Here is a 57,671-nt window from a genome sequence, read left to right as displayed (position 1 = left end):
AGCCCTTCGGCCTCGCGCTCGCGTGGCGAGGAGGAAGCAGACCTCTCCCCTTGCGCGCAGAAGACGCACGCATTGTTGCAGGTCAAACCGAGGGAGAGGACCGCCGCCATGCCGTCAGCCCGGCCCCTCCGCCGGAACGAGGAGCGCGTCGCCGTGCTTCTGGATGCGCTCGGCGTGCGTCAGCAGCCCCGACAGGCGCACCTCGCGCTCGTTCTTCGCGACGATCTGCGCGAGCGTCATGGCCGCGAGCCCCTGCTCCTCCTGCGTGGGCGCCCAGCCGTTGCCGCCGTTCACCACGAAGATCGCGTGCCGCTCCGTCTCCACGGGCGGCCGCTGCGCGAGCGCGGAGTGGTCACGCGCGAGCAATTCGAGGTCAAACGAATGCCCGTCGTCCGTCCGAACCTTGATGCTCACACACCCGTTCACGACGGGATCGATCTGGACGATCGTCCATCGCGCGAGGCGTGATCCCGCGGCGAGCGGATGCAGCAGCTTGGCGACGTTCTCGCGCGTGGGCGCGTCGAGCGGTTTCTCGCTGTGCGCCGCGTCCTTTGCAGCGGGCTTGGTCTCCGGGCGCGCGGAGGCGATCACCGGTGCGGCGAGCACACCGCCCCCCACCACTCCCACGAACAACCGCCGCGATACGTTCCTGCCAGGCATGCCGGAGCCTCCTCCGCTCGCAGGATCTCCGGTCGTCACGGCGGCGTCAATGTTTGCGCGGAGTCCGGATCCACCCGTTTTTGGGACGAGCAAGGAGGGGAACCGGCGACGCGACGCGTCAGCCGACGCGCCGCGCTCAGGCCTTCGTGAACGTGAACGAACCGTCGGCGGCGCGGACGTGCACGATCTGTCCGGGCCCGTAGCCGCCCGCGAGGATCGCCTCGGCGAGCGGGTTTTGCAGCTCTTTCAGGATGGCGCGCTTGAGCGGGCGCGCGCCGAGCGAAGGCTCGTAACCGATGTCGACAAGCAGGTCCTTCGCCGCGTCGTCGAGCTGCACCTTGATCTCGCGATCCGCGAGCAGCCGCTCGAGGCGCCGGAGCTGGATGTCGACGACGCCGCGCAGGTCCTGCTTGGTGAGGGCCTTGAACACGACGATGTCGTCGATCCTGTTCAAGAATTCCGGCCGGAAGAAGGCCTTGAGCTCCTCGAAGAGCACGTCGCGGATCGCGTCGCGCCCGTCTTCCGTGCCGAAGAGTTTTGCGTCCGTCTCCAGGATCCGCTTCGAACCGATGTTCGAGGTCATGATCACGACGGTGTTGGAAAAATCCGCGGTCCTGCCACGACCGTCGGTCAGGCGGCCGTCGTCGAGGATCTGGAGGAGCAGGTTGAAGACGTCCGCGTGCGCCTTCTCGACCTCGTCGAAGAGAAGGACGCTGTAGGGCCTGCGCCGCGCGGCCTCGGTCAAGAAGCCGCCTTGCTCGCTGTCGGCGTAGCCGGGCGGCGCGCCGATGAGGCGCTGCGCCATGTGCCGCTCCATGAACTCGCTCATGTCGAGCCGCGTGAGCGCCTGCTCGTCGTCGAACAAGAACTCGGCGAGGGCCTTGGCGAGCTCGGTCTTGCCGACGCCGCTCGGGCCGAGGAAGAGGAACGAGCCGATGGGCTTGCCCGGATCACGCAGGCCCACGCGGCCGCGGCGCACGGCGCGGGCGATCGCGCGCACGGCCTCGTCCTGGCCGACCACGCGGCGCGCGAGGCGCTCTTCCATCTTGAGCAGCTTCTCCGACTCGCCTTCGAGCATCTTCGCGACCGGGATGCCCGTCCACTCGGCGAGCGTGCCGGCGACGTCGTTCTCCGTGACCATGTTCGAGCCCGCCTCGGCGCCCTCGCGCTTCGCGGCCTGCTCGGCCGTCTCCAGGCGGCGACGGATCTCGGGCAAGGTCACGTGTTCGAGCTCGCCGATGCGCGCGTAGTTCTTCTCGCGCTGCGCAGTCGCGAGCGCCTCGTTCGCGGCCACGAGCTCCTTGCGGATCGACTGCACCGCCGCGACGACGCCGCGCCGCGCCGCGATGGCCGTGCGCAGCTCCTTCGCGCGCGGCTCGACCTCGCCGAGCTCCTTCTCCAGCCGCTGCCGCGCCTGCACGCTCAGCCGATCTTCGTCATCCGCGAGCGCCGCGATCTGCGCCTTGAGCGCGTCCACGCGGCGGCTCAGCGCGTCGACCTCCGCGGGCACGCCGTCGACCTCGACACGCTTGCGAGCGCTCGTCTCGTCGAGGAGATCCACCGCGGTGTCCGGCAGCGCGCGATCGGAGAGGTACCGCTTGGCGAGGCTCACGGCCGAGAGGATCGCGCTCTCGCCGATGCGCACGCGGTGGTGCGCCTCGTACTTCGTGGCGACGCCGCGCAGGATCTCGGTGGCCTGCTCGATCGACGGCGGATCCATGTTCACCACGGCGAAGCGCCGCAGGATCGAAGCATCTCGCTCGTTCAGCTTGCGAATGCCCTCGGGCGTGGTCGTCGCGAGGATGCGGATCTCGCTCCGCGCGAGCAGCGGCTTCAGGAGATCACCCACGCCCGAGCCCTGCACGCCCTGGCCGAAGAGCGCGTCGATGTCCTCGACGACGAGGATGGTCTCGGCGTCCTGCACGCTGCGAAGCTTGTCGACGAGGGCCTTGAGGCGCTGCTCGATCTCGCCGCGGAGCTTCGCGCCCGCGACGAGCGCGCCCGTGTCGAGCTCGTAGAGGCGCGCGCCGGCGAGGTTGCTCGGCACGTCGCCGCGCGCGATGCGATCGCCGAGCCCGCGGATCAGCGCCGACTTGCCGACGCCGGGCTCGCCCACGACGAGCGGATGATTCTTGAAGCGGCGCTCGAGGATCTGTAGCAGCCGCCGCGCCTCGCCGTCGCGACCGATCACCGGATCGAACAGGCCCTTGCGCGCGTCGGCCACGAGGTCGCGCGTGTAGCCGTTCGCGCCTTCGCTCCCCGCCGCGCTCGTGACGCTCGCCGAGGCCTGATCCCGCTGCGCGGGCGCCTTCGCTTCCCCTTCCGCGAGCGCGCCGAGGTGCGGACGGAACGCGCCGGGGCCGATGCTGAACGACGAAAGAATCTCCCCGGCCGGCCCGCGGATCTCCTGCGCGAGCGCGTGCAGGAGGTGCTCGATGCCGACGTTCGGAGACTTGTCCCGCGTGGCCTCGCGCTCGGCCCGACCGAGCAGATCGAGCAATCGGGCGTCCACGTACGAGACGCCGCCCGTCGATTTCGGCTGACGCCTGAGGGCCGCCTCCGCGAGGTTCATCGTCTCGTTCGGATCGGCGCCGGCGCGCCGGAAGACCTCGAGGACGCCGCGATCCCGTTCGAGCAAACGCACGAGCAGGTGCAAAGGCGAGACCTCGGCGTGCTTCCGGTCGTCGGCGAGCGCTTGCGCGCCCGCGACGATTTGCCGGGCATCGTTCGTGAAGCGTTCGAGGTGGATTGTGCCCTCGGTGTCGGCCATGGCACGGGAGGGTAGCGCAGGCGCGTCCTTCCATGGAGAGGCCTTGCGTCCGAACTCGCGCTGCACGACATCGAAACACACCATGCCGGCCGACGTCGCCATCTACACGACCCCCTGGTGCCCCTATTGCCAGCGCGCGAAAGCCTTGCTTTCACGGAAGAACGTGCGTTTCGAGGAGATCGACGTCGACACGCGGCCCGACCTCCGGCGCTGGCTCTCCGAGGCCACGGGCCAGCGCACCGTGCCGCAGGTGTTCATCAACAACCGCCCCGTGGGCGGATTCACGGACGTTTCGACGCTCGATCAAAAGGGCGAGCTCGACACGCTGCTCGGCGAGGCCCCCCCGCCGGACCTGCCGCCGCTGCCGCGATGACGTCGTCGACGATGGGGGCTCCGCTCGGACGAGCCGAGCGCTGCCCCCGTACCCTCGCAGTTTTCTCCGAGATCGTGCACGCCGCGGGGGAGCGGTGATAAGCTCGGTTCGATCGGCCGAAGGTTTCTCTCGTTCGCTCGTCCATGGGGGGACGAGGTCGACCCGGCCTCGATGACCCGCATGTCCGCTGCCGACGCTCCGCTGCCCGACGCCCCGACGAGCGACGGCTCGCTCGTCGGTCGTGACGTGGGCAAGTACAAAGTCCAACGCCTCATCGCCCGAGGCGGCATGGGCGCGGTGTACGAGGCGCTCAACACGAGCATCGGCAAGCGCGTCGCGATGAAGTTCGTCGACCCCGAGCTCGCGCGCAGCGCCGACGCCGTGGCGCGTTTCCAGCGCGAGGCCGCCGCCGCGAGCGCGGTCGAAAGCGCGCACATCGTCACGATCTTCGACTCGGGCGTCACCGACGACGGACAGCCCTTCATCGTGATGGAGCTGCTCCGCGGGGAAGACCTCGGCCACCGGATCAAGCGCCTCGGGCGGCTCGACCTCGAAGCTGCGCTCGACGTGATCGCGCAGCTCCTCCGCGGCCTCTGCCGCGCCCACGAGGCCGGCATCGTTCATCGCGATCTCAAGCCCGACAACGTCTTCCTCGCCGAACGCGACGACCAGACCGACTTCGTCAAGATCCTCGACTTCGGCATCTCCAAGGTGCGACGCACCGGCGGCGTCCCCGAGAAGACGATCACGCGCCAAGGCACGGTGCTCGGCACGCCGTTCTACATGTCGCCCGAGCAATCGCAGGCGCTGCCCGACGTCGACGAGCGCACCGATCTCTGGTCCGTCGGCGCGATCCTCTACGAGTGCCTCACGGGCAGGCCGCCGCACGAGGGGCAGTCGTACGAGCAGGTCATCGTGAACATCTGCACGAAGGCCGCGCCCGACGTGCGCACGTGGAACCCCGAAGTGCCCGAGGCCGTGGCGCGTTTCCTCGTGAAGGCGCTCAAGCGAAACCGGGACAAACGTTTTCCGAATGCCCGCGAGATGCTCGACGCGCTCGGCGCGGCCTCGGGTGGCCTCTTGCCGTCGCGCGCGCTCCGCGTGGGAGATACGGGTTCGCGTTCGTCGCCGGATCTCGCGAAAAACACGCCACGCCCTGCGCAGACGAACGAGGCCGCGACGCGGCCCGCCGAGGAGGTCGGCACGGGCGGACCGTCACGCGTGGGCTGGTCGACGAACAGCGGCGCGAGCGGCGGCAAGGAACGTTCACGCGCGCTCTGGCTGGCCTTGGGCGCAGGCGCCGCGGCGCTCGTGATCGGCGCGGTCGTCTACAGCCGCAGCACGCCGACCCAAGCCGCGCCCGCGTCGCCCGTTCCCACGACGAACACAGCGAGCGAAGCGCGCGTCGAGCCGGCGCCCGGGCCCGCGACGACGAGCGAGGTCACGCCCGCAGCAGCGCCCACGCCGGAGGCGACCGAGACGAAGCCGCCCGAGGGCGAGCCGAAAGAGACGCCTCGAACGACGTCGACCTCGACGAGGAAGACCACGAAGACGGCGAACGCCAAGCCGGAGACCACGCCGCCGCAAACGAGCGTCAAGCCGATGGCAACGGCCAAAGTCCAGGGCGTCGCCCCGCAGCTCAAGCTGAAGGTGGAATGAGCTCGCTCCTCGGTCGATTCAGGCCCCGCGCGGCCCTCGCCCTCACGCTCGCGCTCGCCACGATCGCGAACGGCGCGCTCGCGGCCGGCGACCCGAAGGCCGAGAGCACGCCTCTGCCCGAAGCGTACAAGCAGCACATGGCGAACGGCGTGAAGCTCTACGGCGACGGCAACTTCGCCGCGGCCATCGTCGAGTTCGAGGCCGCCTACGCCGAGCGCCCGCGCGCGAGCCCCCTCGTCAACATCGCGCTCGCCCACAAGAGCCTCTTCCAGTACCCGCAGGCCATCGCCGCCCTCGAGCTCGCGCTCCGCAAGCACGCGGACACGATGGAGCCCGAGGACAAGACCGCCGCCGAGAACGCGATCGCCGAGATGCGCGCGCTCATCGGCTACGTGAAGGTCGAGCTCTCGCCCTCGCACGCGGTGCTGCTCGTCGACGACGAGCCGCAGCCCCCCGGCACCGCGGACAAACCCCTGCCGCTCGGGCCGGGTCGCCACCGCATCGGCGCGCGCGCCGAAGGCTACGAGGACGCCGAGGAGATCGTCACGGTCACGAGCAAGGACCAGGACAAGGTCGTCAAGCTCGCGCTCGTGCCGAACAAGGGATGGGTCGTCGTGAAGACGGACGACCCCGAGATGGCCATCGCGATCGATCAGGTGCCGCTCGCGCTCGGGCAGTGGGCCGGGCTCGTCGAGCCGGGGACGCACCTCGTGCAGATGTACAAGCTCGGCGGCCCCGAGTACGCGTTCCAGGTGCTCGTCGTGGCGGGCAAAGCGCAGGAGGTTCGTCCCGACGTCGGCGGCGTGCCCATCGCCGTGCCGCGCTCGCTGCCGACCCCGCCTCCGCCGCCGCCGAAGATCGCGAAGCCGCCGGAGCCGCCTCTCCGCGGCGCGTACGCGAACGCGACGGGCGGCGTCTTCCTGATGCTCGGCGAAGAAGGCGCGGGCGGCATGGTCGGCGCGCGCCTCGGCTATCGGATCTCCACGCCGATCGGGCTCGAGTTTTTGTTCGACTACGCGAACAACCCCATCGCCACGAAGAGCGGCGACAGCACGGTCCGCCTGAGCTCGGCGCGCTTCGGCGGCGGCGTGCGGCTCATGAGCCCCGGGAGGAAGGCGCGGTTCGTCGCCACGATCGGCGGCGGACTCGCGTACAACTGGCTCGGCAGCGGCGAGAGCCCCGGCGGCGTCGCGTTCATCAACCTCGACACGGGCTTCGAGCTCGACTGGAGCGGCGTCCTGGTCGGTCTCGCGGCGCAGCAGACGCTCCTGCTCGGCGGGACCGACACGGCCGACGTCGAGCTCGCCGATCCTCGCGTGACGCTGGGCATCGGGGCGCGGGTCGGCTTCGGCGCCTGGTGACGCTGTGCGTCGCGGCTGCGGCGCGAGCGATCGGACCCGGGCAAAGGCAGGACGCGATCCTTGTTTTGGCTCGTGCGTGCGCGGCGGTATCCTCCGCGTCCGCCTCGGGAGGGCCCATGTCGAACGAAGCCATCACCAGCCTGCTCAAGGAGACGCGTAGGTTCGATCCGCCGGCCGAGTTTGCCGCGCGCGCGCGCATCGGCTCGCGTGAAGCCTACGACGCGCTCTACCGCGAGAGCCTCGACGATCCGGACACGTTCTGGCGCCGCGAGTCGAAGGACCTCGTCTTCCGCACGCCGTGGACGCAGACGGTCGAGTGGAACCTCCCGCACGCGAAGTGGTTCGAGGGCGCGACGCTCAACGTCTCGGAGAGCTGCCTCGATCGGCACATGTCGACGCCGACGCGAAACAAGGCGGCGATCATCTGGGAAGGCGAGCACGGCGAGACGCGCACGCTGACGTACGCGCAGCTCTACCGCGAGACGGTGCTCTTCGCCGACGCGCTCGCGAAGCTCGGCGTGGAGAAGGGCGACCGCGTGGCGATCTACATGGGCATGGTGCCCGAGGTCGTCGTGGCGATGCTCGCGTGCGCGCGGCTCGGCGCGGTGCATACCGTGATCTTCGGCGGCTTCGCGGCGGACGCGATCCGCGACCGCGTGCACGACAGCCAGGCGAAGGTCGTCATCACGCAGGACGGCGGCTACCGACGCGGCCACGTGCTCGAGCTGAAGTCGACCGTCGACAAGGCGCTCGCGCAGCCGCAGTCGGCGAGCGTGCAGAAGACGGTCGTGCTGCGCCACCTCGGCGGCGAGAAGTGTCCCGTGAGCATGCACGAGGGCCGCGACGTGTGGTGGCACGACATCGTCGATCCGAACGGCCACGCGAAGCGCGAGGCCACGATCGTCGAGGCCGAGCACCCGCTGTTCATCCTCTACACCTCGGGCTCCACGGGCAAACCGAAGGGCGTGCTGCACACGACCGCGGGGTATCTCGTCGGCGCGCACGTCACGACGAAGTACGTCTTCGATCTGCGTGACGACGACGTCTACTGGTGCACGGCCGACGTCGGTTGGGTGACCGGGCACAGCTACATCGTCTACGGCCCGCTCTCGAACGGCGCGACGTGCCTGCTCTACGAAGGCGCGCCGAACTTCCCCGACTGGGGCCGCTTCTGGCGCCTCATCGAGCGGCACGGCGTGACCATCCTCTACACCGCGCCGACCGCGATCCGCGCCTTCATGCGCCAGGGCGACGACTGGCCGAAGAAGAGTGATCTCTCGAGCCTGCGCCTGCTCGGCTCCGTCGGCGAGCCGATCAACCCCGAGGCGTGGATCTGGTACCACAAGAACATCGGCGGCGAGCGTTGCCCCATCGTCGACACGTGGTGGCAAACGGAGACGGGCTCGATCCTCATGACGACCTTGCCCGGCGCGGCGTCGGCGAAGCCCGGATCGACGGGCCTGCCGATGTTCGGCGTGGTGCCGGACGTCGTGACCAAGGACGGCAAGAGCGTCGGCGCGAACGAGGGCGGCATGCTCGTCCTCCGACAGCCGTGGCCCTCGATCCTGCGCACCGTGTGGGGCGACGACGAGCGCTTCCGCAAGCAGTACTTCAGCGACGTCGAGGGCTGTTACTTCACGGGCGACGGCGCGCGCCGCGACGAGGACGGTTATTACTGGGTCGTCGGCCGCATCGACGATGTCCTGAACGTCGCGGGACATCGCATCGGCACCGCGGAGATCGAGAGCACGCTCGTCTCGCACCCGGCCGTGGCCGAGGCGGCCGCGGTCGGTCGGCCGGACGACCTCAAGGGCCAGGCGCTCGTGGTCTTCGTCTCGCTCCGGCCTGGATTCGCTGCGGGTCCCGAGCTCGCGGCCACGCTCGCGAACCACGTCGGCCAGGAGATTGGCAAGTTCGCCCGGCCCGATCAGGTCCGCTTCGCCGACGCGCTGCCGAAGACGAGGAGCGGCAAGATCATGCGGCGCCTCTTGAAGGACGTGGCCACGGGGCGCGAGACCACCGGCGACACCTCGACCCTCGAAGACCTCAGCGTGCTCGCCAAGCTCCGCTCGAACGAGGAGTAAGACTCCCCCCCGGAAGCCGCGTCCGCGGTTCTCTTTCCGATCCAGCGCGACCCGCGGTACCCTTTGGGGCATGCGGTCCGCGCTGACGCGTTCGTTCTCCGCGATCACGGCTCTCGCCATGCTAGCCGCTGCATGCCCCGCGCTCGCGCAGGGCAAAGGCGCCGGCAAGAAGCCCCCGGCCGAGCCCGCGGCGCCCGAGGATCCGAAGCTCGTCGAAGCGAAGAAGCACATGGAGGCGGGCGCGGCCTTCTACAACGATCCCTCCGGCCACAAGTGCGAGGAGGCGTATCGCGAGTTCAAGAAGGCCTTCGAGCTCTCGGGCTCGATGAACGCGGTCAAGGGCATGGGCCTCTGCGCGATGGAGCTCGAGCGCGACGGCGAGGCGATCTCCCTGCTCGAAAAATTCCTCGAAGCGAAGGGCGATCAGCTCGACCCCGCGGACAAGCAGCAGATGGAGACGGACCTCAAGGCGCTAAGGTCCGCGGTCGCGTGGGTGACGCTGAAGTCGGATCGTCCGGGCGTGACCATCACGGACGTGCGCACGCCGGCGCGCGGCTTTCCGATCACGAACCGCTACACGATCGGCCTCACCGGCACGCGCATCGGCATCCACCCCGGCTCGCACGAGTTCAAGGCCAGCGTCGACGGCGCGCCCGATCAGGTCTGGAAGGTCGACATCACGAACGGCGGCAAGTACGACCGCGAGTTCGAGTTCGACAAGGGCAAACCCGTGACGGCCGAGGGTTTTACCGAGAAGGACCTGCAGGGCGGCGGCGAGGACAAACCCGCGGAAGAGCCCTCGCGGCCCGTGCCGATCACGGTGTTCGTCGTGGGCGGGGCGGCGATCGCCGCGGGCCTCGCGGGCGCGGTGGTCGGCGGCGTGCTCGCGACGGGCGCGAAGGCCGACTACGACGCGTCGAACGGCAAAGCGAACACCGCATCGGAGCGCGCGGTCCTCGAGGACATGCGCTCGAAGGTCGTCACGCTGAACGCGGTCGCGGACGTGTGCTTCGGTCTGGCCGCGGCGGGCGCGGTGGCGGCGACGGTCCTCTTCGTCATGCGGCCCGAGAAGAAGCCGACCGAGCCGCCGAAGGAGTCGTTCGCCTTCGCTCCATGGGCCACACCGCAGGGCGGCGGCATGATGGCCGTCGGGACGTTCTAGTCCGAAGGGACGAGGCGCGCGTTTGGAGATCGAAGCCGGCACCCTCATCGCGAATCGCTACCGCGTGATCCGCCCGCTCGGGCGCGGCGGGATGGGCGAGGTGTTCGCCGCGGAGAACACGCGCACCGGACGCCCGGTGGCGATCAAGGTGCTGCACGCCGACGCGAAGGCGAAGCACTCGGCCGTCGAACGCTTCCGGCGCGAGGCGCGCGCGGCGGGCTCGATCAACAGCGACTACGTGACGCAGGTCCTCGACGTCGAGGAGGACGCGAACTTCGGCATCGTGCTCGTCTTCGAGCTGCTCGAAGGCGAGAGCCTCATCGATCGGCTGAAGCGCACCGGGCCGATCCACTTCGACGAGCTCTACGTCATCATCGAGCAGGTCTGGATGGGCCTCGCGGACGCGCACCGCGTGAAGATCATCCACCGCGACCTCAAGCCCTCGAACGTCTTTTTGGAGCGCCGCCCCGACGGCTCCACGCGGGTAAAGATCCTCGACTTCGGCATCTCGAAGCTGCCGAAGGAGATGGAGGGCGAGACGCTCACCGAGATGGGCCAGAGCCTCGGGACGTTCTCGTTCATGCCGCCCGAGCAGATCGGCAAGGCGAAGATGGTCGACGAGCGCGCGGACATCTACGCGTGCACGACGATGATCTACCAGTCGCTCACGGGGCAGCTCCCCTACCTCGCGAAGAACGTGCTCGTGATGGTGGAGATGAAGGCGAAGGCGCCGCCGCGAAGGATCGGCGACGCGATGGATGGCCCCATCGATCCAAGGCTCGAATCGTTCGTCGCGCGAGGGCTCGCGCGTGATCCGGACCAGCGGTTCCAGACGGCAACGGAGGCGCTCGCCGCGTGGCGCGAGCTCTCCCCGCGTTCCTCGGGCGCGCCGTACGTGCAGCCGAACGCGCTCGGAACGGCGCACACGCAGCCCGCGCCGCAGACGGCCGTGTCGATGTCGCGCACGCCCTCGCACACGCCGCCGTCGATGGGCGGCGGTCCACGCGGGACGTTCCCGTACGACGTGACGCGCCAGGAGCCGCACATCCGTCGCCCCGAGCCTCCGCCGATCGAGGCGGAGAACACGACCGACGACGCGGCCGCGACGCTCGCGATGCCGATCGCGCGGCTCATGCCGAACCAGAACGGCGGAGGCCCGCAGTGGCCGCCGCTGCCGCAGCCGTCGGGGTCGAGCGCGGCGCGGCCGAGCCCCTCGGGATATGGTTCGACCTCCAACAGTTACCCGGGCCTGTCGAGCTCGGGCACGTACGGCGTGGTGCAGCCCCCCGTGCCCGCGTCGCAGAACATGCCGCCGGGCTACGGCTCGCCGATGCAGACGCCGATGCCGAACGCGACGTACCCGGAGGCCTCGCGGTCCTACGGGCAGCAATCGATGAGCGTGCCGGCGCAGCAGCCCGCGTGGCAGCAGCAGACGGGCATGCAGCCCATCGCGACCAGCACCCCGCAGCCCGAGCCGCGCCGCATGTGGCCCTTCCTGCTCGGCGGTGTTCTGTTCGCGCTGATCGGCTTCGGCATCGTCGCGGCGATCATGCTCTCGACGGGCAAGTGATCCCCGCGCGCATCGCGCGCACAAAAAGCTTCACGCGCCGTGGGCGCGGCGCGTGAAACGTCGATCGGACTTCGCCTTCGCTCAGAGCGTCCAGCGGACGAGGACGCACGTGACGTTGTCCGGTCCGCCGTTCTCGTTGGCGCGCTCGATGAGCTTCGCCGTCGCGGTCTTGATGTCGCTGTGGCGCGAGAGGATGTCGGCGATCTCGGGGTCGCTCACCGGACCGGAGAGGCCGTCGGAGCAGAGCAGGTAGGTGTCGTTGACGGCGGGCACCTCGAAGCGCGTGTCGACCTTCACGGTCTCCTTCATCCCGAGCGCGCGCACGATGACGTTCTTGTGCGGGAAGTTCGCGATCTCCTCGGGCGTGAGGCGCTTCATCTTGATGTAGTCGTTGAGCAGCGAGTGGTCCTCGGTGAGGCACTCGAGCTTGCCGTCGCGATGCCGGTAGACACGGCTGTCACCGACGTGCGCGATGTACACGCCGTCGTTCGCCGTGAAGATGCCGACGAACGTCGTCCCCATGCCGCGCTTCTTCGACTCGCGCTGCGCGGTCTCGTAGATGCGCAGGTTCGCGAGCTTGATGCCCGTGATGAGGCGGTTCTCCTCGTAGCCCTTCGTGCGGTCCATCTTGTAGGGCCACGTGCGCTCGGGATCCTCCTGCGTCTGCGCGAAGAATTCTTGCATCGCATCGACGGCCATCTTCGAGGCGACCTCGCCCGATGCATGACCACCCATGCCGTCGGCCACGATGAAGAGGCCGTACTCCGCCATGATCGCGAAGTTGTCTTCGTTGTGATTACGCTTGCGGCCGACGTTCGTCTCGCCGGCGACCTCGATGCGGAGCTGTTGAGCCACGGTTCACCGAATGTGGGGGACGGAGCGGCTCGCCTTTTCTCGTTCCCGATGGGGAGCCGAGAGCCGCGTCGTCATGGTCGGGATCGTTCGGCGGGGTGTCAACGAAGATCCCGCGAGCAGGTCGTCGCAGGCTCGTTTCCACGGGGATCAGATGGGATCGATCTTACCTCCTGCGCTCGAGCACGTCCGCTCTCGGGCGGGCTTGCGTGGGGGGCGCTGCATCGCCGAGCGTCGGCAGCTCGGCCGGGTGCGCCGGCGGCGCCTTGGGTGCGGCGCGCGGATCGGGCGCCTGACGGAGCACGACCGTCACCTGACGATACTTGCCCTGGCCGAACACCGTGAGCGGGACTTTCTCGCCGACCGCGTGCGTCCGGATGACCTCCGCGAGCTGCTCGGGGCTCGTGACGGGCACGCCGTCGACGGCGACGATCATGTCGCTGACGGAGGCATCGCCGCCCTTGAGCTTGGCCTCGGCCGCGGGGCTGTCCGGGGCGATGCTCTGCACACGGACGCCCTTGGCGAACATGCCGACCTCGGACGAACCCTGGATGCCGAGCCACGCCGCGGGCGCGACCGCGGTCGGCGGGACCGTGCGCAAGAAGGAGCGGATCGCGCTCATCGGGATGCCGAACGCGACAGGGGTGCAGGGGCGACCTTCGTTCGGGGAGCAGCCGCGGCCGAGGAGGGCGACAACGCGCCCGTCCTCGTCGATGATCGGCGCGCCGAGGTCGAGCGGCGAGACACGCGAGCCGAGCTCGAAGGCGTTCGCGAGCGTGGCGTCGTCGGCGCCGAGGAGGTTTTTCCGGCCGCGGATCACCGTCTGCGCGACCGTGGGTTTGCCCTTCTGGCCCATCGTGAAGCCGCGGATGGTCGCGTCGGTGCGGAGCGGGTCGCGCGTGGAGGCGACGAGCCCTTCGGTCCAGCGGCCCGACTGCGGGACGAGGAGCGCGAGGTCCCAGGTGCGATCGTGGTGGCCGAGCTTGACGCGAGCGACGGAGCCATCGGCGAAGCGCGCTTCGAGATCGTTGCCCGAGCCGAGCGGCGAGAGCGCGGCGAGGATGCGGCCGTCACCGGCGAGCGCGACGCCGAGCGAGATGGGCTGGCCGGCGCGCTCGATCGCCACGACGCCGCGGAGCGCCTTCTCCTCGACGGAGGGCTCCTTCTTGGCGTTGGGATCGGCGGGCGCGTTCGGATCCGCGGCGGGCGTGGCCGCGGGCGGGATGGCCGCGGGCGGAGCGGCTTGCGGCGCGGGCAATTGCGGCGGCGGAGCGATGCGGCGCGGCGGCGCGTTCGGCTGAGGCCGCGCGACCGGCGGAGGCGCGTCGACATCGGCCGGGGCGACCACCGGCGCGGCTTGCGCGAAGACCGCGGTGGGGGCCATGAGCGCGAGGACGGCGAGGCAACCCGCCATCGACCAGCGTTGACGATTCTTCACGCCGGAGGTGTGACCGAACGCGGGGGACTTTTCGGGCGAGGCGGGGAAATTCGTCATGGGAGGCGCTCCTCGAAGCTCGTCGGCGAGATCGGCGCTCGCGCGATGATGTAGCGTGGACGGGGGCGCTGCAAAGGTCGCGCCGTGGGCGGCTGGGCTGCCGGCAGGAGCCGGCGATCTCGATCGATCCTACCACGGCGAGGGGCTGGGCGCCTCGGGTCCACGCGAGGTCGTTGGACGGGGATTTGGGGAGATCGCTTCGGTCGCGGTCACAAAAGAGGAGCTCCGAGCAACATGGCAGGCGAAGAGGCAACCATGGCCCCGGGTCTGGCACGTGCAGAGATGAAGGAAGGCCGATCGCACGCCGAGGAGGCGCGCGACATCGAGGAGCTCATCGCGGAGGGCAACCATCGCGAGGCGCTCGCGCGGTGCGCCCGGGTTTATGCAGTGCCGATCGGTCGGCTTTGCATGGCCTTCACGGGCTCGCAGGCGGACAGCGAGGAGCTCGTGCAAGAGACCTTGCTGGCCGCGTACGACGCGTTCCCGACATACCGGGCGGAAGGAAGCGTGCGGGCGTTCCTGTTCGGGATCGCGCGTCGCATCTGCGGTCGGTTTTCCGAGACGCAGGCGCGGCAGAAGGCGCGGCTCCGGCTGGTGCACGACACGTCGTCGGGGCGCGCGGACGCCGGCGAGCTCGCGCTGGAGAAGGAGAGAGCGTGTCGCGCGCGTGAGGCGCTCTCGAAGCTCAAGCCGAGTGAGCGGGAGGCCTTGGTGCTTCGGTACGACGCGGGGCTCAGCTTCCGAGAGGTGGCCCAGGCGTGCGGGATCGACGAGGCGGCGGCGCGGAAACGCGTGAGCCGCGCGCTCGGGAAGATGCGGGCGGAGATCGGCGAGGAGTGAAGCGATGAGCACGAGCGAGACGAACGTGGGTGGGCTCTGCCGCGAGGTCGAGGAGCGAATCGCCGAGGTGCTGGATGGTTCGGCGCCGAAGGAGCTCTTCGAGCACATCGCCGACTGCGACGCGTGCCGCGACCTCAAGTACGACGCGGAGCGCGCAGCGGAGTTCGTGGGGCACGCGGGCGGCGACTTTCGCGCGGACGCGGGCTTCATGGACAAGGTGCTCGCGCGGCTCGACGTGGAGAACCTGAAGCCACCGGCCGGCGTGGCGCCGAAGAGCGTCGAGGCCGCGGTGTCGGCGCCGCGCACGACGAAGAGCGTGATCGCCGAGGATCGAGTTTCCGAGCCGGTGGCGACGGACATCGCGACGGCGAAGACCGAGGTCGCGACCGAGCCGCCGCGGACGCGGACGAACACGTTGGTGTCCAAAGTTTCGGAGGGCGGGCTCGGGTCGACGCAGCCTTCGGAGACGGTGAACGACGAGGTCAAGGCGGCGCAGCCCGCGCAGGCGATCACGGGGCGTGAAGCGCCGCGCTCGCGCGAGCCCGAGGCGAAGAGCGGGGCGACGGGAGCCGCGCGCACGGCGCCGCCGCGGACGACGAAAGGGAGCGAGGGGGGCAAGGTCGTCTCGCTCTTTCGCCGCCCGAAGTTCGTCGCGGGGCTCCTCGGCGCGATGGCCGCGGCGGCGGCCGCAGGGTTCTACCTGAAGAGCCCGAAGCAAGGACCGGAGGAGCTCCGGTTCGAAGCCGCGTGGTCGGGGAAGATCGACTCGATCTCGCGCGCGTCCGCCGACAAGGAAGGCGGGCTCGAAGCGTGTGATGCGAACGGTGCGTGCAAGCCGGTGAAGCCGGGATGGGCGTGGACGAACGGCACGACGCTGCGCACGGACGCGCGCACGCGGGCGTACGTGTCGCTCGCGGATGGCTCGCAGCTCGCGCTCGATCGAGGCTCGTCGGTCTCGCTCGAGGGCGGCAAGGTGCGTCAGGCGAAGCTCGTGGAGGGAACGATCGTCGCGGACGTGGCGAGCCTGAAGCACGGGCCGTCGGCGAAGATCAGCGTCGATGGCGGCGAGGTCGAGGTGGTCGGCACGAAGCTCGTCATGACGGCCAGCAAGGGCCGCGCGAGCGTCGAGGTTGCGCGGGGCGCAGTGCTCGTGCATTCGGCGGCGTCGGGCAAGCCGGTCGCCGTGCGCGCGGGCGAGGAGGCGACGATCGAGAAGGGTCGCGAGCCGCTCGTGGCGAGCACGTCGAGCGTCGCGGACTCGCTCGAATGGAGCGATCGATCGCCGGAGGAGCTCGACGCGCCGGTGCTGCGCGGGCTCGGCGAGCTGCGGGCGCGCAAGCCCGGACAGACCACGGAGAAGGACCACGCGGTGCGGCTCGCGAAGCACGCGGTGAAGGTGCGCATTGTGGACGTCGTGGCGCGGACCGAGGTCGACGAGACGTTCACGAACGACACGGACGAGGAGCTCGAAGGCATCTTCCGGTTCCCGCTGCCGCCGGGCGCGCAGATCGAAAAACTCGCGCTCGAGGTGGACGGCAAGATGATGGAGGGCGCGTTCGTCGACCGCGACAAAGGCGCGGCGATCTGGCGCGGCGTCATCCAGAACGCGGCGCCGAAGACGCCGAAGCCGCGCGAGGAGATCATCTGGGTGCCGGGGCCGTGGCGCGATCCGGCGCTGCTCGAGTGGCAGCGTGGTGGTCGGTTTGAGCTCAAAATTTTCCCGATCCCGAAGCGCGGTTCGCGGCGCGTGGTGCTGACGTACACGCAGACGGTGGACCAGTCGGCGGGCGTCCGGCGCTTCACCTACCCGCTCGCGCACGATCCGAGCGGGACGACGAAGATCGACGCGTTCGACCTCGACCTGCAGGTGCTCGGTCACGACAAGGAGTTCGGCGTGCAGACGCGCGGCTACGAGCTCGCGCCCTCGGGCGGCGACGCATCGGCCGAGCGGCGCACGATGAGCGCGACGGGCTTCGTCCCGGCCGGTGATCTGACGGTCGAGTACGCGCTCCCGGATCGGGATCGCGAGGCGACGGCGTGGGCGTACCGCATGGATTCGACGAGCGCGCCGCTGCCGGAGGAGCCGAAGGACGGGCCGGCCGCGACGAAGGCAAAGACGACGGAGGAGAAGGACGCGGCCGCGGCCGCGCGCGCCATCGCGTTCGATTCGTCGCCGTACGTGGCGATCGCGCTCCGGCCGAAGCTGCCGCGATGGCAGGAGGCGAAGGAGCGCGTGCACGCGATCGTCGTGGACACGAGCCGGTCGATGGTGGGCGAGCGTTTCGCGCGGGCGACGCGGCTCGCTTCGACGATCGTGCGCGAGATGGATCGGCGCGACTCGTTCGTGCTGCTCGCATGCGACACGGTGTGCCGACCGATGACGCAGGACGGACGCAGCGGTTTGCCCACGCCGATCGCGCCGGGCTCCGCGTCGGCAGGCGAGGTGGAGCGCTTCCTCGGGAGCGTCGAGCCGGACGGCGGCAGCGACATGGCCGCAGCCGTGAGCGCGGCGCGGAGCGCGGCAGGTTCGCTCGGCGGCAAGGAGCTTCGGATCGTGTACCTCGGCGACGGCACGCCGACCGTGGGCCCGACGCGGCCGTCGCACATCGAGGCGGCGGTGCGCAGCTCGCTGCCGGGCAGCGATGGATCGGTCGTGGCCGTGGCGATGGGCGCCGACGCGGATTTGACGTCGCTCGCGGCGCTCGCGCGCGGCGGCGGCGGCGTGGTGGTCCCGTACGTGCCCGGGCAGAAGGTCTCGTCCGCGGCCCTCGACGTGCTCTCCGCGGCGTACGGCGTGACGCTGCGGGATCCGGAGATCGAGCTTCCGGCAGGGCTCACGCAGGTGACGCCCGCGCGGCTCGATCCGATCCGCGCCGGCGGCGAGACGTTCGTCGTGGCGCGCATGTCGAGCGGCGACGCGATCGAAGGGGCGGTCCGGCTGCGCGGCCGCGTCGCGAGCGAGCGGTTCGAGCAGACGTACCCGCTCAAGATCCTCGCGACGTCGAGCGCGGGCAACGCGTTCGTGCCGCGGCTCTACGCCGCCGCGAAGATCGCGGAGCTCGAGAACACGGGCGGCGCGGCGAGCAAGCTCGCGGCGATCGAGCTGTCGAAGCGCTTCGCGGTCGCGAGCCGCTTCACCTCGCTGCTCGTGCTGGAGAGCGAGGCGATGATGAACGCGTTTGGCCTCGAACGAACGCGCGTCGCGCCGACGTTCACGGGCGAGGTGCTCGCGCAGAGCTCGAACGCGGACGCCGAAGGCGAAGAGAAGGCCGCCGACGAGGCGAAGGAAGAGGCCGAGGCCAGCGCGGAGCTCGACACGCGGGGCCCTGAGCCGTCGAAGAAGGGCGGGGCGAGCGCACCCGCCGCTGCCGCGGCCCCGTTCGATGCGTTCGATGACTCCGCAGCGGCGCCTCCGCCGCCTGCCGCGCCCGCGGCGACCGCGACGGCGGCGCCGACGCCAAAGCCCGCGCCGAGGGCCATCAGCGGCGAAGGCTGGGGCGGGGGCGGCCGGGGAGACAGCGGCATCGGCAGGCCCGGCTGGCGAGACCAACGCCCGTCGCAACGGCTGGTTCCGATGCGTCGAATCTTTGAGCGCAAAGGATCGTTCGAGGCGCTGAACACGCTCGCGTCGCAGAACGCCTCGAAGCTGCTCGCCGCCGAGAGCGCGCTCGCGAGCACGCCCGACAGCCGCGACAAGACCGTGGACCTCTTCGCGCTCTACGCGACGGCGGGTCGGCTCGGCGAGGCGCAGGAGCTCACGGCGAAGTGGAGCGGGCGCGACGCGCTCGATCCGGATGCGCTCACGGCGCGCGCGGATCTCGCGGCGCGGCAGGGCGATCGGGAGCGCGCGATCCGGATCCTCGGCGGCCTCGCGGACGTTCGTCCGGGCGATCGCGCCACGCAGACGCGGCTCGCGAAGATGCACGAGGCTTCGGGCAACCAGGCCCTCGCCTGCGAGCACCGCATCGCGCTCGCGGACATGGCGCCCGGCGAGGCGAAGCTCGTCGCGGACGCGGTGCGCTGCGCGAACACGCTCGGCATGACGGAGCTCGCGAGCCTGCTCAAGCTCGACGCGAGCGAGACGGTGCGCGCCTCGATCGACAAACTCCTCGCGCTGCCTGGGCCCCCGCCCTCGTCCTTGCTCACCGGCGACATTCAGGTCTCGGCCGAGTGGACGGGCGGCGTGGACCTCGACATCGGGCTCATCGACGCGCAGGGCCGCCGCACCTCGTGGCTCGGCTCGCCTGGCAAGGCGCTCCTCAGCGCGCGGGACGTGACGAGCACGCGGACCGAGGCGCTTGGCCTCGTGAACACGCCTTCGGGCAGCTACGTGGTCGAGATCGCCCGCGCGTCGGGCGCGGATCAGAACATCCCGGTGCGCGGCGAGCTGACCCTCAAGCTCGCGGGCGAGACGCGGAAGGTGCCCTTCGTGCTCACGGGTCCGCGCGCGGAGGTCGGGACGATGCGGGTGTTCTTCACCTCCCGGCTGGTCCCGGTCACGGACGTGCCCTTCAATCCCTGGGGTCCGTGAAACGGCCAGGCCCCCCGGAGCGCGCATCGACCGGGGGGCTTCCCATGGACTTCGGGCCGGAAGTGGGGCATTCCCTCCCCACCATGAGCGCAGCGCACGACGCCCACGGAGATCACGCCGCGGGCCACCACGCCTCCCACGATCACGACCACTTCGACAACGATCCGGTGCAGGAGCTGCCGGCCGACGAGCCGCGCACGCCCACGTGGATCCCGATCGTGGGGCTCTTGCTCTTCTTCTTCGCGGGCACCGCGTGGCTGCTCTCCGGCAGCGGCGACGAGGCCCAGCCGAAGTCCGAAAGCGCGCCCGCGCAGGTTGCGCCGCAAGCCGCGCCGCAGCCGCAAGCGCTGCCCCAAGCGCAGCCCGTGCGCGCGCTGCCGGCGGCGCCGCAGGCGCGTCCGACCCCGGCGCCGCTCGGCTCGGGCGGGCTGCGGCAGCTCACGCCGGATCAGGCGAAGCAGATCCAGCAGCAGATCGAGGCGCTCCGCGCGCGGCAGCAGCAAGGCGGCGCGCCGCAGCCGCAGCCCGCACAGCCGGTGCCGCAATGAGCGAGGTCATCCAGGCGCCTTCCGTGCGTCGCGTCGTGGTCCTCGGCGCGGGCACGATGGGCCAGGGCATCGCGCAGGTGACGGCGCAGGCCGGGTACGTGACGCACCTCTACGACGTGGATGCGGCGCGGATCGGGCGCGCGATCGAGTCGATCAAGCAGGCGACGGATCGGCTCGTGCAGAAGGGCAAGATGCTGAACGAGGCGCGCAGCGAGCTCATCGGCGCGCTCGTGCCCACGCCGGATCTCGCGCAGGCCTGCAAGGACGTGGACCTCGTGATCGAGTCCGCGCCCGAGCAGATGGAGCTCAAGGTGGGGCTGCTCCGCGAGGTGAAGGCGCTCGCGCCGGAGCGCGCGATCCTCGGGACGAACACGTCGAGCCTGTCGATCACGGAGATCGGCACGCGCACGGCCGCGGCGGCGCGCACGATCGGCCTGCACTTCTTCAACCCGCCGCCCGTGATGGAGCTGCTCGAGGTGGTGCGGGGGCTCGGCACGGACGAGGGCGTGGTCGCGACGAGCCTCGCGATCGCCAAGCGCATCGGCAAGACGCCGATCGTCGTGAACGACATGCCGGGCTTCGCGACGAGCCGGCTCGGCGTGGTGATCGGCGCGGAGGCGATGCGCATGCTGGAGAGCGGCGTGGCCTCGGCCGAGGACATCGATCGGGCGATGGAGCTCGGCTACCGGCACCCGATGGGCCCGCTCAAGCTGACGGATCTCGTGGGCCTCGACGTGCGGCTCATGATCCTCGAGCACCTGCACCGCGAGATCGGCGAGCAGTTCCGGCCGCCCGCCATCCTGCGGCAGATGGTGCGCGCAGGCCGGCTCGGCAAGAAAAGCGGCGAAGGGTTTTACCGCTGGACCGAGTCGGGTCCGGTGCCCATCGCGCACAAGCGCTGATCGACGCCGACAAAACACGAAGGCCCGCAGGCTTCACGCCGGCGGGCCTTTCGTTTTGAGCTCAAACGGATCGTTACTTGTTGAGCTTGTCCTTCTTGGCGTTCTCTTCCGCCTCTTTTTCACGCTCGGCCTGGCGCTTCTGGATGCGCTCCTTCACGGCGGCGTAGTCCTTCTCGTCCTTCACGCGGCGGTCGATGACCTTCTGCCGCTCCTCGGGCGTGCCCGGATATCCCTTCGCGTCGGCCTGGTCCTTGAGGAACTGCGCGTACTTCGCCCACGCCTCCTTGCCCACGTCGAGCTTGCGTTGACGCTCGCGCAGATCGGCCAGCACGAAGAGCACCTTGGACTTGAGATCCGCAGGGCCGTCCTTGTTCAGCGCGACGTTCCACACGGCCTCGGCCTCCTCGGGTTTGCCCGCGGCGAGCTGCGCCTCGCCGAGCCGGTAGAAGCCGAGCATCTTCGTGGAGTCGAGCTTGATCGCGTCCTGGAACGCCGTCACCGCGCTCGGGAAATCACGCGCGACGAACGCGTCCTCGCCCTTCTTGATCGCCTCCATGTAGGGGCTGATGCCCTTCTTGTTCTCGGGATCCTTCATCGGTCCCGCAGGCGCCGCAGGGGTCGTGGGCGCCGCAGCACCCGCGGCGGGCTTGGCCGCGTCGGGCTTTGCAGGGGCCGCGCCCTGGCCGAGCGCCGTTCCGGCGATCGCGAGCGAAGAGATCACGAGGGAGGCAACGAGCAGACGGCTTGCCATGGCCCGAGCAGCCTACCTCAGCCCCGGACGGCATGGAACTTCCGCCGAAAAGAAACCCTACCGGCCGTCCACCGACGCGTCGCTCGGGCCCGCATCCCCAAGCCCCCCGGCATCGCCCGGTGGACCCGCGTCCGACGCCGTCTCTTTGGCCTGCGCAGGCGCCGCGGCCGCGCCGAGCGGAGAGAGCCGGCCTTCGGTGTCGGGCGGCCAGGTGAAGCGCTGCACGTCGCCCGTGGCGCGGTCGACGAGCGCGACGAACGCAGCGCGGGGGTGATCGGCCATGCGCACCTTGAGGCGCGTCGAGACGTTCGTGAAGTCCGGTCCACGCAAAGGGCCGCGGCGCCGATCCTTCGGGTCGCGATCGAGCATCGGCACGTCGAAGCGGATCCGATCGAGCAGCTCCTTGCCGACCCAGAACTCGACCGCGAACCTGCCCATCATGCGCACCGTGGGCGCCGGCGTGTCCACGAGGACCGAGGCGACACGCGGGAGCGAGGCCTTGCCGCCCTGGACCTGGATGTCGAAGACCCACTGCTTCTTCGACGCGTTGCCCGGCGGATCCGGGGGAAAACCGCCCTCGGGAGGCTCGGGCGCGGCAGGCGCCTTCGCGCGAGAGGGCTCGGCGAGCGAAAGCGCAGCGGCAGCGCCGAGGGCGGCGCCGAGGCCGAGCGCGAGGAAGAGGCGGCGGTGCTTCACGTGTCCTTGGACCTGACATCGTCGCCGAAGATTTCAATCGTCCCGCGGTCGCCATCGACGCGGACACGATCGCCGGTGCGAATCGCGACGGTGGCGCCCGGGACGTTGACGACGGCCGGGACGCCGTACTCACGCGCGACGATCGCCGCATGCGAGAGCGGGCCGCCGAGCTCGGTGACGACCGCAGCAGCGACGAGGAAGAGCGGCGAGAGGCCGACGTCCGTCGTACGCGTGACGAGGATTTCGCCGGCGCTGACGGCGTCGAGGCCACTCGTGCCGGGCGAGAGGACACGGGCGCGGCCCTCGACGACGCCACTCGAAGCCGGCAGGCCGACGAGCCGGCGGCCAAACGCGGGCGGGAGCTGGACGGGCGGCGGGCGGCCGATGAAGGTGGGCGGAGGGTCGGGGCGCTGGGCGTCGCGCAGGTGCTCGGCGCGGCGGAGGCGCGCGACGTGGCCGATCTCGGCGCGGCCGCTGCGGAGCGCGAGGATGAGCTCGTCGTAGGTGCAGAAGAAGACGGCGCCCGTGGGCAAGGTGGGGTCGATGCGGCGAAGGCGTCGATCGACGTCCAGGGCAATGATGCGGAGCATGCCGAGCACACGCGTGACCCACATGCGCATGCGCTCGCGCAGGCGGGTGAAGCGCTGCGTGCGCGTGACGAGGGCGCGGACGGCGTAGAGCGTGGCCGGGCCGATGCGCGTTTCGAGCTGGGCCATCTCGCGATCGGCGAGGGCGCGTGCACGCGCGAGGGCGCGATCGGGGTCGCTGTCGGGCGCGCGGAGGGCGGCGACGAGCATGGCGAGGACCGCAGCGGGATCTTCGCGCCAGCGCGGCGTGGAGAGCTCGGCCTCGCGGACGGCGCGATCGCCGAAGGTGTCGAGGAAGGACTCGAGCTCGCGGCGCGTGGGGCCGTCGGGGAGATCGTTCAGGGTGCGAACGTTTCCGGCGAGGAGGAGCTCGCGGGCCTCGGGTTCTTCGCGCGCGCGCACGGCGATGCGGGCGAGCGCGACGCCGGGGCCCGCGCTTTCGAGCTCGCGAACGCCGCCGGCGAGGGCATGCGCGAGGGACGCGCCGGTCGAGAGGGACCGGGGCATGAGCGGGTCCATCGCGAGCGCGTCGTCCTCGTCGTCACGCGCGGAGGAGCGGCGCGCGGCGACACGATCGAGCAGGCGCGCGAGCGCGAGGTGGCTCGCGAGCGAGGCCGAGGCGCACGAGAGCATCAAGGTGCCCGTGCGATCGAGCAGCGCGCTCGCGGTGCGCAGCGTGGTGGCGAGCGCGTCGTCGGGCAGGAGGCCGAGGTCCATCTCGGCGAGGGAGCGGCGCGCGCGTTCGGCTTCGATCTCGTAACTCGCGACGTCGCGCTCGAGCCGCGCCTGGCTCGCGAGCACGCGCGGGGCCACGAGCGGAAGGCGCGCGAGGAAGCCACGCTTCGAGACGTCCTCGGTTTGTCGTTCGAGAAGGGCGATCGCAGCCTCGCCCGCGCCGCCGGACGCTTGCAGGAGCGCGCGCGGCGAGAGGAGCGGGACCTGCGCGGCGATCTGCATGAACGCAGTGAGGTTCAGGTAGAAGCGGCCGTGCACGTTGGTGACGAGGTGCGCGCCGCGTGGGACGCGGCAGCCGAGCGCGGCGAACGCTTCGCGGAACCCCTTCTCGCTGAAGCTCCGCGCGATCGACCACGTGAGCGGCGTGGCCGCGCCGGGCAAGGCCTCGCCGACGTTCGCGCGCGACCAGACCGTCTGCGCATCGCCGCCCTCGGGAAAACCTCCGGCGCCGATCGGACGCACCTGCAGGAGGAGCACCTGATCCTTGCCCTCGGGCGTCCGCTCGACGGCGAACTCCACGTCGAAGGGCCCGGTGCCGCCTTGTTCGAGCCGGCCCGCGAGCTCGCCGAGCTGACCGATCGCCTCGTGCGAGAGCGCGGGCATCCTCGCGCGATCCTCGGGGATCGCGACCTCCTCCATGCCACGCGGGCCCACGACGAGCGCGCGCCGCTTCTCGGCGACGACGGTCGCGACCACGCCGCCCGTCTTCGAGAAGCGCACCGAGTCCGTCGGCATCGCGCCCTCCACGACGGGCGCGCCGAGCCCGAGCGTGACGTTGACGAGCCGCTCGTTTTCGCCCCAGTGCTCGCCCGCGAGCCCCGGCGGCGGCGCGGTGAACAAGACGCCCGCGGCCTCGGCGCGCGCCATCACCTGCACGAGCACGGCCATCGCCACGTCACGCACGCCGTGGTGCGCGAGGTAGTCGATCGCGCGCGGGAGAAACGCGCTCGCCCACACCTGCTTGATCGCGGCGGCGAGCCCCTCCGGTCCGCGCACGCCGAGCACCGTGGTCGCGAGCCCGGCAAAACTCGTCTCCTCGCCGTCCTCGCACGTCGCGCTCGAACGCACGGCGAGCCCCCACGGCGCGCTCTCGCCGACGTCCGCCCAGAGCGCCTCGATCGCGGCCTGCAGCGGCGCGGCGAGCGGCGTCTCCTGGATACGATCGCGGGCGCGCGCGGCGCGATCGATCCCCGTGCGGCTGCCGGCGAGCTTGATCAGCGTGGGAAGGTCGTGGCCGCGCGGCAGTGTGGTCTCGGCGAGCGCGTCGAAGTGATCGGCGGGAAGCACCCAGCCGCGCGGGACGGGCAATCCTTCACGCACGAGGCGGCCGAGGCTCGTGGCCTTGCCGCCGAAGCGCCGGGCATCGCCGCGCCTGCGGCCGAAGGCGAGCGCGAGCGGACGGAGGGTGTTCTCGTAGCCGCTCGGCGTGTCCGTGCCGCCGGGCGTTCTCGCTGCTCGCGCCGAAGGGTCGACCACGCCGACGCCTTACCATGCTTTGTGCGCGGCGGCGCTCAGGGGGCGGGCAAGCCGCGCAGGACACGCTCGTGCCAGAGCAGCATCTCGGCCCCGCCGGGCCCACGATTCCAGGCGTAATCGTGGGGCCCCGGCGTCACGACGAGCTGATGCGGGACCTGGGCCTCCGCGAGCGCCGCGGAGAGCGCCCGCACGGCCGGCAGGAACGGATCGTCGTCGCTCGACACGAGCCGGAGCGCGAACGGCTGCTTGTCCATGGCTGCGCGCGCGAGCTTGGCGAAGACCGGGGCCTCCTCGGGCTTGAGCGCCGGCTGGAGCGCGCCGACCGCGCCGAAGATCTCCGGATGCGCGAACCCCACGAAGAGCGCGAGCCGCCCGCCCATGCTGACGCCGTCGATGCCCGTCGCCGCGCGATCCGAGGACGCCTTCGCTTCGGCGCGCACGCGCGGCAGGAGCACGTCGGTCACGAACCGGCCGAAGGGCACGGCGCCCTTCTCGGATCGATCCGCGACGACGGGCGTGTACGGGCAAGCGACGACGAGGCCCTCGTACGGGTGTTTCGCGAGCGAGTCGTTCATCTGCGCGAGCCGATCGGCCCGGAAAAACCCTTCGAGCTCGGCGCCGGTGAGCGGCGGCGCGTGAAGCCTTCGATCGATCCGATCGAGGCCGTAATCATCACGCCACGCAAACGCGCCGACCTCGAGCCCACGCCCCGATTCACCACGACCGTGCAACGCGACGAGCACGGGCAAGGGCCGCGAAGAAGGCGCGGCGAGCACGAGGGCGCGCTGTTCTTCCGGCGCGAACGAGAGGTCTTTCCAGCGAAGCCCATCCACCGGCGACGGCGGCGTCTGCTTGCTGCGACAGGCGCCGAGCGAAAACGCGGCGAGGCCGAGGAGGGCGCGGCGGCGGGTGAAGGCCATCGGCCAAGCTCTCTAGCGGAGCTCTTCGCTTCCGTCATGGGCGAGCAAGCGAGCCGCGCGAACGACCCGCCTTCACGATTCCGACCGCCTGCCTTTCGAGCCGTAATCCGACAGGCTCCGCCGTGCTGCGCGGTAGCGTTTGCCGCTCGTCACGCTATGGATCCAAAGTAGTACGGCGCCGTAACAATAGCGGCGGCCAGGCCGGAGATCCCTCGGTACTCGCCCGTCGGATGTGCCCTGGTCGAGCTCGACGGCCTTCTGCTCATGGTGGGGAGACCAGGAAACCGTGCAAGTCGTGCATCCGAGCGCGGGCGGCAGCGCATTGGCGGAAGACGAGGCGAGGACAGCTACGCAGGAGGGCTTTCGCGAGCTTCTGGAGGCCGCGCCCGACGCCATGGTGATCGTCGATGTCGCGGGCTCGATCATGCTCGTCAACGCCCAGCTCGTGCGCATGTTCGGCTACGAGCGCAGCGAGCTCGTCGGTCAGCCGATCGACATGCTCGTGCCCGAGCGCCTGCGGACCGAACACGTCAAGCATCGCACGCAGTACGCCGAGGAGCCGCGCCCGCGGCCCATGGGCGCGGGCCTCGAGCTGCACGGGCGCCGCAAGGATGGCACCGAGTTCCCCGTCGAGATCAGCCTCTCGCCGATCCGCACGAAGGGCGGCGTGCTCGTCACCGCGGCGATCCGCGACGTCACCGAGCGCAACCGCGTGCAGGCGAAGTTCCGGAGCTTCCTCGAAGCCGCGCCCGACGCGATCGTCATCGTCAACGCCGAGGGCAGGATCGTCCTCTGCAATTCGCAGACCGAGCGCGTCTTCGGCTTCCCGCGCGCGGAGCTGCTCGACAAGTCGATCGAGGCCCTCGTCCCCGAACGCTTCCACGATCGGCACTCCCATCACCGCGCGAGCTTCTTCTCCGACCCGCGCGTCCGCCCCATGGGCTCCGGCCTCGAGCTCTACGGCCGTCGCAAGGACGGCAACGAGTTCCCCGTCGAAATCAGTTTGAGCCCCATCGAAACGGAGGACGGCCTGCTCGTCGCGGCCGCGATCCGCGACATCACCGAGCGCAAGCTGGTCGAGAAGAAGCTCCGCGCCTCGCTCCAGGAGAAAGAGGTCTTGCTCAAGGAGATCCACCATCGGGTCAAGAACAACCTCCAGATCGTCTCCAGCATGCTCAACCTGCAGATGGGGCAGATCACGGACCCGCACGCGCTGCAGCTCTTCAAGGAGAGCCAGACGCGCGTCCGATCGATCGCGCTTTTTCACGAGAAGCTCTACCAGTCGAAAGACCTCGCGCGCGTCGAGATCACCGAGTACCTGCGGAGCCTCGCGACGGGCCTGCTCTACACGTACGGCGTGAGCCCCACTCACGTCGCGCTCGCCTTCGACGCCGAGGGCGTGCCGCTCGGCGTGGACGCGGCGATCACGTGCGGGCTCGTGGTGAACGAGCTCGTGTCGAACGCGATCAAGCACGCGTTCCCGGCCGGCCGCGATGGAACGGTGCGGGTCGGGCTCAAGCGGCACGGGGACAGTGTGGTCCTCGAGGTCGAGGACGACGGCGTCGGCTTTCCTCCCGACATCGACTTCCGCGACGCGAGCACGCTCGGCCTGAAGCTCGTGTGCATCCTGGCCGAGCAGATCCACGGGACGATCGAGCGACAGCCTGCCGCCGGCACGAAGTTCGTGGTGCGTTTCCCCCTGGCCCCCACGCAAACATGAGCGACGCGAAGCGAAAGATCTTCATCGTCGAGGATCAGCGCATCGTCGCCGCGGACCTCGAAAACACGCTGCGATCCCTGGGATACACGGTCTCGGGCACCGCGGCCTCCGGCGAGCGTGCGATCGAAAAGGTGCTCGCGCTCCGCCCCGATCTCGTCCTGATGGACATCCGCCTCGAAGGGCCGATGGACGGGATCCAGGCCGCGGAGCGAATCCGCGCTGTGCTCGACATCCCGATCGTCTACCTCACGGCCTACGCCGACGAGGAGACCATCGTCCGCGCGAAGACGACGAGCCCTTTCGGGTACCTGGTCAAACCCTTCAACGAGCGCGAGCTGCGCGGCGCGATCGAGATCGCACTCTACAAGCACGAGACCGATCTGCTGCTGCACGCGCGCTTGGTGATGCTCGCCGAGGAGGAAGCGCGGCGGCGCGCCTCCGAGGAGGCCGAGAAGCGCTTCCGGCTGCTCGTCGAGTCCGTGAAGGACTACGCGATCTTCATGCTCGACCCCGACGGGCGCGTCGCGAGCTGGAACGCCGGCGCGACGCGGATCATGGGCTACGAGCAGAGCGCGATCCTCGGCACGCACGTGTCGGCGTTCTACACGGAGGGCGACGTCGAGCTGGGCGCGCCGGAGGAGGCGCTCGCCGCGTCGAGGCGCGATGGACACTTCCTCGGCGAGGGCTTTCTCGTGCGCAAGGACGGATCACACTTCCGCGCCGAGCTCCGGCTCTCGGCCGTGCACGACGAGAACGGCGAGCTGCGTGGCTTCGCCACGGTGATGCGAGATCTGACCGAACAGAAGCGCGCCGAGGAGATCCAGGTGTTCCTCGACGAGACCACGCTCCTGCTCACGAGCTCGCTCGAGACGGAGGGCACGCTGCAGAAAGCAGCGGAGCGCGCGATCCCGCTCCTCGGCGATCTCTGCTTCGTGGACATCGCGAACGAGCAGGGAGCCCTCGTCGTCTGCGCCGCCGCGAACAAGTCGGGTCACGAAGAGCTCACGATGGAGCTCTCGCGCTCGATCGGGCGGCGCGAGGGCGCCGACTACACGTTCCGCTGCGGCGGCAAGGTCCTCCACGAGGAGATCGAGAGCCTCCCCTGCATGGCGCGCGTGCTCGGGACGAGCCCCGAGCTCCTGCGCTCGCTCGGGCCGATCTCGTACATCTGCGTCCCGATCGAGCTTCGTGGGCGACGGCTCGGCGTGGTCGAGCTCGTGCGTCGCGCGGCGCGAGGTCGGTACACGCCCGCGGACCTCGCCGTGGCCCAGGAGCTCGGGCGCAGGTTCGGCATCGCGCTCGACAATGCCCGCCTCTACCGCGAGGCGCAGGAGGCGATCCGCGCGCGCGACGAGTTCTTCATGATCGCCTCGCACGAGCTCCGAACGCCGCTCACGCCGCTGCAGCTCCAGCTCGAAGCGCTCGAACGAACGCTCAAGCGCGCCGGTCTCCTGAACGATCAACTCACGGGGCGCGTCGAGCGCTGCTCACGCCAGATCTTCCGGCTCACGCGGCTCGTGGAGAGCCTGCTCGACGTCACACGCATCACGGCCGGTCAGCTCGTGATCGAGCCGGAGACCGTCGACCTCTGCGTGCTCGCCCGCGACGTGACCGAGCGCTTCACCACGGAGGCGAGCGAGACGGGATCCAAGATCGAGCTGCGTTCGTGCACGTCGATCGTCGGCCGCTGGGATCCCATGCGGCTCGACCAGGTCCTCACGAACCTGCTGGAGAACGCGGTGAAGTACGGGTGCGGCCGGCCCATCGAGGTCATGATCGCGGAGGACGGCGACGCGGTGCGGATCTCCGTCGTCGATCACGGGATGGGGATCGAGCCCGAGGCGTGCGCGCGGATCTTCGAGCGATTCGAACGCGCGGTGTCGCTCAAGCACTACGGAGGGCTCGGGCTCGGCCTCTTCATCGCGCGGCAGATCGTGGAGGCGCACGGCGGGACGATCGAGGCGAAGAGCCAGCCCGGCGAGGGCTCGACGTTCACGGTGAGGCTGCCGCGCTGGGGCGTCGCGCTCCGGTCCGAGGTCGCGTGATGCGCTAGAGCCCGAGCCAGGGGCCGGGATCGAGCGGGGTCGCGCCGCGGCGGATCTCGAAGTACACGGTGTCGCCCTGCCCCGCAGCCGGCGCCGTGCCCACGCGCGCGCCCGCGGCCACGGGATCACCCGCGCGGAGCTCGGTGCCACCGAGGCTCGCGTACACGCTGTAGTAACGATCGCCGTGATCGATGATCACCGTGAGCGCGTAGCCGTCGTACCGATCCGCGAAGACCACACGACCCGCGGCGACGCTGCGCACGGCCGCGCCGGGCTGCGTGAAGAGCTCGATCCCGCTCACGCCGTGCTTCGAGGACCGCCGCACCTCGGCGCGCCCCGCGACCGGAAAAAGCAGGCGGCCTTTTTGCGCTTCGAACCCGAGGCGCGCGTCCGCGTCGCGTGGCCCGCTGTCGGCGCCGTAAATCGCCACGTAATCCGGGCGTGTCGACGACTCGAACGCGCGCGCGAACGCCGCCCTGCGCTCGTCTTCGGCTTCGAGCGCGCGCTTGGCCCGCATCATGGCCTCGCGCTGCAGCTCGAGCGGCGCACGCTCACCGCGCAGCCGCAGGATGCGGCCTTCGAGCTCGGTGCGACGTTCGAGCAGCGCCTTCTCGTCGGCGATGTCGCGCTCGAGCGCGCGACGAACCCGCTCGACCCGCGCCGCGTGATCGACGAGCGCGTCGAAGCCTTCCCCCACGGGCAAGAGGCCTGCGTGCACGTGACGGTAGTACGCCCGGCCGCGCGCCAGCATGCGCTTGCGCAGGGTCTCGATGCGCGGATCGATGCCTGCGAGCTCCGTCTCGACGGCGCGTTGCTCGTCGTCGATCCGCTTCAAGAGCCGCTCGAAATCCGCGACGGACGAGAGCGCGCTCGGCCCCTGCGCGGGCAGCGACTCCACGGGCGTGCCGCCTCGCGCCGCGCCCGAGACGAGCGCGAGGAGCAAGACGGGCAGGAGCGACGTGCGGCGCCTCATGTCAGATCGCCGCCATCCGGCGCAGGCTCACGAGCGCGGTCGTCGCGCCGAGCGCGCCGCCGAGGAGCACGAGCCCGAGCGAGACGGTCCAGGGCAAGAACGAGGGCGACAAACCGAGCAGGTTCGCGAGCTCGTGATCGAAGCGCCCGCGCACCAGGAAAAACAGCCCGCCGAGCAGCGCGATCGCCGCCGCCGCGCCCGCCGCGCCTTGCATCGCGCCCTCGATCACGAAGGGACGACGCACGAACTCGTTCGTCGCACCGACGAGCTTCAAGACCTCGACCTCGGTCCGCCTCCGGCTCAGCAAGAGGCGCATGGTCGAGCTGATCACGCTGAAGACCGCGCACATCACGACCACCGCGAGCGCCGCGCTCGCCGACACGCCGCCGCCGAGCAGCGACGAGAGGCGCTCGGTCCAGCGCTGATACGTCTCGACCGTCTCCACCGCCGGCAACGCCCGCAGCTTGAGCGCGATCGACTGGAGATCGGTCTCGCCGATGTCGTCCGTGAAGCCGAGCTCGAGCGAGGCCGGAAACGCGGCCGGCGGCAGCGAGGCGAGCGCCGCGTCGGACTCGTCGACCACGATCTCGCGCCGCGCCTCCACGCTCGTCACGTGCCGCACGCGCTTCACACCCGGCGTCCGTTCGAGCGCGCGGACGAGCTCGTTCACCTCGGGGTCGGCCACGCCGTCGCGCAGGTACACCGTCGCGCGCCCGGCCCGCGACCAGCGATCACGCACCGCCGAGAGGTTCGTCACCACGAGCAGTGAGGCCGCCAGGCACACGAACGCGACGGCGAGGGAGAAAATCGACTGCACGTGCACGCGCATGTCCCCTCGCCCGGGTCTCCAGGCCTTCATGGGCACTCGCACGCCGTACCGTTCGCTCGCCATGCGGTCACTCCCTCCCTACGCCACGAGGTTCATCGGGGCTTCTGCGCCGGCCACGTCGAGCCCGTTCGGCGCGTCCGTCGCCTTGCCGGCGTCGAGCACCACCACGCGCCGCGGCCGCACGTCGAGCAGCGTCCGATCGTGCGTCGCGAAAAGCACGGTGGCCCCGGTCTCGTGGATGTCCTCGAACAGGCCGAGGATGTCGATCGCGAGCTGCGGATCGAGGTTGCCCGTCGGCTCGTCCGCGAGGATGAGCGCCGGCTCGCCCACGATCGCCCGCGCGATCGCGACCCTCTGCTGCTCGCCGCCCGAGAGCCGCTTGGCCTCCTCGTCGCCGCGCCCCGCGAGCCCCACGCGTTCGAGCGCCTCGCCGACGCGGCTGCGCACGAGCCGCGGCGGCAGGCCCACGACTTCGAGGGCCACGGCGACGTTGTCGAACACGGTCCAGCTCGGCACGAGCTTGAAGTCCTGGAACACGTACCCGATGTTGCGGCGCAAGGCCGGGATCGACTCCTCGCGCAGGCGCCCCACGTCGCGGCCGAGGAAGAGGATCCGCCCCTCGTCGACGCGCTCGGTGCGGTGCACGAGGCGGAGGAGCGTGCTCTTGCCCGAGCCCGAGGGCCCCGTGATGAACACGAACTCGCCCCGCTCGATCGTGAGCGACATCCCCCGCAGGACGGGCTGGTCGGGCCGGTAGGCCTTGTGCACGTCCTCGAATACCAGGATCGGTCGCCTCGCTGCAGCCGGGTCGAACCGATGCCCGGGCCGCAAGGCCGGGTGAAACGAAGGGCGCGGGGATGACGCCATGGGCGCGATTGCTACCAGGGCCCTACGAAGCGGGAAAATTTTTGGGGTAAGGGAGAGAGGCCATGCCGCTCCGCATCGCGTTTTTCGGCCTGCCGCTCGCCGCGCTCTTGCTCGCGAAGGATGGGCACTCGATCGAGCTTTGCGCCGTCTGCCGCAAGGACGCGCTCGGCTTGCGTCGCGCGCGCCGCATCTTCGGCGAGCGTGTCCTCGTCCGCCCGAAGGTGACCGATCCCGCGCTCGTCGATCGGGTGAGGCGCCTCGCGCCCGACCTCGTCGTGAGCTGGTTCTGGACGACACGCCTCCCGATGCGCCTCGTCAACGCCGCGCGGCTCGGCGGCATCGGCGTGCACCCCTCGCTCCTGCCGCGCCATCGCGGACCGGATCCGACGACGTGGGCGATCCTGAGCGGCGACGAGGTCACGGGCGTGTCCGTGCATCGCATCGCCGAGGAGTACGACACGGGCGCGATCCTCGAACAGGAAGAGCTCGCGATCGATCCGCGCTGGACCGGCTGGGATCTCGCGCGCGCCCTCGATCGCCCTTCGCTCCGCGCCTTGCGCCGCACGTGCATGCGCTTCTCCCGCGGCGAGACGATCGCCGAGATCCCGCAAGACGAAGACCGCGTCACGTACGCGCCTGCCCTCGGCGAGGACGAGCATGCGATCCGCTGGACCTGGCCCACCGACCGCGTCCTCCGCCACATCCGCGCCCTCGCGCCTGCGCCCGGGGCCTTCACGGAGATCGCGGGCACGCTCGTCACCGTGCTCGAGGCCCGCAAAGCGCCGCGTTTTCCTGAAGCGCTGGAGCCTGGAGAGGGGTACGCCGAGGGGGGCTTTGCCGTGGTTCGCACCGGCGATGGCGCGGTGATCCTGGTCCGCGGTGAGATCGACGGCGCGCCTGCCCCGGCAGAAGCCTTCGCCCGCCTCTTTCTTGCGCCGGAGCCTTTGCTAGGCTGACGCCGCGCTCCGCGACAGGCGCGCTTTCTTGGAGGAGGACCGTGGAACCCGCTCAGCTCGCAAAGACCGCGCGCGCATCCCTCGCCGAGGCGCTCGGTGCCCTGCAGAGTGCCGACGACGCGCCGGACGAGCTCCTCGAAGCCGCCGAGCCCATCGCGAAGACGATGGGCATCCTGCACAAGATCGAGCGCAGCAACGGCGCCGTGCTCGACGGCCGCGACGTCGCCCTCAAGAACGTACGCAAGGTCCTCGCGGACGTGCAGGCGCTCGACGTGGATCACCCTGCGGTCGACACGGTGCTCGAAGCCGTCGCCGCGTCGCTCGCGAAGGTGAACGCGCTCGCGAAGTACAAGGGCACGGGTGCGCCCGCGCCTCAACCGGTCGCCGAAGCGAAGCCTGCTGCACCCGCTCCCGCACCCGAACCGGTCGCTGAAGCGAAGCCTGCACCCCTTCCCGCGCCCGAACCTTTGGCGCCACCGAAGGCTGCACCCCTTCCCGCGACCGAAACTTTGGCGCAACCGAAGGCTGCACCCCTTCCCGCGACCGAAACTTTGGCGCAGGCGAAGCCTGCACCCCTTCCCGCACCCCAACCGGTTGTGTCGGAGGCGAGGCTTGCACCCATCCCCTCGCCCGAACCTTTGGCCCCACCGAAGGCTGCAACCCTTCCCGCGACCGAACCTTTGGCGCCACCGAAGGCTGCACCCCTTCCCGCGCCCGAACCGGTCGAGATCATCAAGCCCGCGCCGGTCCTCCAGATCGTCCCCGAGCCTGCGCCCGCACCGCAACCCGTCGCGGAGATCAAGCCCGCGCCGATCCTCGCGCCGCAGCCCGTCGTCGAGGTGAAGGCCACGCCCGCGCCGCAGCCCGTCGCGGAGATCAAGCCCGCGCCCGCGCCCACGCCGGCCCCTGCGCCCGCGAAGGCCAAGGAGCCCGCGCCCACGCCCGCGCCTGCGAAGGCCGAGCCGCGCACGCAACCCACGCCCGCGCCCGCCAGGGCCACGCCTGCGCCCGCGAAGGTCAAAGAGCACGCGCCTCCGCCCGGCACGCGCGCCGTCGACGTCGAGCTCGGCACGCACAGCTCCTCGAACTTCTACAAAGGCCTCTCCGGCAACGACGTCATCGAGCACGGCGGCATCTTCGTCTCGACCTACCGCATCCCGAAGCTCGGCGCCGAGGTGCAACTCCGCGTCCTGCTCCCCGGCGACTACGAGTTCTACGCGAAGGCCATCGTGCAATGGACGCGCGAAGCGAGCGGCTCCTCCGAGCCCGGCTTCGGCGCGCGCTTCACCCAGATCGGCAACGAGGGCAGGCAGCTCGTCTACCGCTACGCGCGGAACCGCGAGCCGATGTTCTACGACGACCTGTGAAGCCTTCTCGCAAACGCCGTGCGGCCCTCGTAGGCGCCGCGCTCTCCTTGGCCCTCGCCGTGCCCCGCACCGCCGAGGCCGTCGGAGACCCCGACCTCGATTGGCAAACCATCGAGACGGCGCACTTCCGCGTCCATTACCCGTCGACGCTCACGCCGCTCGCCGAGCGCGTGGCGCGCGTCTCGGAGGGCATCCACGCGCGCCTCACCGTCGCGCTCGGAAACCGCCCGCGCAGCGTCACCGAGATCGTGATCACGGACGACGTCGACTCGGCGAACGGATCGGCCACGGCGCTGCCCTTCAACACGGTCCGCCTCTACGCGACCGCGCCCGAGGATCTCTCCCCTCTCGGCGACTACGACGACTGGCTGCTCGACCTCATCACGCACGAGCACACGCACATCCTGCACCTCGACAACATCTCGGGGCTGCCCGCGATCGCCAACGCGATCCTCGGCAAGTCGTACGCGCCGAACCAGGTGCAGCCGCGATGGATCATCGAGGGCCTCGCCACCGTGTACGAGTCGCGCGAGTCGAGCGCGGGCCGCCTCCGCTCCGCGCTCTTCGACATGTACCTGCGCGCCGACGTGCTCGACGACAACATGGCCCGGCTCGATCAGATGTCGTCGACCTCGATGCGCTGGCCGCAGGGCAACATCTGGTACCTCTACGGCTCGCGTTTCCTCGGCTGGATCACCGACGTCTACGGCGGCCACACGATGACGGCCGTCGCCGCGGACTACGGCCAGAACCTCATCCCCTGGGGCATCAACCGCTCGATCCGCCGCGCCACCGGCCGCACGTACGAAGAGCTCTACGACGGCTTCAAGGATCACCTGCGCCTCAAGTACGCCGCGCAGGTGCGCGCCATCGAAGCGCGGGGCCTGCGCGAAGGCGTACGCCTCACCCGCCACGGCCGGAACGTCCTCTACCCGCGGTTCGTCCCGCGAAACGCTCGCGCCACGGACGCCGACGAGCTCGTCTACTACCGCGACGACTACAACGTCCGCGAGGGCATCTACCGCGCGCGCCTGAGCACCCGCCACGACGCGTTCGAGGAGGAATCGCAGCTCGTCGCCCGCACCCGCGGCTCCTCGGCCTCGTCGTTCTCGCCGGCCGGTGATCACTTCCACCAGAGCAACGGCCCCTTCAAGATCGTCTACCGCCGCGACGACCTCTACCGCGTCGAGAACGGCAAGACGGCGCCGCGCGGCGACGAAGCCGCGCGCCATCGCCTCACCACGGGCCTGCGCGCCGGCGCGCCCGACGTGAGCCCCGACGGCCGTCGCATCACGTTCACCGTCAACACGAAGGGCACGACCTTCCTCCAGATCGCCGACCTCGACCCCGAGGGCCACATCCAGAACCGGCGTGACCTCGTCCCGAGCGCGCGCTTCGAGCAGGCCTACACGCCGCGCTTCTCGCCCGACGGCCGCTCCATCGCCTACAGCGCGTGGACCGCGGGCGGCTACCGCGACATCCGCGTCGTCGACGTCGCCACCGGCTCCTTCGAGAACATCACGCACGACCGCGCCATCGACGCGAACCCCACCTGGTCGAGCGACGGAAAAACCCTCTACTTCTCCTCGGATCGCAGCGGCGTCCCGAACATCTACGCCTACGACGTCGGGAGCCGCGGGCTCAAGCAAGTCACGAACGTGCGCGTCGGCGCGCTCCAGCCCGCGGTGAGCCCCGACGACAAAACCCTCGTCTACGTCGGCTACACCTCGAAGGGGTACGACCTCTACGCGATGCCGCTCGACCCGGCGCGTTTCCTCGACGCGCCGCCGGCGCCCACGGATCGCCCCGATCCTCCGCCCGAGGCCGAGCGCGTCCTCATGCGGAAGACGCCGTATCAGCCGTTCTCCACGCTCGCGCCGCGCAACTACGCCGTCTCCTTCGGCCCCGGCAACTACAGCCAGAACGCGCTCACGCTCTCCACGTACGGCGCCGACGTCGCGGGCTTTCACGAGTTCCAGGCGCAGATGATCGCCGACTTCGCCGCGCCCGCGCCGCGCGTGAACCTCGACTACTCCTACCGCAGGCTCCCCGTCGACCTCGGCATCCGCCTCTCCTACGCCGTCTCCCCGCGCTACCAGGGCTACCGCATCAACGGCCGCGACATCCCCTACGACGAGCGCGGCATCGGCCTCTCGTCGAGCCTCGTCTACCGCTTCCCGGGCGAGTTCAACGATCAGAGCGTCAGCCTCTCCTACTCGTTCACCGGCTTCCGCGGCGAGCTCCCCGGACAAACCCAGCTCGACCCGTACGCCACGCGCACGCGCCTTCCCATCGGCGGCACGATCGGCACCGTCCGCGCGGCCTACTCCTTCTCCAACGTCGAAGGCTCGCTCGACGCGGCCGGCTCGATCCGCGGCTACTCGATGCGCTTCGCCGTCGAGTACGCGGGCCCGCCGACCGGCAGCAACTTCACCCTCCAGACGGCCGAGACCTCCATCGCGGGCTACATCCCCATGCCCTGGCGTGGCTTGCACACGCTCGCCTTGCGCGTCGCGGGCGGCATCGCTGCGGGCACCTACCCGCGCGACGGCTTCTTCTTCGTCGGCGGCTACGACCTCGACAACGTCAGCATCGTCGACACGGTCACCACGGGCATCTACGACGGCTCCTTCGTCCTGCGCGGCTACGCGCCGGGCAGCGCCTCGGGCCGCGCGTACCTGCTCACGAACGCCGAGTACCGCTTCCCGATCCTCAAGCCCGACTGGGGTTTGTCCACGCTCCCCTTCTTCGTCCGCCGCCTCGACGGCAACCTCTTCGTCGACTACGGCGGCGCCTTCGACAAGCTCACGCGCGACGACGTCTCGTTCCTCTCGAACGGCGCGCTCATCGACGCGCCCAAGCTCCACACCTCGATCGGCGCCGAGCTCTGGCTCGGCCTCTCGCTCGGCTACTACCTCAACACGCAGCTCCGCTTCGGTTATGCCTACGGCTTCAGCGGCAAGGCGATCCCGGGCGGCCAGATGTACTTCCTCGCCTCCAGCGCGTTCTGACGAGAAAGGCCAAGAACTTGCCCCGATCCTCGTGCAAGGCGTCTCTTCGGCACGTGCGCCTTCCCCTCGCCCTCCTCCTCCTCGCGCTGGCTCCGCTCGGCTGCGTCATGCCGCAGACGCCGACGGACAAGCTCATGGACGCCGCGTACGACCACAACACGGCGCTGCGCTTTGGCCGCATGGACATCGCGCGTGAGCACGTCGCGCTCTCGGCGCGCGACGCGTGGGCGAAGCGTCACGCCTCCTGGGGTGACCGCGTGCGTGTCGTCGACCTCGAGCTTTCGGACGTGCGCATGAAAAACCGCGACGAGGCCGAGGTGCGCGTGCGTGTCGAGTGGCAACGCATCGACGAGGCCGAGCTGCGCACGACCGAGCTCCTCCAGCGCTGGCGCAACGCGAGCGGCTGGCACGTCGACACGGAGGAGTGCGCCGCGGGTGACACGGCGCTCCTCGATCGTCCCGCGGACACGGCCACGCCGAAGGGCGAAACCGGCAGCGCTAGGGACGGTTTGTAAAGCTCATCCTCCCCTCTCCCGTGCAGGGAGAGGGGCAGGGGTGAGGGAGTCGTTCAGCTAGCAGCCGCCGGCGCCGCAGCCGCGGACTTCTTCGACTTCTTCGGCGCTGCGGTCTCCTGCGTGGTCTGCTCGACCTTCGGTGCCTTGGCGCGCGCCTTCTTCTTCGCCTGTGCCTTGCGGCGCCTCATCTTGATCGAGTTGCGGCGATCACGGTAACCCATCGCGTGTGACTCCTCGGGGGATGCATCGTCGGGCCCTCGCGCAGCCGAGCTGCGTGAGCCCCGTCGTTCGGTTCGATAAACGGGCGGCAAATCTGCCCAAGACTGGGCCCGCCCGCAAGGATTTGGGAAGGGTTTGGGAAGGGATCGAGGTGGGCTCGTCAGCTCCCGCCGACCGCTCCGTCGAGGGCGACCTCACGGCCGCGGACCTCGAGGCGATACCGGGAGTTCACGGTCTCGATGTAGAACACTTCCCGCCCCGCGAGCCGGAGGACCCGCTTGACCGGCGTCGTCACGTATTCGTGCATCCCGTCGGAAAACTCGATCACGACGACGGAGCCTTTCCGCGGAGCACGTACCAGTCGACCGACGACGGCGCGGGAGCCACGGCCGAGCTTGCGGAGCACAACTTGCACAGCAGCCATCCTAGCATGCACTCGCGAGCCGGGCACAAGCTGCACAAAGGCGGCGCCTGATTTCCGCGTGTCCGTCCAGCGCGCGCGACGAAAGATCCGGTAGCGACGCAGTGCATGCTTCACCGACGGAGGGTTTTCATCGAGCGACCGAGCTCCCACAAACCTCCGAAATTCCCCGAGATCCGAGCCATTCCGATCACACGCCGCGCGCGGACCGGGGGCGGCGCGATACCGAGCCTGCCGTTTCCCCTTGCCTCTTTCCGCCGTCCGGGGTCTGTCTCCGCCCGTGCGCGGGGTACCTGCTCGTCCGACAGGGTCCGTCGAGGTCATCACGGGCTCGATGTTCAGTGGAAAAACCGAAGAACTCATCCGGCGCATCAAGCGCGCCATCCTCGCTCGCCAGCGCGTCCAGGCGTTCAAGCCTCGCATCGACGATCGCTACGACGCGCATCGCATCGTCAGCCACGAGGCCGTGAGCGTCGAGGCCGTGGCCGTCGGCACGAGCGCGAGCATCGAGGAGCGCGTGCTCGACGAGACCGACGTCGTCGCCATCGACGAGGCGCAGTTCTTCGATCGAGGCATCGTCGAGGTCTGCGACAAACTCGCCAATCGAGGCCTGCGCGTCATCGCGGCCGGCCTCGACCAGGACTACCTCGGCCGCCCCTTCCCGCCGATGCCCGAGCTCATGGCCATCGCCGAGGAGGTCACGAAGGTGCACGCCGTCTGCGCCGTCTGCGGCGGCCCTGCGAGCCGCTCGCAACGCCTCATCCCCAAGGCCACCACGGTGCTCGTCGGCGGCGCCGAGAGCTACGAGGCGCGCTGCCGCGGCTGCTTCGAGCCCCGCGACGTCCCGCGCACCGAGTTCGGATCGGCGCTTTAATCCCGCCGGGCCACCGACCCCGAATCGAACGGGCTCCGCACGCCCGGCACGTTCTTGTCCGCGAAGTACACGCGCAGCATGTCGGCGGCCACGTTCGTCGCCTTCACGCGCCACTTCGCGCCGTTCGCCACGAGCACCGACAGCGCGACCTCGGGTTTGTCGCTGGGCGCGAAGCCCACCCACCACGTGTAGTACGGGCCCTCGGGCGTCGGCTTCGTCAGCGTGCCCGTCTTGCCCGCGATGCGGATGTCCGGCAGGTAGGATCGGCCGGCTCGATCGTGGAACGACTTGTAACTCGTCCCCGAATCGACCGTCTCTTCCATCATCGACGTGATCGCTCGGGCCGTCTGCTCGCTCATCACGCGCTTGATCGGCATGCGGACCGTGGGGCCCTTGTAGATCTCGCCTTCCTCGTCCTTCACGCTCGCGACGATCGACAGGCGCACCATTTCGCCGCCGTTCGCGATCGTCGTCGCCAGGTTCGCGCCCTGGAACGGCGAGAGCGTCGTGTTCCAGAAGCCTGCGGCCGTGCGGGCGAAGCCGAGGTCGTCCTCGGGCAGCGTGATCGTGCTCTGCGCGAGCTTCACGTCGAACGGGATGTCCTGCCCCCAGCCGAGCTTCTGCGCCGTCCCTTCGAGCTCGCCGCGATCGAGGTGCTTGGCCGCGAGCCGCGCGAACACCGTGTTCAAGCTGCGGCCCATGGCCTGCGCGAGCGTGGCGCACCACTTGTCGCGCTTCTTGTTGTCGATCATGTCCTTCGCGGTGATCGCGTGCTCGCCGCCCGAGTAACACTGCTTCGTGTTGGGCCCGAGCCCGGCGTGCTCCACGAGCGCCGTCGCCGTCACGATCTTGAACACGCTCGCCGAAGGCGCCGTCGCCTCCGACGCGACGTCGTGCATCGCGCCTTGATCCACGTAGCTCGCCCACGCGAGCACCCGACCCGTCTTGATGTCGGTCATCACGACGGCGCCCTCGGGCACGTGCCCGCCGCGCAAAAGCGCGACGGCCGCCCGCTGATACTTCGGCACCACCGAAAGCTCGGCCCTGCGATTGCCGTGGGCCGGCGCGATCGCGATGTTTCCGCGATCGTCGATCCGCGTCAGGTCGATGTCGGTCAGTGGGGGTGGCGTCACCTCCCGCGTGACGACGGGTCCTCCGTTCGTTTCGATTTTGCTCTTGGCGAGAAGGCCCGCGAGCTCCACGTCGTGCTTGCGCAGCATGGGGAGCGTGACGGCAACGAGCCCCACGGCGGCACCGATGGCGATCCACTGACGCATTGGCTCCTCGGGCCTTAACGCGCGGCGTGGGGCTGGGCCAAAAATGTTGTGCGACGTCGCCGGCTCAGAAGTTCACGGCCGCGCGCGCGCCGATCTCGTGCATCCACGTCGCGCTTTGCGCGGGATTGTCCGCGTCCGCGAGCAAATTCCCCGGCACGAGCGCGAGGTTCTCCCCCGCCCCGCTCCCCGGCGTATGGTAGGCGAGCCAGTTCACCGTCACCCGGACGAACCGCGTGTGCCAGTACGTCGCGCCGAGCCCGAACTGGAAGACCGAAATCTTCGACGTACGCCCCGGCGCGCCCGGCGTCGCCGCGTCGTAGTCGCCTCCACGCGCGGCGCCGTCGTATCGCGCGTGCACGCCCGCCGCGATCGCCATCACCTCGAGCCCGCGCCGATCGTCATCGCGCTTTTGGATCGCCGGGCTCGAAAGATCGAGCCTGGGTGGCCGGGAAAAACCCGGTTCGCCGTTCACGAACGCGTCCCCGACGGGCCACGCCGAAACGTGCGCGTACCAGCCCACGCCCTCGACATTCCCGAGCCGCTCGGTGTGCTCGAACGCGAGCCCATCGATCGCCTCGCGGGTCCCGTTGTCGACCCAGTACGCTTCGGCGCGGATGTCGAACGGACCGAACGGCAAACGTAGCTCGCCGCCGATGCGGTTTTGCGCGCCCGACGGCAAGACGCGCACGAGCCTGCCGCGTGTGTCGCGGTACCGCGGATCCCACAATGCGAACCCCTGCGCGGTCGTGATCGCGGGATAGTCGTACGCGACAAACGCCGGGTCGCGCGCGCCGCGCTGCACGCTCACGCCGATGTGCGCGCGCGACAGGAGCCGTCGCGGCAGGTTGTTGTACTGCTCCGCGAACTCCTCCTTGGTCGTGGGTCGTTCCCGCGAGAACGGGCGCACCACGAAGCGGCCGATGAAATCGGGGTAGCCGTCGACCTGCGGTCGATTCGGTCCGTCGCCGACGAAGACGCCGAGCTCGTAGCTCAGGGTTTGCGCTTCGTTGAGGTCGCCCCAGATCGTCATGCCGATTTCCTTGCCGTTCGGCTGGACGAACGCTCGAATCGGCAGCACGCGCTCCATCCACGGGTGCTGATCGTTGCCCGTGCGGTTCTCCATGGAAAACGGCGCCTGGTGTTGCCCGAGCATCACGTGAAACTGACGCAGGAGCGTGTAGTCGATGTACACGTTCGCGAGCTGCGCCGTCGCCCCCACGGACTGGGGCGGCGCGAAACGCGTCCATGCCGAGAGGGGCGCTTGTCCGGGCGGAACCGTCGGGGGCTGCGCCTCGCCCATCGGGTTCGTTATGGGCTGCCCACCGAAATCCACGCCGACGAGGGCAAACCATCGGCGGAAGAGGTCGGCCGCGAGCTCGATACGGGCGCGGCGGGCGAAAAAACGGGGCGCGAGCAGCGCTCCGCCGTCCTTCGCTGGAAGCGCGCTCGCGCCGCCACCGAGGAAGGAATGGAAATCGAGGTGCAGACGGCCCCGGACATACATGCGGATGTCGTCCGAGGGATCACGTAGAAAAATCCCGCCTTGAAAACCGGCCAGCGCCATCCGCGGCTCCGTGCGCGAAGGCACGTCGACCTCGATCGGAAACGGCTGCACGGGCGCGGGCGGCGGCGTGACCGCGGGCGGCGTTTTCCCGGCGGGCGGCGGCGGCGGCGGGCCGGCGGGCGTGGGCGGCGCAATGACCACGTTCGTCCGCACGAGGGGCCGCGGCACGATCACCGTGGGCTTCGGCGCAGCTTGATCCGCCTGGGTTTTTCCTTCCCCTGTGGCCTTGTCGTCGGGACCAGCCGGCTTCGGCGGCACTTGCGCGAGCGCCGCCGGGACAGAAAAAACACACGCGAGCGCGCCGGAGAGCACCGCCTTGGCTATGCTCCCGCGAAGGCGTCCTTCGAGGCGCTTCGTGTCCCCGCTTTTCGTATGCAGCATTCGCGAATGTTTCCGGCTTCGCGCCCGACGGGCGGGCACGACGCTCGCATGCGACGCGCAGAGGGTCAAGCCACGCGCGGACGGCGGGGCACGAGCAAGCGACAGAACGAACCATGACCAGCAGCACGCCCATTCGGATCACGGCAGACGTCGAGGTGCTCGACAACGCGACGCTCGTCTCGCTCGCCGGTCCGGCGAGTGAACACCTGAAGTCCGTGGCGAGGACGCTCGGCATCGACGCGAGCCTGCGGGGCAACGTCATTCGCCTCGCGGGCGACGCCGACTCCGTCGGGCTCGCCGAGCGATTCCTCGCCGAGGCGGCCCAGCTCCTGCGCGGCGGCGCCGTGCTCGACGCGCAGGATTATGTGCGCGCCGTGCAAGCCCTCCGCGACGATCCCGCGCTCACGCTGCGCGAGCTCTTCGAAGACGTCGTGCTCGTGACCGCGCGGCGCAGGCCCGTGACGGCCAAGACGATCGCGCAAAAGCGATACATCCAGGCGATCCGTACGCACGACATGACGTTCGGCATCGGGCCGGCGGGCACGGGCAAGACGTACCTCGCCATGGCCATGGCGGTGCACGCGCTCATCGAACGTCGGGTGAAACGCATCATCCTCACACGTCCGGCGGTCGAAGCGGGCGAGCGGCTCGGCTTTCTGCCGGGCGACCTCGCCGAGAAAGTGAATCCGTACCTCCGTCCGCTCTATGATGCTTTGCACGACATGATGGATGCCGACAAAGCCTCGGGGCTCGTCTCTCGCGGACAGATCGAGGTCGCGCCGCTCGCGTTCATGCGTGGCCGCACGCTGAACGATTCCTTCGTCATCCTCGACGAAGCGCAGAACGCGACGAGTGATCAGATGCGCATGTTCCTGACCCGCCTCGGCTACTCGTCGCGCGCGGTCGTCACGGGCGACGTCACGCAGGTCGATCTGCCGCACGGCGCGCGAAGCGGCCTCGCGGAGGCGCGCGAGCTGCTCACGGGGATCGACGGCATCGCGATTTGTCACTTCACCGAGGTCGACGTCGTCCGCCATCCGCTCGTGCAACGCATCATCGTCGCCTACGAGAAGCGTGATCAGGAAGTCGCGGCGAGGCGCGCCGAAAAAGAGCGGGATCGTGATCGAGATCGTCGCGACGGACCCGCGGCGGCGCAATCGGCCCCGACGAACCTCGACCCCGCGGACGAGCCGCGCGAAAAAGGGACCGCCTCGTGAGCTTTTTCATCGATGGAGCGAGTGACGTCGCCCGAAGCTCGGCGCGATACGGCAGAGACGCGCTCACCACGATGAACATCGTCGAGTCGCGCCTCACGTCGGACGCGCGCCTCTCCGATCGCACCGTCGTTCGGCCGCATCCTTTGCTCGTCACGGTGCGGAGCGACCGGCTCTTCGCGGTGCTCGCGTCGGGCTCGCTCTGGGACCGCGGCCGCGAAGTGCTCCGCCCCTTCGCGCACAAGCTCGCCTCGGGCGAGGCCATGCTCGTCCTCGTCGGTAGCCCCGTCACGAGCGACGTCGCGGGCGCCTTGAACCGCGGCCTCGGCGCGCTCGTGAGCCCCGATCCGAGCGCCGACGAGCTCTACGTCGCCATCCACAACGTTTGCGAGCTGCTCGAGTCGAAGGCCCGCGCCGAGGCGCGCGGCAAATGGCTGAACCGCTATCGTTACGAGCTCGGCGAGCTCATCGAGATTGCCAAGGCCATCACCACCGAGCGCGAGCTCGACAAACTGCTCTCGCTCATCCTGGAGAAGAGCCGCTTCATCACGGGCGCGGACGCCGGCAGCATCTACGTCGTCGAAGGCGACGACCCCGATCCGCTCCGCCGCACCTTGCGCTTCAAGCTCTCGCAAAACGACTCGGTGCACTTCGACGCGCGCGAGTTCACCCTGCCCGTGAGCCCCCGATCGATGGCGGGCTACGTCGCGCTCCACAAACGCCCGCTCAACATCGCCGACGTCTACGACCTGCCCGCGGTATCGCCGTACGGCTTCGATCGATCGTTCGACGCGAAGATCGGCTATCGCACGAAGTCGATGCTGTGCATGCCGCTGCTCTCGCGCAAAGGCGAGGTCATCGGCGTCATCCAGCTCATCAACAAGAAACGCGCGAACGACCGCAAGCTCCTCTCGGACGAGGACATCGAAGACCAGGTCATCCCCTTCGACGCGCGCAGCGAAGAGCTCGTCGGCACGCTCGGATCGCAGGCCGGCATCGCGCTGGAAAACGCGGTTCTTTATACCGAGATCCATCACATGCTCGAAGGCTTCGTGCGCGCCAGCGTCGAGGCCATCGAGCAGCGTGATCCCACGACGAGTGGTCACTCGCGCCGGGTCGCGCTCCTCACGGTGGGGCTCGCGCGCGCGCTCGAGCGCGACAAGGCCGGACCCTATCGCGGCGTCACGTGGACGAAAGACGATCTCCGCGAGCTCGAGTACGCCTCGCTGCTCCACGATTTCGGCAAGATCGGCGTGCGCGAGCAGGTCCTCGTGAAGGCGAAGAAGCTCTATCCACACGAGCTCGCCATCATCCGTCATCGTATCGAGATCGCTTCGCGTTCGTACGAGGTCGAGATCCTCGAACGCAAGCTCCGGCTCGTGCAGCGCGGCGCGCGCGCCGACGAGCTCGCCGCGCTCGATCAGGAGTTATCGGCGCGCAAGGCCGAGCTCGAAGCCGCGTATGCCGCCATCGTCGCGGCGAACGAGCCGTCGGTCCTCAAAGGCGGCGATTTCGCGCGCATCGAGGCCATCGCGCGCGAGACGTTCACCGACTTCTCGGGCGACGTCGTGCCGCTCCTCCGCGCCGAAGAGGTCGCGTGTTTGTCGGTGGCGCGTGGATCACTCACGCCCGCGGAGATCGAAGAAATCCGCAGCCACGTGGTCCACACCTACCAGTTCCTTTCGCAGATCCCCTGGGGCAAACAGTTCCGCCGCGTCGCCGTCATCGCCGGCTCGCATCACGAGCGCTTGAACGGCACGGGCTATCCGCATCGACTACGCGCCGAGGAAATCCCGCTGCAATCCAAGATGATGAGCGTCAGCGACATCTTCGACGCGCTCACCGCGAGCGACAGACCCTACAAGAAGGCCGTGCCCGTCGATCGCGCCCTCGACATCCTCGGCCTCGAGGTCAAAGACCAGCACGTCGACGCCGACCTCGTGCGCGTCTTCATCGAAGCGAAGGTGTGGACCGTGCTCGAACAACCCGGCGCGCCGCCCTCGGCGCTCGCGGCATCTTCCCGATAACCCGCGCGGCTCGTCAGTCCTTCTTCTTCAGCTCGATTTCAGCCTCGCGCACGATCGACGCATCCCCGCTCGCCACGCGGATGCGTCCGACGATCTTGTCGTCTTTGCGCTTACCCTGAACGATGCCGAACATCGCTTCTTTGGAAACCGCGTCGTCCGGAAAGAACGTCGCGCGCACCTCGTCGCCCTCGACTTTGCCGCTGAGCGCCGCGGCGCCGAGCGCGCCCGAGGTTTTTCCTTTCAGCTCGCCGTCCGGGCCGATGGTGAGCGAGAGCGTCCCCGGACCCACCGCCGCCTTACCGTCGTCTTTCGTGCGGACTTTGTCCTTCACTTTGGGCGGCATCTCCACTTCGCCCTTCTTTGCGTCGTAACGGCCTTCCCACGTCCCCACGAGCCCCGGCGGCTCGGCGGGCGCGGCAGCCGAAGCGCTCGGGCTCGGCGCGGCGGCGCTCGGCGCAACCTCGGCGGTTTTTCCGGACGGAACGGTTGTCGCGGGGGCGATGGAGGGAGCAGGCGGCGCGCCCCCTTCCGTGCCGCTCTTTTCACAAGCGACGAGGGAAAGGCAGGCGATCAGGGAGAGGGCCGTGGAAACGCAGTGTCGCATCGGGGATTCGGCGCCCGCGGGGTGGCGCGGGCGCCGAGGTGCTTCGCGCGTCTCCTGCCCCGCGTCAATCTTCGCGGCGCGACGAGAGGATGCGCAGGAGCGCGAGGAAGATGTTCAGGAAGTTCATATAGAGCTGGATCGCGGCGCCCACCGCGTCGTCTTCTCCAGCCTGGAGCAGGCGCGACGTATCGTAGAGGACGTATGCGCCGAAGAGCAGGACGGACACGCTCGCGATGGCGAGGCCGAACACCGCGCTGCCGAGGAAGAGGTTCAAGAGGCCCGCGCCGATGATCACGAAGAGGCCCATCGTGAGCGCGCCGCCGAGGAACGAAAAGTCTTTCTTCGTGGTGAGCGCGTACGCCGTGAGCCCGCCGAAACCACCCACGGAGAGCAAGAACGCGTCACGAATGGGCGACGACGAGAGCGTCTTGCCGATCCCCGCGGCGAGCGTCGCGTAGAACAGCGACGGCGCGAGGACCACGCCGATCACGGTCGCCATACCAAAAAGCGCGACCACGTTGAGGCCCTTCACGTGCCGCACCATCGAAGCGCCGAACACGGCGCCGAGCATGACGAGCATGCCGATGATGTAGTGCTGTCCGAAGAACGCCACGAGCGGCGGAACGGCCACGCGCGTACCGCCGGCGCTGACGAACGCTTGCGACGCGGAAAGACCGCCGCGCAGGGCCACGAGCGCGCCGATGGCAGAAAACACGACGCTCGCCGTGAAGAGGCCGTAGACGCGTTTCAGGAAAGCCACGCGACTTTCGCCGCGAGTGAGGCCCTGCGTGCCCCACGGTTGCTCCCTGTAGTCCCACGAGTTCATGCTGTTCACTCCCTGGATGATGTGCGGGTGAAGGACCAGTCGAGCGAAACGTAGTCATCCACCGCCACGTCGCAATGTTTCGTCCCGATGGCCGCTCCGCGAGGCCGAGCGCGCGTGGCCGTCCGCCGGCCATTTCCAGCGAAGGGATCGACGTCGCGGGTGGATCCGCGTACGTTGCGGACATGGATTTCTTGAAGTCGAACGGGACCAGGTTGGCATTTCTCTTCTTCGTCGGCGCGGCCACCAGCGCGCTGTCGGTCGTCGGCTGCGGCGACGATGGAAAGGGCGGCACCGGCGGCACCGGCGGCACCGGCGGTACCGGGGGCGCAGGCGGGGCCGGTGGAATGGGCGGCGAGGGCGGCGCAGGCGGCATGGGCGGCGCGGGCGGCATGGGCGGCGCGGGCGGCGGCATGCAGGTATGCGCGCCCGGCACGTCCGGAGCCTTGCCCAAGCTGAAGCTCACCGAGCTCGTGACGGGCCTCGACCGCCCCACCTACGTGACGGGCGCGCCGGGCGATACGGACCGGCTCTTCTTGCTGGAGAAGCCGGGCCGCATCCGCATCGTGAACGGCGGCAATCTTTCGCAGGAGCCCTTCCTCGACATCAGCGCGATCGTCGAGGCGCAGGCCAATGAGCGCGGCCTGCTCGGCCTCGCGTTCCACCCGAACTACGCCCAGAATGGCCGATTCTTCGTCTACTACACGCAGAAGGCGAACCCGAACGGAGCGATCGCCGTCGCCGAGTACGCTCGCGGCGCCTCGCCCGACAAGGCGCTCGAGGCTTCGGGTAAGGTGATTCTCACCATCCCGCATCCGACCTACAACAACCACAACGGCGGCATGCTCGCGTTCGGGCCCGACGGTTACCTCTACGTGGGCACGGGCGACGGCGGCAGCGGCGGCGATCCGGACGAGAACGGGCAGGACATCAACGCCAAGCTCGGCAAGATCCTCCGCATCGATGTCGATAACTACCCCACGCCTCCGCCGGGAAACCTCCAGAACGGCGACAAGGACATCTGGGACTGGGGCCTGCGCAACCCCTGGCGCTTCAGCTTCGATCGATGCACCGGCGATCTCTACATCGCCGACGTCGGCCAGAACGCAGTCGAAGAAATCAACGTCGAGCCGCCCGGTGAAGGCAACAAGAACTATGGCTGGAACACCATGGAAGGCTCGACCTGCTTCGACCCGGCAAACAACTGCGACATGACGGGCCTCACGTTGCCGGTCACGGAGTACATCCATGCGAGCGGCTTGGGCGACTGCTCGGTGACGGGCGGATACGTCTACCGCGGGTCGAAGATCCCGGGGCTCGTCGGGACGTACCTCTACGCCGACTATTGCTCGAAGCGCTTCTACACGCTCGCGTGGTCGAAGGGCAGCGTCATCGCCGAGGGGGAGATCACGGCCGATCTCGAAAGCACGTCGCTCAGCGCGGGCATCACTTCGTTCGGCGAGGACACCGCGGGCGACCTCTACGTCATCGTGGACAACAGCCAGGGCGGGACACCCGGCAAGCTGTACCGCATCGACGCGGAGTGACATCGGCGCGCCCTCCTTCGGGGGGCGCTCCTGCATCGAAACGCGCGCCTCTTCATCTCTCTACATCTCGTCTTCATCTCCTCTTCATCTCGATCGGCGCACCATCGCCCACTTCGGCGGAGCCGGGCTCCTCGAAAAGACGACAACGCGCGCCCGCGCGCCGGGGTTGCTTCGTGAGGGCCGTCGCGCCGCGGCCGGAAGGCTGTCGCGTCCGCGCCTTCTCTCCTTATTAGAGGAGCACAAGAACGCGGGCGCGCCGGAGGGCCGAAGTCCCGGGCGCCTGCTCTCGTCGGTTTCGTAGCGCATCCTGCCTGTGGCTTTGCAGCGCACCTCGCTGCGTCATGCGGGTCCTTCTGCGCCGCTATCGCCGCGAGGGCCTCGGCGGGCGCGCGCGCGAGCGGGACACAAATCGTCGCGGACGCGTCGCGCGGCATGCCTCGTCGAACGGCAAGCGGCTCGAGGTCGCCCCCGTGGCTATCCCGGTGTCACCGCCGGGCATGACCTGCGCAGAGAAGGAGCAGCAATGAAGCGACGTCGGGCCGGTCTTTAGGGAGAGACCCGCCCCCAATCCGGGAGGACATGGTAGCGCGCACGGCAAAGCCCGGGTCGCAAAGCCTGGATCGACTGGCAGCCCGCGCGCGCCAAACGAGAGCGCCTGGCTGAACAATGGCGCATCGCGCGCTGTCTCGAGGGATTTCGAGCGGTCGGTCGGTCCGGTAAACGTCCGGCGCTACCGGGCGGCGGTGGAGCAAAACCTGGGAGGCGCGCGCGCGCCGAACCAAAAAATGAACGAAAGGACCGTCCTGCCACTTTATTCGCTTGACCCGCCCGTCTCCAAAGGCATAGTCGTAACCATCCGCCGAGCGGGATTCGGCGAGGGAGAAGACATGGCAACCGACGCTTTCGAGCAGCAGATTGTGGAACTTGTGCGGAAGATGCCCGACTCGGCGATTCTCGCACTGGTCAAGGATAAACTCGGCCAGGCCGTCGCCTCCGCTCCGGCGGCGGCTCCGCTCGTGGCTGCGGCTGCGACCCGGGGTCGCGGTCGTCCGGCCCGCGTGCCGCAGGCGCTCGTGGCTGCGCCGGAAGCCCCCGCTCCCGCAAAGCGTGGCCGCGCGGCGGCCCCGGCGGCGCCCGCGAAGCGCAAGCCCGGCCGTCCGAAGAAGACGGCGGCCCTCTCCGCGGAGCGGCAAGAGGTCCTCAATTCGGTGGAGCGCATCGTGAAGGCGTCGAACGGCGTGAGCGCGAGCGACGTGGCCCGCCAGGCCAGCATTCCGCAGACGCGGGCGGCGGCGGCGCTCAAGGAGCTGAAGCTCGCGAAGCGCATCTTCCAGGGTGGTGATCGTCGTTTCGCCCGCTATGCGGCCGACCTCAAGACGGCGGAGCAGGCGAGCCTGAACGCGCGCAAGACGGCGAGCGGCCCCTCGACGGCCGGCGCTCCCGCGAAGAAGGCGGCCCCCGCGGCGAAGGTCACGCGTAAGCGTGGCGGCGCGGCCCCCGCGGCGCAGCCCGCGGCGAAGTGAGTCGTCGCGAGCGCATCAACAGCCTGCCAGCAGGGTGTTGAGAAACGCCGCGAGCGACCTGGAGCTAGGGAGGAGGACGCAGGAATACTCCGGTATTCCGAGGACGACGACCGACGATCCAGGACGCGCAGCAAGTTTATCAACAGCCTGCTAGCAAACCTGGCGGCCCGACGCGGAGGCGGTGAGTGAAAGACTCCCCGCCCTCGATTCGGGCCGCGCGGTCGTTTCGAAGGACGATCGGTCGTCCGGACGAAGTCAAAACGACGTCGTCGACATGACGCGCGCCCTCCGGCTCTGCTCGACCGGAGCGGCTGCCCACGATCGATCGTTATGGCCGAGCCGCGTCGACGCCGAATGACGCGCCCACCGTCCCGGGGCGTCGCGACGTCCAAAACGTTTTTCGCGCTGGATCGCGTCGCCCGTTCGATTGGTGTCGGCGGCCAAACCCAGCGGTGCAGGCAGGCGTGTGTCGCGGCGAAACACACGGGCGGTATGTCCGGGCGGACCGAGCATCCTTGCCATCACCACTTGCTCGGACGAACCCAGCCAGCGAGCGTGCGCTCCATGCTGCATGTGCGAACGCGCTCGTCGTTATGCACGTCGCCGAAACGACGCGGGCGTCACGCTTTCGACGCCTTTTTACAGACCTATAACGGTCTCACATTTCATTTTTGAACGATGTACCCCGGCGCGCCTTTCATCTTCTCACGCTCGCGCGAGGAGGAAGCGGCGATGGGGTGAGGCAATCGTCCGACGATCGTTTTACGGCGGGTTCCAGGTCGCGCCGTCGTCGTCGGATACGAGCACGTAGAAGCCACGCCGCGAAGTACCCGTTACATCGGCGGACACGATGAGCAGCGTGCGCTTACCGAACGAAACGAGCGCGCCGAAGTCGACGCGCCCGCGCGCGCCGGTCCCTTCGCCGATGATGCGCGCGCGCTCGTAAAACTTCCCGCCGTCCGTCGACTGCGCGTAGTAGAGCCCCCAGCGCTCCCCGGCTTGCGCGCTCATCACGGCGGCCGCGCCCGTGGACGTCGGCACCGCGACGATCTCGCGCTCGTGTTTCTCGATCCAGGGCTTGAATACGGGGCGCGACGGAGTCGTGCACTTGCCTTCGAGATCACACAACAAGAGCGTTATGCTCTGCTTGTCGGCATCCGGCGCCTCGACGACGAACTTCGTGTCGTTGCAACCGATAGCCGCGCCAGCGAGCGCCTCGGCCGGACGCGGGACCAGCGTGAGCTTGTCGGGCGTCACCACGAGGTAGTAGTTCTTGTTCGGATTCTGCTTCGTCGGCGGTTGCGTGACCGCCTGGTACGAAATCGAACCGACGTCACACGCCGAGGGCGCCGATAACTCGGCGAGGAGCGTGGGCGTCGGCTTCAGGAGCTTCAGGTCGATGTACTCGGACTCCGCGGGCGCCGCGACGGTCTGCCCGGGCGCGGGCCACTTGCGCGACACGACCTCGCGCCCCTTCACCGAGAAGAGCCGCGGCGGCCTGCCCACGGGCCCCGTGGCGAACGTCTCGAGCTTCGGCAGCGCGACCTCGGCCGGCGCATCCGTACCCGGCGGCGTCACATACCGCGCGAAATACTTCTTCGGTGTGGGCTCGACGACGAGCGACGCCGTTTCCTTGTCGAGCAGCGCGAGGCGCGGCCTGGGGATCGGCAGCTTCGGGTCGGGCTTTTTCGCGAGCGGCGGCTGGTCGACCATCGTCGCGGTGCCGAACGAGGGCGCGTCGAGGCCCGCAAAGAAGAACTGGAACGGCGGCGGTGGGGGCGCCTTCTTCCCGACCGCCGGGGGCGCCTCCGCGGTCGTCTCCTTCGGGCCGAGGGCGAGCGCGAACAGGCCGTCCGCGCCGAACGTGTAGCTCGACCAGGTCTCGCGGTCGGTGCGGAAGGCCTTCCACGTCTTGCCCGCGTCCACGGTCATGAGCGCGATCGCCACGCTGCCGGGGACGCCGCCGGCCAGGATGGCCCGCTTGTCGTCGAGCACGTAGACGTGATCGAACTTCATCGACGGCGGCGCGAGGCTCGCGTCGAGGCCCTTGGCGGTGCCGAGGCCGGTGGAGAGCTGGTCGAGCGAGGCGGCCCCGCGCGGAGGCGGAGGCGGCGCGATCGGGGCCTCTTCTTTTTTCTTCGAGCAGCTCGGAAGGAGCGAAAGCGCGAGGGTGAGCGCGTAGGCCGTCGGGGACCAGGGGCCCATCGTCGTTCGGAACATCTCACTCGACTCGATCGGGATCCATGCAGCAGCGGAAGCCCGTGGAGTAATCGTGGTAACGGAAGTCGTGCGCGGTGGTCTGGTAGGAGCAGCCCTCGCCGTTCAACGACGTGTCCATGTAAAAGCCGCCGCGGAACGTGCCGTCGCGATCCTCGATCCACTCGTGCAGGTTGCCGACCATGTCGAAGACGCCGTACTCGTTCGTGCACTCGGCGCGCATGCCCGTCTCGAAGAGCGAGTTCGGGAGCTGGTTGATGAGCGGCTGGTTCATGCCGTCACTCCAGCGGCGTTCGTCGGGTATGCCGAGGCGCAAGGCGACCTCGACGACGGGGTGCGCGCTGCGGATGTCGTCGTTGCAGACGCGGCTCTTGCGCTCGTCGCCGTACGGGAAGCGGGTCCGCTTCGGGCCGCGGCAAGCGCGCTCCCACTCGTCGGCGGCGCAGAGGCGCTTGCCCGAGGCCTGGCAGGCCCGCTGCGCTTGCTCCCCGCTGATGTAGCCCTGCGGGATCACGCCGGGCCGGGAGACGGCACGCACGGAGGTCTCGTGTCCGTCCACGGGGTAGAACGGCGACCACGAGCGCAGCTCGCCGCTCGAGAGACGCTCGACGAGCGATGCCTCCCAGCGATCGACGCAGACGCGGTTGTCGACGAGGGCCATCTCCGCCGGACAGCGCGCGGTGTTCGCGAGGATCTCGCTGTCGACGTCCTCGGCCTCGGACATGGAGCGCCACGCCGCCGCGGCGAGGCGCGTCTCGACCGTGACGACACGCGCCTCGGTGGCCCGTACCGCGATGGGCCGCTCCGCGGGCGCGATCGGCTCGGCCGGGCGGGACGCGACCGATGACGCGACGCGCGTGTTCGCGCTCGCCTCTCGGACGGCGTGGAGCTGCGAGAGCCCGCCCGGAGCAGCACAGCCGACGGCCGCCGAGGCCAGGATGGCCGTCACGGCGAGGCTGGAAAGGTGCCGTGTGACGCGATGCGTGCGGAGGCTGGATCGCAGGGGTTGCCCAGGAGGGCTGGGCGCTCGCCAGTCTGCGTCGTCCGCCTTCGTCGCCACGGAGCTTCGAAGATGCCTGCGGATGCGCCGAGACGCAATGGAGAAAATCCGAACGCCCGCCGGCAGGTTCGTGTTCCCACGCGCGCGCCTCTCGACACCGGGAGGCCAGCTTTTCCGGAAGTGCCTATGCTTGGAGGCCCAACGTTTGGACCACGGAGGGGTTTGTCCGCGAGGGCGCGCTCCCGGGGGAGGCGCCCTCGCGGCGCGGGATCAGCGGATCACTCGTGGATGCCGGTGCCGAGATCGGTGGCGTTCCAGCGGAAGTTGTCGAGCACGACGAGCGAGTCGAGGGCGGTGTCGCTCACGTCGAAGATCATGAACTCGAGCTGGATCTTCTCGCCGGGCACGACGGACGCGGTGTTGAAGAGCCAGTCCGTGCCGCCGCCGACGTTGTCGAGCTGCATGCCCGTACCCGCGAGCTCGCCCGCGCCCGAGGGGCAAATGTTGCAGCCCTTGGCGACGCACACCTGGAAGAGGCTGTTGTTGACGCTGACGGCGTTGCCCGTGCCGTCCTTCGCGATGTTCTTGTCGGTCGGCAGGCCCATGGCGCCCGACTGGAGCAGCGCGAGGAAGAAGTCGTTGTACGACGAGCACTGCCAGGCCTTGTACTCCGAGGAGAAGAACCGGAACTGGTACTCGAACGACTTCGCGTTCGTGGGGACGCGGATCTCGAGCCGCACGTTGACCGAGTCGTTCGCGCCCGTGCCCGACGAGCAGCTATTGCCGCTGCAACCCTGCGACGCGGGCAGCTTGCCGCCGTTCGCGAGCAGGTACGCGGAAGGCGGGTTGCCGTAGAAGCCGTGGAGCGTGCTCGTCCCGGCGTACCCCGCGTCGTCCTGGTCACGCATGACACCACTGGAGAGGCCGGCCATCGTGAGGCCCTTCTGCGGCTTCACGACGGTGCCGTACCCCGTCAGGATCGCGGCCGACTTGTCCTGAAGGACCGGGAGCTGGGTCGCGTTCGGCGTCGAGCCGTCGGCGAGGACGAGCTTGGCGCTGAGCACGCCCCACTTCTTGAACTGCCCCGCCGGCGGGTTCTCCTGCACGAACTGGCAGAGCTCGATGGCCTTCGCCACGTCCTCGGCCGTGACGCCGGTGAACTTCGCCAGCGTGCTGCAGGGCGGCGCCTCGGTGTCCGGCGTCGTCGGGTCGCAGTCGTTGTCCACGCCGTCGCCGGCGAACTCGAAGGCGCCGGGGTTGACGGCCCTCGGGTTCGGGCAGCCGGGGCTCAGGTAGTCGCAGCAATCGCCGCCGCCGCACGAGCTGTAGCCGTCGCCGTCGAAGTCACCGGCGGAGTCGTCGGCCGCGCCGTTGCAGTCGTCGTCGACGGCGTTCTGGCAAATCTCGTACTTCGGGAGCACCTGGCCGAGGCAATCGCCCCAGCCCGAGCCGTCTTCCTTGCACGTCTGCGTGCCGGCCTTGCACGGCCCGACGCCGAGCGTGCCCGGCAAACCCTGGTAGCAGGACTGCGTCTGGCCGGGCACGCAGCCGCACGGGCCGTCCTGCAGCACGTTCCACTCGCAGCCGTCCTGCTGGTTGTTGTTGCAGTCTGCGAAGCCGGGCTTGCAAGCGCCGAGCGTGCAGAGGCCGTTGTCGCAGAGCGCCGTGCCGTTCGGCGGGCCGCCCTTGAGCGGCGGGGTCTGCGTGGCGTCGAGGATCCACGCGGTCGAGCAGGAGTTGTTGCAGAAGCCGCAGTTGTTCTCGTCGTTCGCGAAGTCGTAGCAGCTCGAGCCGCAGCAACTGAAGCCGGCCTGGCAAGGCTGGGTCGCCGAGCAGCCGGGGATGCAGGTGTTCGAGATGCAGATCGAGCCCGGGAAGCAGTCGTTGTCGGCGACGCAGCCGTCGATGCACAGGTTCTTCATGGTGTCGCAGACCTGCGCGCCCATGCAGTCGCCCTTGTGCGTGCAGCCGACCTTGCACTTCATCGCGCTCGGGTTGCAGTACTGCCCGAGGCCGCAGTCATCGACGAACGGGTCGCCGCTCGGGATGCACTCGACGCACGCGCCCGTCGCCGCGTTGCAGATCGTGCCGTTGGGATCCACCGCGCAATCTTCGTCGGTCGTGCATCCCATGGGCCCGCCGCCCACGCCGCCCGTGCCGCCTGCGCCACCCGTGCCGCCCACGCCCCCGGTTCCGGGTGCACCGCCCGTGCCGCCGCTCCCGCCGTCGCTCACGTTCGACGTGGCGGCCGAACCGCCCGATCCTTCGTGGCTCTCCGCGGCGCAGCCAGCCGCTGCCGCGTACGCGACGAGCGCCGGGACGAGCAGGGTCGAAAGCGAAAAACGCATGTCGTTCCGCCTCGTACGCTTCATCATTGCGAAATACCTCTTCGTAAAACTGTGAGCGGGCCGAGCCCGCACCATCCGAAGCCCGAGGCCGCGCGCCGCGCTCCCGAGGGTCGCAGCGCGCAGCGGATCACTTGTGGACGCCGGCGGCCGCCGCCTTGATGTCCCACCGGAAGTAGTCGAGCAGCACCGTCGAATCGACGTTCGCGTCGCCCGCGTCGGCGATGATGAACTCGATCTCGATGGTCTCGCCGGGCACGACGGGCGCATCGTTCACGAGCCACACCGTGCCGCCGCCGTCCTTGTAGTCGCCGTCCCAGCCGCCCATGCCCGTGCCGACGAGCTCGAGCGTGCCCGACGGGCACGCGCCCGGGGGCGAGACCGGCGAGGGGAAGCAGACCTCGTAGAACGCGTTGTTGACGGTGATCGTCTTGCCGCTCGCGTCCTTGGCGATGTTGCGATCCGCGGGCAGCGGCGACTGCGGCGGGTTCGCCAGCGGATCGGGCGTCCAGTTGCTCTTCAGGAGCGCGAGGAAGAAGTCGTTGAACTGGCCGCAGCTATACTCGGGGTACTCCGAGGTGTAGCTCTTCAGCCGATACGAGAACGACCGCGCGTTCGTCGGCACGCGGATGCGCATCTTGAAGTTGACCGAGTCGAACGCCTTCGTGCAGTTCTCCCCTTCGCACGCCGGGCACTCCGGGGGCGAGGGCACCTTGCCGCCGTTCGCCTGGAGGTAGGCGGCCGGGATCGGGCAGACCGTGTCCGCCTTGAAGTTGCCCTTCTGGACGTCGGCGTTCGGCCCGTTTTGCGGATGGACGAAGCCCGGATCGCCCTCGTCGCGCGCCGTGCCCGTCGAGAGCACGGCCATCGTCGTGCCCTTCTTCGGCAGCACGTTCGGCCCGTAGTTCGCGAGCACGCCGACCTGCACGTCCTTCGGCACAATCGCGTTCGTCCCGTTGGCGAGCAGGAGATGGCTCGAGATCACGCCCCACTTCTTCTGCGGGAGCGGCGGGTTCTCCGTGGTGAACTGGCAGAGGTCCATCGCCTTGACGAGCTCGAGCGTGCTCGTCGGCGTGGCGAGCGGCGGATCGGTGCAATCGACCGCGGCGATGTCGTCCTTCGTCGAGGGATCGCAGTCGTCGTCGATGCCGTTGCCGAGGTACTCGAACGCGCCGGGGTTCACGCTGCCCGGGATGTCGCATTTGACGTCGTTGTCGCAGCAGTCGCCGTCGCCGACGGTCCAGCCGTCCTTGTCCTTGTCGACGGCCAGCGGATCGCCGCCCTCACCGCCCGCGCCGCCCGCGCCGCCGGCTCCGCCCGCGCCGCCGACGCCGCCTGCGCCGCCGGCGCCGCCGGATCCACCCGCGCCGCCTTCGCCCC

At 69.6% G+C, this 57,671-nt stretch carries 44 protein-coding genes (1 of these 44 running past the window's edge); 22 read left to right on the top strand and 22 right to left on the bottom strand.

From position 1 onward, the window contains the following. The 3 genes from QHF84_RS38680 to QHF84_RS38670 all read right to left on the bottom strand — a co-directional run. Positions 1–110 carry the 5' end (the start) of a radical SAM protein gene (locus tag QHF84_RS38680; RefSeq protein ID WP_281318574.1) on the bottom strand. Its footprint begins 748 nt before the window's first position, so the window shows 110 of its 858 coding nt (coding positions 1–110); its start codon is at positions 108–110; its stop codon lies beyond the left edge, outside the window. A gap of 4 nt (positions 111–114) precedes the next feature. Beyond that, a complete protein-coding gene (locus QHF84_RS38675; RefSeq protein WP_281318573.1) occupies positions 115–660 on the bottom strand; it encodes a hypothetical protein in 546 nt (181 codons plus the stop codon). Between the two features lie 136 nt (positions 661–796). Further along, entirely contained in the window at positions 797–3,430 is a 2,634-nt protein-coding gene (locus tag QHF84_RS38670) for an AAA family ATPase (RefSeq protein ID WP_281318572.1), read from the bottom strand. 82 nt (positions 3,431–3,512) lie between these two features. Here QHF84_RS38670 and grxC point away from each other — a divergent pair, with 82 nt between their 5' ends. The 6 genes from grxC to QHF84_RS38640 all read left to right on the top strand — a co-directional run bounded on the left by grxC (position 3,513) and on the right by QHF84_RS38640 (position 11,639). Continuing rightward, complete coding sequence (grxC, locus tag QHF84_RS38665; protein WP_281318571.1) at positions 3,513–3,803, top strand: glutaredoxin 3; 291 nt, start codon at positions 3,513–3,515, stop codon at positions 3,801–3,803. Positions 3,804–3,983: 180 nt separating this feature from the next. Beyond that, positions 3,984–5,462, top strand: coding sequence for a serine/threonine-protein kinase (locus QHF84_RS38660; protein WP_281318570.1), 1,479 nt, complete (start codon positions 3,984–3,986; stop codon positions 5,460–5,462). Continuing rightward, positions 5,459–6,823, top strand: coding sequence for a hypothetical protein (locus QHF84_RS38655; RefSeq protein ID WP_281318569.1), 1,365 nt, complete (start codon positions 5,459–5,461; stop codon positions 6,821–6,823). Before QHF84_RS38660 ends, QHF84_RS38655 begins: the two co-directional genes overlap by 4 nt. A 116-nt stretch (positions 6,824–6,939) precedes the next feature. Continuing rightward, on the top strand, positions 6,940–8,907 hold the full coding sequence (gene acs, locus QHF84_RS38650; protein ID WP_281318568.1) for an acetate--CoA ligase: 1,968 nt from the start codon (positions 6,940–6,942) through the stop codon (positions 8,905–8,907). Positions 8,908–9,025: 118 nt separating this feature from the next. After that, complete coding sequence (locus tag QHF84_RS38645; RefSeq protein ID WP_281318567.1) at positions 9,026–10,069, top strand: hypothetical protein; 1,044 nt, start codon at positions 9,026–9,028, stop codon at positions 10,067–10,069. A gap of 22 nt (positions 10,070–10,091) precedes the next feature. Next, on the top strand, positions 10,092–11,639 hold the full coding sequence (locus QHF84_RS38640) for a serine/threonine-protein kinase (RefSeq protein WP_281318566.1): 1,548 nt from the start codon (positions 10,092–10,094) through the stop codon (positions 11,637–11,639). Between the two features lie 81 nt (positions 11,640–11,720). On the opposite strand, the gene QHF84_RS38635 is transcribed toward QHF84_RS38640, so the two are convergent. Together QHF84_RS38635 and QHF84_RS38630 are read right to left on the bottom strand one after the other, a co-directional pair. Further along, entirely contained in the window at positions 11,721–12,494 is a 774-nt protein-coding gene (locus QHF84_RS38635; RefSeq protein ID WP_281318565.1) for a Stp1/IreP family PP2C-type Ser/Thr phosphatase, read from the bottom strand. Between the two features lie 163 nt (positions 12,495–12,657). Then, the gene (locus QHF84_RS38630; protein WP_281318564.1) at positions 12,658–13,986 is read right to left on the bottom strand and encodes a PDZ domain-containing protein; all 1,329 of its coding nucleotides are present in this window, start codon (positions 13,984–13,986) and stop codon (positions 12,658–12,660) included. 255 nt (positions 13,987–14,241) lie between these two features. On the opposite strand from QHF84_RS38630, the gene QHF84_RS38625 reads away from it, so the two are divergent. The 4 genes from QHF84_RS38625 to QHF84_RS38610 all read left to right on the top strand — a co-directional run bounded on the left by QHF84_RS38625 (position 14,242) and on the right by QHF84_RS38610 (position 20,807). Next, entirely contained in the window at positions 14,242–14,826 is a 585-nt protein-coding gene (locus tag QHF84_RS38625) for a sigma-70 family RNA polymerase sigma factor (protein ID WP_281318563.1), read from the top strand. 4 nt (positions 14,827–14,830) lie between these two features. Further along, positions 14,831–19,357, top strand: coding sequence for a VIT domain-containing protein (locus tag QHF84_RS38620; protein WP_281318562.1), 4,527 nt, complete (start codon positions 14,831–14,833; stop codon positions 19,355–19,357). Positions 19,358–19,440: 83 nt separating this feature from the next. Then, positions 19,441–19,905 (top strand): hypothetical protein, encoded by a 465-nt coding sequence (locus tag QHF84_RS38615; protein ID WP_281318561.1) that lies wholly within the window; start codon positions 19,441–19,443, stop codon positions 19,903–19,905. Then, complete coding sequence (locus tag QHF84_RS38610) at positions 19,902–20,807, top strand: 3-hydroxyacyl-CoA dehydrogenase family protein (RefSeq protein WP_281318560.1); 906 nt, start codon at positions 19,902–19,904, stop codon at positions 20,805–20,807. The genes QHF84_RS38615 and QHF84_RS38610 overlap by 4 nt, the downstream gene beginning before the upstream one ends. A 73-nt stretch (positions 20,808–20,880) precedes the next feature. Here the strand turns inward: QHF84_RS38610 and QHF84_RS38605 are convergent, their stop codons facing one another. From QHF84_RS38605 to QHF84_RS38590, 4 genes are read right to left on the bottom strand one after another with little or no spacing between them, the layout of a single operon-like run. Next, positions 20,881–21,558, bottom strand: coding sequence for a hypothetical protein (locus QHF84_RS38605; protein WP_281318559.1), 678 nt, complete (start codon positions 21,556–21,558; stop codon positions 20,881–20,883). A 57-nt stretch (positions 21,559–21,615) separates the two neighbouring features. Further along, the gene (locus QHF84_RS38600; RefSeq protein WP_281318558.1) at positions 21,616–22,254 is read right to left on the bottom strand and encodes a hypothetical protein; all 639 of its coding nucleotides are present in this window, start codon (positions 22,252–22,254) and stop codon (positions 21,616–21,618) included. Further along, complete coding sequence (locus QHF84_RS38595; protein WP_281318557.1) at positions 22,251–25,052, bottom strand: PEP/pyruvate-binding domain-containing protein; 2,802 nt, start codon at positions 25,050–25,052, stop codon at positions 22,251–22,253. Before QHF84_RS38595 ends, QHF84_RS38600 begins: the two co-directional genes overlap by 4 nt. A 35-nt stretch (positions 25,053–25,087) precedes the next feature. After that, positions 25,088–25,972: an alpha/beta hydrolase-fold protein gene (locus QHF84_RS38590; RefSeq protein ID WP_281318556.1), complete on the bottom strand. Its 885-nt coding sequence runs from the start codon at positions 25,970–25,972 to the stop codon at positions 25,088–25,090. A 286-nt stretch (positions 25,973–26,258) separates the two neighbouring features. On the opposite strand from QHF84_RS38590, the gene QHF84_RS38585 reads away from it, so the two are divergent. Then, positions 26,259–27,692, top strand: a complete 1,434-nt coding sequence (locus QHF84_RS38585) for a PAS domain S-box protein (RefSeq protein WP_281318555.1) — start codon at positions 26,259–26,261, stop codon at positions 27,690–27,692. Continuing rightward, entirely contained in the window at positions 27,689–29,737 is a 2,049-nt protein-coding gene (locus QHF84_RS38580) for an ATP-binding protein (RefSeq protein ID WP_281318554.1), read from the top strand. Before QHF84_RS38585 ends, QHF84_RS38580 begins: the two co-directional genes overlap by 4 nt. Before the next feature lie 4 nt (positions 29,738–29,741). On the opposite strand, the gene QHF84_RS38575 is transcribed toward QHF84_RS38580, so the two are convergent. From QHF84_RS38575 to QHF84_RS38565, 3 genes are read right to left on the bottom strand one after another with little or no spacing between them, the layout of a single operon-like run. Then, entirely contained in the window at positions 29,742–30,710 is a 969-nt protein-coding gene (locus QHF84_RS38575) for a peptidoglycan DD-metalloendopeptidase family protein (protein WP_281318553.1), read from the bottom strand. A gap of 1 nt (position 30,711) precedes the next feature. Continuing rightward, positions 30,712–31,602, bottom strand: a complete 891-nt coding sequence (locus QHF84_RS38570) for a permease-like cell division protein FtsX (protein ID WP_272416944.1) — start codon at positions 31,600–31,602, stop codon at positions 30,712–30,714. A 15-nt stretch (positions 31,603–31,617) separates the two neighbouring features. Then, positions 31,618–32,406 (bottom strand): ATP-binding cassette domain-containing protein, encoded by a 789-nt coding sequence (locus QHF84_RS38565; protein WP_281318552.1) that lies wholly within the window; start codon positions 32,404–32,406, stop codon positions 31,618–31,620. 62 nt (positions 32,407–32,468) lie between these two features. Here QHF84_RS38565 and QHF84_RS38560 point away from each other — a divergent pair, with 62 nt between their 5' ends. The 4 genes from QHF84_RS38560 to QHF84_RS38545 are packed head-to-tail and all read left to right on the top strand — an operon-like array spanning position 32,469 to position 38,255. After that, positions 32,469–33,362, top strand: coding sequence for a formyltransferase family protein (locus tag QHF84_RS38560; protein WP_281318551.1), 894 nt, complete (start codon positions 32,469–32,471; stop codon positions 33,360–33,362). A gap of 41 nt (positions 33,363–33,403) precedes the next feature. Next, on the top strand, positions 33,404–34,729 hold the full coding sequence (locus QHF84_RS38555) for a hypothetical protein (RefSeq protein WP_281318550.1): 1,326 nt from the start codon (positions 33,404–33,406) through the stop codon (positions 34,727–34,729). Beyond that, the gene (locus QHF84_RS38550) at positions 34,726–37,740 is read left to right on the top strand and encodes a BamA/TamA family outer membrane protein (RefSeq protein ID WP_281318549.1); all 3,015 of its coding nucleotides are present in this window, start codon (positions 34,726–34,728) and stop codon (positions 37,738–37,740) included. The genes QHF84_RS38555 and QHF84_RS38550 overlap by 4 nt, the downstream gene beginning before the upstream one ends. Positions 37,741–37,793: 53 nt before the next feature. Next, positions 37,794–38,255: a hypothetical protein gene (locus QHF84_RS38545; protein WP_281318548.1), complete on the top strand. Its 462-nt coding sequence runs from the start codon at positions 37,794–37,796 to the stop codon at positions 38,253–38,255. A gap of 53 nt (positions 38,256–38,308) precedes the next feature. Here the strand turns inward: QHF84_RS38545 and QHF84_RS38540 are convergent, their stop codons facing one another. Both QHF84_RS38540 and QHF84_RS38535 read right to left on the bottom strand, forming a co-directional pair. Then, positions 38,309–38,476 carry a hypothetical protein gene (locus QHF84_RS38540; RefSeq protein ID WP_281318547.1) on the bottom strand — a complete coding sequence of 56 codons (168 nt, stop codon included), beginning with the start codon at positions 38,474–38,476 and terminating at the stop codon, positions 38,309–38,311. A 158-nt stretch (positions 38,477–38,634) separates the two neighbouring features. After that, the gene (locus tag QHF84_RS38535) at positions 38,635–38,802 is read right to left on the bottom strand and encodes a hypothetical protein (RefSeq protein WP_281318546.1); all 168 of its coding nucleotides are present in this window, start codon (positions 38,800–38,802) and stop codon (positions 38,635–38,637) included. Positions 38,803–39,175: 373 nt separating this feature from the next. On the opposite strand from QHF84_RS38535, the gene QHF84_RS38530 reads away from it, so the two are divergent. Then, positions 39,176–39,769, top strand: coding sequence for a thymidine kinase (locus QHF84_RS38530; RefSeq protein WP_281318545.1), 594 nt, complete (start codon positions 39,176–39,178; stop codon positions 39,767–39,769). Here QHF84_RS38530 and QHF84_RS38525 read toward each other — a convergent pair. After that, the gene (locus QHF84_RS38525; RefSeq protein WP_281318544.1) at positions 39,766–41,046 is read right to left on the bottom strand and encodes a penicillin-binding transpeptidase domain-containing protein; all 1,281 of its coding nucleotides are present in this window, start codon (positions 41,044–41,046) and stop codon (positions 39,766–39,768) included. The genes QHF84_RS38530 and QHF84_RS38525 overlap by 4 nt on opposite strands. A gap of 64 nt (positions 41,047–41,110) precedes the next feature. After that, entirely contained in the window at positions 41,111–42,991 is a 1,881-nt protein-coding gene (locus tag QHF84_RS38520; protein ID WP_281318543.1) for a porin, read from the bottom strand. A 113-nt stretch (positions 42,992–43,104) separates the two neighbouring features. Here QHF84_RS38520 and QHF84_RS38515 point away from each other — a divergent pair, with 113 nt between their 5' ends. Together QHF84_RS38515 and QHF84_RS38510 are read left to right on the top strand one after the other, a co-directional pair. Beyond that, positions 43,105–44,208 (top strand): PhoH family protein, encoded by a 1,104-nt coding sequence (locus tag QHF84_RS38515; RefSeq protein WP_281318542.1) that lies wholly within the window; start codon positions 43,105–43,107, stop codon positions 44,206–44,208. Next, positions 44,205–46,232, top strand: coding sequence for an HD family phosphohydrolase (locus tag QHF84_RS38510; protein WP_281318541.1), 2,028 nt, complete (start codon positions 44,205–44,207; stop codon positions 46,230–46,232). Before QHF84_RS38515 ends, QHF84_RS38510 begins: the two co-directional genes overlap by 4 nt. 13 nt (positions 46,233–46,245) lie before the next feature. Here the strand turns inward: QHF84_RS38510 and QHF84_RS38505 are convergent, their stop codons facing one another. Both QHF84_RS38505 and QHF84_RS38500 read right to left on the bottom strand, forming a co-directional pair. Continuing rightward, a complete protein-coding gene (locus QHF84_RS38505) occupies positions 46,246–46,836 on the bottom strand; it encodes a hypothetical protein (protein WP_281318540.1) in 591 nt (196 codons plus the stop codon). A 64-nt stretch (positions 46,837–46,900) separates the two neighbouring features. After that, positions 46,901–47,596, bottom strand: a complete 696-nt coding sequence (locus QHF84_RS38500) for a Bax inhibitor-1/YccA family protein (RefSeq protein WP_281318539.1) — start codon at positions 47,594–47,596, stop codon at positions 46,901–46,903. 248 nt (positions 47,597–47,844) lie between these two features. Here QHF84_RS38500 and QHF84_RS38495 point away from each other — a divergent pair, with 248 nt between their 5' ends. From QHF84_RS38495 to QHF84_RS38485, 3 genes are all read left to right on the top strand, one after another. Then, on the top strand, positions 47,845–49,206 hold the full coding sequence (locus tag QHF84_RS38495; protein WP_281318538.1) for a PQQ-dependent sugar dehydrogenase: 1,362 nt from the start codon (positions 47,845–47,847) through the stop codon (positions 49,204–49,206). Positions 49,207–50,093: 887 nt separating this feature from the next. Continuing rightward, positions 50,094–50,729 carry a hypothetical protein gene (locus QHF84_RS38490; protein ID WP_281318537.1) on the top strand — a complete coding sequence of 212 codons (636 nt, stop codon included), beginning with the start codon at positions 50,094–50,096 and terminating at the stop codon, positions 50,727–50,729. Positions 50,730–50,910: 181 nt separating this feature from the next. After that, positions 50,911–51,087, top strand: coding sequence for a hypothetical protein (locus tag QHF84_RS38485; RefSeq protein WP_281318536.1), 177 nt, complete (start codon positions 50,911–50,913; stop codon positions 51,085–51,087). A gap of 404 nt (positions 51,088–51,491) precedes the next feature. On the opposite strand, the gene QHF84_RS38480 is transcribed toward QHF84_RS38485, so the two are convergent. The 4 genes from QHF84_RS38480 to QHF84_RS38465 form a co-directional block, all read right to left on the bottom strand. Then, positions 51,492–52,934, bottom strand: coding sequence for a sialidase family protein (locus tag QHF84_RS38480; RefSeq protein WP_281318535.1), 1,443 nt, complete (start codon positions 52,932–52,934; stop codon positions 51,492–51,494). A 16-nt stretch (positions 52,935–52,950) separates the two neighbouring features. Continuing rightward, positions 52,951–53,895, bottom strand: coding sequence for an SUMF1/EgtB/PvdO family nonheme iron enzyme (locus QHF84_RS38475; protein WP_281318534.1), 945 nt, complete (start codon positions 53,893–53,895; stop codon positions 52,951–52,953). A gap of 329 nt (positions 53,896–54,224) precedes the next feature. Beyond that, on the bottom strand, positions 54,225–56,294 hold the full coding sequence (locus tag QHF84_RS38470; RefSeq protein WP_281318533.1) for a choice-of-anchor L domain-containing protein: 2,070 nt from the start codon (positions 56,292–56,294) through the stop codon (positions 54,225–54,227). 127 nt (positions 56,295–56,421) lie between these two features. Beyond that, positions 56,422–57,671: choice-of-anchor L domain-containing protein (locus QHF84_RS38465; protein WP_281318532.1), on the bottom strand; the 1,250-nt coding region annotated here is incomplete at its 5' end.

It is taken from the genome of Polyangium sp. y55x31, from assembly GCF_029946505.1.
In the GTDB taxonomy this organism is placed as follows: Bacteria; Myxococcota_A; Polyangia; order Polyangiales; family Polyangiaceae; genus Polyangium.
The sequence above is the reverse complement of the archived record's forward strand: the minus strand, read 5'-3'. Positions and strand labels throughout refer to the sequence as shown.

What these genes read in the sequence shown, in the direction of transcription:
- QHF84_RS38655 (WP_281318569.1), top strand. Translation starts at nt 5,459, where the DNA reads ATGAGCTCGCTCCTCGGTCGATTCAGGCCCCGCGCGGCCCTCGCCCTC.
- QHF84_RS38575 (WP_281318553.1), bottom strand. Translation starts at nt 30,710, where the DNA reads ATGAGGCGCCGCACGTCGCTCCTGCCCGTCTTGCTCCTCGCGCTCGTC.
- QHF84_RS38625 (WP_281318563.1), top strand. Translation starts at nt 14,242, where the DNA reads ATGGCCCCGGGTCTGGCACGTGCAGAGATGAAGGAAGGCCGATCGCAC.
- QHF84_RS38675 (WP_281318573.1), bottom strand. Translation starts at nt 660, where the DNA reads ATGCCTGGCAGGAACGTATCGCGGCGGTTGTTCGTGGGAGTGGTGGGG.
- QHF84_RS38470 (WP_281318533.1), bottom strand. Translation starts at nt 56,294, where the DNA reads ATGCGTTTTTCGCTTTCGACCCTGCTCGTCCCGGCGCTCGTCGCGTAC.
- QHF84_RS38645 (WP_281318567.1), top strand. Translation starts at nt 9,026, where the DNA reads ATGCTAGCCGCTGCATGCCCCGCGCTCGCGCAGGGCAAAGGCGCCGGC.
- grxC (WP_281318571.1), top strand. Translation starts at nt 3,513, where the DNA reads ATGCCGGCCGACGTCGCCATCTACACGACCCCCTGGTGCCCCTATTGC.
- QHF84_RS38495 (WP_281318538.1), top strand. Translation starts at nt 47,845, where the DNA reads ATGGATTTCTTGAAGTCGAACGGGACCAGGTTGGCATTTCTCTTCTTC.
- QHF84_RS38605 (WP_281318559.1), bottom strand. Translation starts at nt 21,558, where the DNA reads ATGGCAAGCCGTCTGCTCGTTGCCTCCCTCGTGATCTCTTCGCTCGCG.
- QHF84_RS38505 (WP_281318540.1), bottom strand. Translation starts at nt 46,836, where the DNA reads ATGCGACACTGCGTTTCCACGGCCCTCTCCCTGATCGCCTGCCTTTCC.
- QHF84_RS38615 (WP_281318561.1), top strand. Translation starts at nt 19,441, where the DNA reads ATGAGCGCAGCGCACGACGCCCACGGAGATCACGCCGCGGGCCACCAC.
- QHF84_RS38570 (WP_272416944.1), bottom strand. Translation starts at nt 31,602, where the DNA reads ATGGCGAGCGAACGGTACGGCGTGCGAGTGCCCATGAAGGCCTGGAGA.
- QHF84_RS38515 (WP_281318542.1), top strand. Translation starts at nt 43,105, where the DNA reads ATGACCAGCAGCACGCCCATTCGGATCACGGCAGACGTCGAGGTGCTC.
- QHF84_RS38630 (WP_281318564.1), bottom strand. Translation starts at nt 13,986, where the DNA reads ATGACGAATTTCCCCGCCTCGCCCGAAAAGTCCCCCGCGTTCGGTCAC.
- QHF84_RS38670 (WP_281318572.1), bottom strand. Translation starts at nt 3,430, where the DNA reads ATGGCCGACACCGAGGGCACAATCCACCTCGAACGCTTCACGAACGAT.
- QHF84_RS38490 (WP_281318537.1), top strand. Translation starts at nt 50,094, where the DNA reads ATGGCAACCGACGCTTTCGAGCAGCAGATTGTGGAACTTGTGCGGAAG.
- QHF84_RS38520 (WP_281318543.1), bottom strand. Translation starts at nt 42,991, where the DNA reads ATGCTGCATACGAAAAGCGGGGACACGAAGCGCCTCGAAGGACGCCTT.
- QHF84_RS38580 (WP_281318554.1), top strand. Translation starts at nt 27,689, where the DNA reads ATGAGCGACGCGAAGCGAAAGATCTTCATCGTCGAGGATCAGCGCATC.
- QHF84_RS38590 (WP_281318556.1), bottom strand. Translation starts at nt 25,972, where the DNA reads ATGGCCTTCACCCGCCGCCGCGCCCTCCTCGGCCTCGCCGCGTTTTCG.
- QHF84_RS38620 (WP_281318562.1), top strand. Translation starts at nt 14,831, where the DNA reads ATGAGCACGAGCGAGACGAACGTGGGTGGGCTCTGCCGCGAGGTCGAG.
- QHF84_RS38610 (WP_281318560.1), top strand. Translation starts at nt 19,902, where the DNA reads ATGAGCGAGGTCATCCAGGCGCCTTCCGTGCGTCGCGTCGTGGTCCTC.
- QHF84_RS38525 (WP_281318544.1), bottom strand. Translation starts at nt 41,046, where the DNA reads ATGCGTCAGTGGATCGCCATCGGTGCCGCCGTGGGGCTCGTTGCCGTC.
- QHF84_RS38660 (WP_281318570.1), top strand. Translation starts at nt 3,984, where the DNA reads ATGTCCGCTGCCGACGCTCCGCTGCCCGACGCCCCGACGAGCGACGGC.
- acs (WP_281318568.1), top strand. Translation starts at nt 6,940, where the DNA reads ATGTCGAACGAAGCCATCACCAGCCTGCTCAAGGAGACGCGTAGGTTC.
- QHF84_RS38560 (WP_281318551.1), top strand. Translation starts at nt 32,469, where the DNA reads ATGCCGCTCCGCATCGCGTTTTTCGGCCTGCCGCTCGCCGCGCTCTTG.
- QHF84_RS38480 (WP_281318535.1), bottom strand. Translation starts at nt 52,934, where the DNA reads ATGGGCCCCTGGTCCCCGACGGCCTACGCGCTCACCCTCGCGCTTTCG.
- QHF84_RS38565 (WP_281318552.1), bottom strand. Translation starts at nt 32,406, where the DNA reads ATGGCGTCATCCCCGCGCCCTTCGTTTCACCCGGCCTTGCGGCCCGGG.
- QHF84_RS38540 (WP_281318547.1), bottom strand. Translation starts at nt 38,476, where the DNA reads ATGGGTTACCGTGATCGCCGCAACTCGATCAAGATGAGGCGCCGCAAG.